At 32.7% G+C, this 47,704-nt stretch carries 47 protein-coding genes and 11 pseudogenes; 54 read left to right on the top strand and 4 right to left on the bottom strand.

Annotated elements, in window-relative coordinates:
- From HMPREF3023_RS06635 to HMPREF3023_RS09660, 46 genes and pseudogenes are all read left to right on the top strand, one after another.
- Nucleotides 1-219: pseudogene (locus tag HMPREF3023_RS06635) on the top strand (MATE family efflux transporter); the annotation flags it as partial.
- Between the two features lie 609 nt (nt 220-828).
- Nucleotides 829-1,038 (top strand): SHOCT domain-containing protein, encoded by a 210-nt coding sequence (locus HMPREF3023_RS06630; RefSeq protein WP_049690791.1) that lies wholly within the window; start codon nt 829-831, stop codon nt 1,036-1,038.
- 59 nt (nt 1,039-1,097) lie between these two features.
- Nucleotides 1,098-2,660 carry a recombinase family protein gene (locus HMPREF3023_RS06625; protein WP_070701898.1) on the top strand — a complete coding sequence of 521 codons (1,563 nt, stop codon included), beginning with the start codon at nt 1,098-1,100 and terminating at the stop codon, nt 2,658-2,660.
- Nucleotides 2,653-3,069, top strand: coding sequence for a recombinase family protein (locus tag HMPREF3023_RS06620; protein WP_070701896.1), 417 nt, complete (start codon nt 2,653-2,655; stop codon nt 3,067-3,069). The genes HMPREF3023_RS06625 and HMPREF3023_RS06620 overlap by 8 nt, the downstream gene beginning before the upstream one ends.
- Nucleotides 3,062-4,624: a recombinase family protein gene (locus tag HMPREF3023_RS06615; protein ID WP_070701893.1), complete on the top strand. Its 1,563-nt coding sequence runs from the start codon at nt 3,062-3,064 to the stop codon at nt 4,622-4,624. Before HMPREF3023_RS06620 ends, HMPREF3023_RS06615 begins: the two co-directional genes overlap by 8 nt.
- Before the next feature lie 71 nt (nt 4,625-4,695).
- Complete coding sequence (locus HMPREF3023_RS06610) at nt 4,696-5,334, top strand: TetR/AcrR family transcriptional regulator (protein ID WP_004835143.1); 639 nt, start codon at nt 4,696-4,698, stop codon at nt 5,332-5,334.
- 122 nt (nt 5,335-5,456) lie between these two features.
- Entirely contained in the window at nt 5,457-6,053 is a 597-nt protein-coding gene (locus HMPREF3023_RS06605) for an MptD family putative ECF transporter S component (RefSeq protein ID WP_019125108.1), read from the top strand.
- Nucleotides 6,043-6,756 carry an energy-coupling factor transporter transmembrane component T family protein gene (locus HMPREF3023_RS06600; protein WP_034439161.1) on the top strand — a complete coding sequence of 238 codons (714 nt, stop codon included), beginning with the start codon at nt 6,043-6,045 and terminating at the stop codon, nt 6,754-6,756. The genes HMPREF3023_RS06605 and HMPREF3023_RS06600 overlap by 11 nt, the downstream gene beginning before the upstream one ends.
- On the top strand, nt 6,741-8,210 hold the full coding sequence (locus tag HMPREF3023_RS06595; RefSeq protein ID WP_044565602.1) for an ABC transporter ATP-binding protein: 1,470 nt from the start codon (nt 6,741-6,743) through the stop codon (nt 8,208-8,210). The genes HMPREF3023_RS06600 and HMPREF3023_RS06595 overlap by 16 nt, the downstream gene beginning before the upstream one ends.
- Nucleotides 8,200-9,990: an ABC transporter ATP-binding protein gene (locus tag HMPREF3023_RS06590; RefSeq protein WP_019125105.1), complete on the top strand. Its 1,791-nt coding sequence runs from the start codon at nt 8,200-8,202 to the stop codon at nt 9,988-9,990. The genes HMPREF3023_RS06595 and HMPREF3023_RS06590 overlap by 11 nt, the downstream gene beginning before the upstream one ends.
- Nucleotides 9,983-11,728 carry an ABC transporter ATP-binding protein gene (locus HMPREF3023_RS06585; protein ID WP_034439153.1) on the top strand — a complete coding sequence of 582 codons (1,746 nt, stop codon included), beginning with the start codon at nt 9,983-9,985 and terminating at the stop codon, nt 11,726-11,728. Before HMPREF3023_RS06590 ends, HMPREF3023_RS06585 begins: the two co-directional genes overlap by 8 nt.
- Nucleotides 11,729-11,754: 26 nt before the next feature.
- Nucleotides 11,755-13,107 carry an MATE family efflux transporter gene (locus HMPREF3023_RS06580; RefSeq protein WP_034439151.1) on the top strand — a complete coding sequence of 451 codons (1,353 nt, stop codon included), beginning with the start codon at nt 11,755-11,757 and terminating at the stop codon, nt 13,105-13,107.
- Nucleotides 13,108-13,418: 311 nt separating this feature from the next.
- Nucleotides 13,419-13,834, top strand: a pseudogene (locus HMPREF3023_RS06575) (sigma-70 family RNA polymerase sigma factor).
- Between the two features lie 452 nt (nt 13,835-14,286).
- The gene (locus HMPREF3023_RS09860; protein WP_106384406.1) at nt 14,287-14,412 is read left to right on the top strand and encodes an erythromycin resistance leader peptide; all 126 of its coding nucleotides are present in this window, start codon (nt 14,287-14,289) and stop codon (nt 14,410-14,412) included.
- A gap of 57 nt (nt 14,413-14,469) precedes the next feature.
- A complete protein-coding gene (gene erm(A), locus HMPREF3023_RS06570; protein ID WP_070701891.1) occupies nt 14,470-15,201 on the top strand; it encodes a 23S rRNA (adenine(2058)-N(6))-methyltransferase Erm(A) in 732 nt (243 codons plus the stop codon).
- A gap of 205 nt (nt 15,202-15,406) precedes the next feature.
- A pseudogene (gene tnpA / locus HMPREF3023_RS06565) lies at nt 15,407-15,868 on the top strand (IS200/IS605 family transposase).
- Nucleotides 15,869-16,174: 306 nt separating this feature from the next.
- Entirely contained in the window at nt 16,175-16,699 is a 525-nt protein-coding gene (locus HMPREF3023_RS06560; RefSeq protein ID WP_001176020.1) for a phosphotransferase, read from the top strand.
- Between the two features lie 45 nt (nt 16,700-16,744).
- A complete protein-coding gene (locus HMPREF3023_RS06555) occupies nt 16,745-17,134 on the top strand; it encodes a cytidine deaminase family protein (protein WP_001041171.1) in 390 nt (129 codons plus the stop codon).
- Nucleotides 17,125-17,409 (top strand): MBL fold metallo-hydrolase, encoded by a 285-nt coding sequence (locus HMPREF3023_RS09705; protein ID WP_232300146.1) that lies wholly within the window; start codon nt 17,125-17,127, stop codon nt 17,407-17,409. The genes HMPREF3023_RS06555 and HMPREF3023_RS09705 overlap by 10 nt, the downstream gene beginning before the upstream one ends.
- A 39-nt stretch (nt 17,410-17,448) precedes the next feature.
- Nucleotides 17,449-17,817 carry an MBL fold metallo-hydrolase gene (locus HMPREF3023_RS09700; RefSeq protein WP_232300147.1) on the top strand — a complete coding sequence of 123 codons (369 nt, stop codon included), beginning with the start codon at nt 17,449-17,451 and terminating at the stop codon, nt 17,815-17,817.
- Nucleotides 17,818-17,929: 112 nt separating this feature from the next.
- Nucleotides 17,930-18,240, top strand: a pseudogene (locus HMPREF3023_RS09695) (23S rRNA (uracil(1939)-C(5))-methyltransferase RlmD); the annotation flags it as partial.
- Between the two features lie 18 nt (nt 18,241-18,258).
- Nucleotides 18,259-18,540, top strand: a complete 282-nt coding sequence (locus HMPREF3023_RS06540) for a CD1845 family protein (protein WP_062404960.1) — start codon at nt 18,259-18,261, stop codon at nt 18,538-18,540.
- Nucleotides 18,541-18,668: 128 nt separating this feature from the next.
- Nucleotides 18,669-20,276, top strand: a complete 1,608-nt coding sequence (locus tag HMPREF3023_RS06535; protein WP_070701887.1) for a hypothetical protein — start codon at nt 18,669-18,671, stop codon at nt 20,274-20,276.
- Between the two features lie 216 nt (nt 20,277-20,492).
- Nucleotides 20,493-21,262 (top strand): annotated as a pseudogene (locus HMPREF3023_RS06530) (replication initiator protein A).
- The gene (locus HMPREF3023_RS06525; protein ID WP_070701885.1) at nt 21,259-22,110 is read left to right on the top strand and encodes an ATP-binding protein; all 852 of its coding nucleotides are present in this window, start codon (nt 21,259-21,261) and stop codon (nt 22,108-22,110) included. The pseudogene HMPREF3023_RS06530 and the gene HMPREF3023_RS06525 overlap by 4 nt, the downstream one beginning before the upstream one ends.
- Nucleotides 22,107-22,592, top strand: coding sequence for a PcfB family protein (locus tag HMPREF3023_RS06520; RefSeq protein WP_070701884.1), 486 nt, complete (start codon nt 22,107-22,109; stop codon nt 22,590-22,592). Before HMPREF3023_RS06525 ends, HMPREF3023_RS06520 begins: the two co-directional genes overlap by 4 nt.
- Nucleotides 22,589-24,372 (top strand): annotated as a pseudogene (locus HMPREF3023_RS06515) (VirD4-like conjugal transfer protein, CD1115 family). Before HMPREF3023_RS06520 ends, HMPREF3023_RS06515 begins: the two are co-directional and overlap by 4 nt.
- A gap of 462 nt (nt 24,373-24,834) precedes the next feature.
- Nucleotides 24,835-25,290: an IS200/IS605 family transposase gene (tnpA, locus tag HMPREF3023_RS06510; RefSeq protein ID WP_070701882.1), complete on the top strand. Its 456-nt coding sequence runs from the start codon at nt 24,835-24,837 to the stop codon at nt 25,288-25,290.
- A gap of 231 nt (nt 25,291-25,521) precedes the next feature.
- Nucleotides 25,522-25,689, top strand: a pseudogene (locus tag HMPREF3023_RS09690) (transposase); the annotation flags it as partial.
- Nucleotides 25,690-25,956, top strand: a pseudogene (locus HMPREF3023_RS09685) (terminase TerL endonuclease subunit); the annotation flags it as partial.
- Nucleotides 25,957-26,019: 63 nt separating this feature from the next.
- Nucleotides 26,020-26,616: a type IV toxin-antitoxin system AbiEi family antitoxin domain-containing protein gene (locus HMPREF3023_RS06500; RefSeq protein WP_070701877.1), complete on the top strand. Its 597-nt coding sequence runs from the start codon at nt 26,020-26,022 to the stop codon at nt 26,614-26,616.
- Complete coding sequence (locus tag HMPREF3023_RS06495; RefSeq protein ID WP_070701875.1) at nt 26,609-27,442, top strand: nucleotidyl transferase AbiEii/AbiGii toxin family protein; 834 nt, start codon at nt 26,609-26,611, stop codon at nt 27,440-27,442. Before HMPREF3023_RS06500 ends, HMPREF3023_RS06495 begins: the two co-directional genes overlap by 8 nt.
- A 122-nt stretch (nt 27,443-27,564) precedes the next feature.
- Nucleotides 27,565-28,908 (top strand): annotated as a pseudogene (locus HMPREF3023_RS06490) (phage portal protein).
- Nucleotides 28,829-29,565, top strand: a pseudogene (locus tag HMPREF3023_RS06485) (head maturation protease, ClpP-related). Before HMPREF3023_RS06490 ends, HMPREF3023_RS06485 begins: the two co-directional pseudogenes overlap by 80 nt.
- A gap of 4 nt (nt 29,566-29,569) precedes the next feature.
- A pseudogene (locus HMPREF3023_RS06480) lies at nt 29,570-30,746 on the top strand (phage major capsid protein).
- A 22-nt stretch (nt 30,747-30,768) separates the two neighbouring features.
- Entirely contained in the window at nt 30,769-31,047 is a 279-nt protein-coding gene (locus tag HMPREF3023_RS06475; protein ID WP_070701873.1) for a head-tail connector protein, read from the top strand.
- Nucleotides 31,047-31,334 carry a phage head completion protein gene (locus HMPREF3023_RS06470; protein ID WP_070701871.1) on the top strand — a complete coding sequence of 96 codons (288 nt, stop codon included), beginning with the start codon at nt 31,047-31,049 and terminating at the stop codon, nt 31,332-31,334. The genes HMPREF3023_RS06475 and HMPREF3023_RS06470 overlap by 1 nt, the downstream gene beginning before the upstream one ends.
- Nucleotides 31,335-31,417: 83 nt before the next feature.
- Nucleotides 31,418-31,615, top strand: a complete 198-nt coding sequence (locus HMPREF3023_RS09680) for an HK97 gp10 family phage protein (protein WP_246829196.1) — start codon at nt 31,418-31,420, stop codon at nt 31,613-31,615.
- A 60-nt stretch (nt 31,616-31,675) separates the two neighbouring features.
- On the top strand, nt 31,676-32,008 hold the full coding sequence (locus HMPREF3023_RS06465) for a hypothetical protein (protein WP_070701869.1): 333 nt from the start codon (nt 31,676-31,678) through the stop codon (nt 32,006-32,008).
- Nucleotides 31,998-32,303 carry a major tail protein gene (locus tag HMPREF3023_RS09855; protein ID WP_256373714.1) on the top strand — a complete coding sequence of 102 codons (306 nt, stop codon included), beginning with the start codon at nt 31,998-32,000 and terminating at the stop codon, nt 32,301-32,303. Before HMPREF3023_RS06465 ends, HMPREF3023_RS09855 begins: the two co-directional genes overlap by 11 nt.
- 16 nt (nt 32,304-32,319) lie before the next feature.
- Nucleotides 32,320-32,589: a major tail protein gene (locus HMPREF3023_RS09850; protein WP_371327607.1), complete on the top strand. Its 270-nt coding sequence runs from the start codon at nt 32,320-32,322 to the stop codon at nt 32,587-32,589.
- Between the two features lie 11 nt (nt 32,590-32,600).
- Nucleotides 32,601-32,747, top strand: coding sequence for a hypothetical protein (locus tag HMPREF3023_RS09675; protein WP_246829195.1), 147 nt, complete (start codon nt 32,601-32,603; stop codon nt 32,745-32,747).
- Nucleotides 32,740-33,111 (top strand): hypothetical protein, encoded by a 372-nt coding sequence (locus HMPREF3023_RS09670; protein WP_246829198.1) that lies wholly within the window; start codon nt 32,740-32,742, stop codon nt 33,109-33,111. Before HMPREF3023_RS09675 ends, HMPREF3023_RS09670 begins: the two co-directional genes overlap by 8 nt.
- 65 nt (nt 33,112-33,176) lie before the next feature.
- Nucleotides 33,177-34,100, top strand: a complete 924-nt coding sequence (locus HMPREF3023_RS06450) for an FRG domain-containing protein (RefSeq protein WP_070701867.1) — start codon at nt 33,177-33,179, stop codon at nt 34,098-34,100.
- Nucleotides 34,101-34,359: 259 nt separating this feature from the next.
- Nucleotides 34,360-34,749 carry a hypothetical protein gene (locus HMPREF3023_RS09665; protein WP_070701865.1) on the top strand — a complete coding sequence of 130 codons (390 nt, stop codon included), beginning with the start codon at nt 34,360-34,362 and terminating at the stop codon, nt 34,747-34,749.
- On the top strand, nt 34,746-35,279 hold the full coding sequence (locus HMPREF3023_RS09660; RefSeq protein ID WP_070701863.1) for a hypothetical protein: 534 nt from the start codon (nt 34,746-34,748) through the stop codon (nt 35,277-35,279). Before HMPREF3023_RS09665 ends, HMPREF3023_RS09660 begins: the two co-directional genes overlap by 4 nt.
- 6 nt (nt 35,280-35,285) lie before the next feature.
- Here the strand turns inward: HMPREF3023_RS09660 and HMPREF3023_RS09245 are convergent, their stop codons facing one another.
- From HMPREF3023_RS09245 to HMPREF3023_RS09350, 3 genes are all read right to left on the bottom strand, one after another.
- Complete coding sequence (locus HMPREF3023_RS09245; protein ID WP_083315534.1) at nt 35,286-35,693, bottom strand: IS3 family transposase; 408 nt, start codon at nt 35,691-35,693, stop codon at nt 35,286-35,288.
- A gap of 14 nt (nt 35,694-35,707) precedes the next feature.
- Nucleotides 35,708-36,082 (bottom strand): IS3 family transposase, encoded by a 375-nt coding sequence (locus tag HMPREF3023_RS09240; protein WP_083315533.1) that lies wholly within the window; start codon nt 36,080-36,082, stop codon nt 35,708-35,710.
- A gap of 103 nt (nt 36,083-36,185) precedes the next feature.
- On the bottom strand, nt 36,186-36,620 hold the full coding sequence (locus HMPREF3023_RS09350) for a helix-turn-helix domain-containing protein (protein WP_246829194.1): 435 nt from the start codon (nt 36,618-36,620) through the stop codon (nt 36,186-36,188).
- Between the two features lie 479 nt (nt 36,621-37,099).
- On the opposite strand from HMPREF3023_RS09350, the gene HMPREF3023_RS06425 reads away from it, so the two are divergent.
- Nucleotides 37,100-38,659, top strand: coding sequence for an AAA family ATPase (locus HMPREF3023_RS06425; protein ID WP_083315532.1), 1,560 nt, complete (start codon nt 37,100-37,102; stop codon nt 38,657-38,659).
- Nucleotides 38,643-39,557 (top strand): DUF4435 domain-containing protein, encoded by a 915-nt coding sequence (locus HMPREF3023_RS06420; RefSeq protein WP_070701861.1) that lies wholly within the window; start codon nt 38,643-38,645, stop codon nt 39,555-39,557. The genes HMPREF3023_RS06425 and HMPREF3023_RS06420 overlap by 17 nt, the downstream gene beginning before the upstream one ends.
- Before the next feature lie 372 nt (nt 39,558-39,929).
- Here HMPREF3023_RS06420 and mobC read toward each other — a convergent pair whose 3' ends face one another.
- Nucleotides 39,930-40,286 carry a plasmid mobilization protein gene (gene mobC / locus HMPREF3023_RS06415; RefSeq protein ID WP_070701859.1) on the bottom strand — a complete coding sequence of 119 codons (357 nt, stop codon included), beginning with the start codon at nt 40,284-40,286 and terminating at the stop codon, nt 39,930-39,932.
- A 325-nt stretch (nt 40,287-40,611) separates the two neighbouring features.
- Here mobC and HMPREF3023_RS06410 point away from each other — a divergent pair, with 325 nt between their 5' ends.
- From HMPREF3023_RS06410 to HMPREF3023_RS06385, 6 genes are all read left to right on the top strand, one after another.
- Nucleotides 40,612-41,235, top strand: a complete 624-nt coding sequence (locus HMPREF3023_RS06410; RefSeq protein WP_010815642.1) for a TetR/AcrR family transcriptional regulator — start codon at nt 40,612-40,614, stop codon at nt 41,233-41,235.
- A gap of 93 nt (nt 41,236-41,328) precedes the next feature.
- Nucleotides 41,329-43,074 carry an ABC transporter ATP-binding protein gene (locus HMPREF3023_RS06405; RefSeq protein ID WP_070701857.1) on the top strand — a complete coding sequence of 582 codons (1,746 nt, stop codon included), beginning with the start codon at nt 41,329-41,331 and terminating at the stop codon, nt 43,072-43,074.
- The gene (locus HMPREF3023_RS06400) at nt 43,068-44,801 is read left to right on the top strand and encodes an ABC transporter ATP-binding protein (RefSeq protein ID WP_004838467.1); all 1,734 of its coding nucleotides are present in this window, start codon (nt 43,068-43,070) and stop codon (nt 44,799-44,801) included. The genes HMPREF3023_RS06405 and HMPREF3023_RS06400 overlap by 7 nt, the downstream gene beginning before the upstream one ends.
- 80 nt (nt 44,802-44,881) lie before the next feature.
- Entirely contained in the window at nt 44,882-45,463 is a 582-nt protein-coding gene (locus HMPREF3023_RS06395) for an MptD family putative ECF transporter S component (protein ID WP_010815644.1), read from the top strand.
- Nucleotides 45,463-46,197, top strand: coding sequence for an energy-coupling factor transporter transmembrane component T (locus HMPREF3023_RS06390; protein WP_065359337.1), 735 nt, complete (start codon nt 45,463-45,465; stop codon nt 46,195-46,197). The genes HMPREF3023_RS06395 and HMPREF3023_RS06390 overlap by 1 nt, the downstream gene beginning before the upstream one ends.
- A gap of 2 nt (nt 46,198-46,199) precedes the next feature.
- The gene (locus tag HMPREF3023_RS06385; RefSeq protein ID WP_070701855.1) at nt 46,200-47,663 is read left to right on the top strand and encodes an ABC transporter ATP-binding protein; all 1,464 of its coding nucleotides are present in this window, start codon (nt 46,200-46,202) and stop codon (nt 47,661-47,663) included.
- The last annotated feature ends 41 nt before the right edge of the window (nt 47,664-47,704 follow it).

Below are 47,704 nucleotides of genomic sequence, written 5' to 3'. Positions count from 1 at the left end.
ATAGGAAACGCTAAAAAAGCCGGCATAATAGTCATGCTAAGGCAGCTATTTTTATTCGTACCTGCCATGATTATTTTGCCAATGATATTTGGCGTTAAAGCAGTATGGTTTGCTGAACCCCTTGTAGATTTAATTATGATAATAGTTGGTGTAGCAATGATGTTTGGTGAACTAAATAGGATGGATAAAATTGGTTTAAAAGTTTCAAGTAATGAATAATTAGTGGATTGATTTAAAAGAATGGAGGAAAATATGCAAATAAAGATAATTAAAGTAAATTTACCTTTTTTCTTTGGTTTATTCTGTTTATAAGCTATATAACTCAGTTAAAAAATTAAATATAATTCTTATCAGAAAGAGTTTCTTTCATTTTAGAGGACTAGCCATGCCCAAGAGCAGGAGTCCTCTTTTTTTGTTCCTTGAACTTACAAGCATACATGAAGACTGAAAAACAGAAAACCTTATAGTAAAAGAATACTCATCTGATATTGGTAGATAAAAATCAATATTTTACATACCTTTTAACACTTTTAAAAAGGGATGTGCAAAATCACAAAAATTCATTCTAAAAATAAAGCATTAAATTGTATCCAAATAGAGAAAGTTTGAGACCCTCCTTAAAGAACAGAATCATTACATAAAAATCAAATATTATATTTGACCTATTGGTATTCGTACAGGAATACTGATGGGTCTTTTTTAATCTAAATTTTTTAATTATTTAATTTTTACTCAAAACCACTCCCTGTGTCCTAAGGAATATAGAGGAAAGAAAATTAGGGTTAAAAATAGCCTTAATTTCTTTGCCTGTGATATAGGGGGTGGAGTATGAGAGTAGAAAAGTTTGAAGGCAGAAAAGAAATTTTAAAAACTGAATATACAGAAAGGGATTTAAAGGCAGAGCTTAACTTTTATCTATCGGATAAATTCATCCAAGACCTATTTTTGTTAGATGAAATTAGCCTTGAAGAATATAGAAAAATCAGGAGAGAAAACATTAAAAAATTCAAACCTATTCTTTCAGAATTATTGCTATAAGACTTGATAAATACTCACTTGTACGGGAATATAGCACTAAGAGAAAGAGAGGTGAGACGATGAAAAAGATAACCAAAATAGAAGCAAATCAAAAAGAGGAATCGATATTAAGAGTCGCTGCCTATGCAAGAGTATCGACAGATGAGGATGCTCAGCTAGTAAGTCTTAAAACGCAAAAATCACACTACGAAAAGATGATATCTGAGAACAAGTCATATACATTTACAGGTTTATACTATGACGAAGGCATTACTGGAACCAAGAAAGAATGTAGAGACGGTCTTCTAAAAATGCTAAAAGATTGTGAAGATGGAAAAATAGACTTCATCCTAACTAAATCAATCTCAAGACTTGCAAGAAACACAACAGACTGTTTGGAAATTGTAAGAAGACTTCTTGATTTAAACATTGGTATCTATTTTGAAAAAGAAAATATTGATACCAGAACCATGGAAAGTGAGTTGATGCTATCCATACTTTCATCCCTGGCAGAAAGTGAATCCAGGTCTATATCAGAAAATAACAAGTGGTCCATAAAGAAAAGATTTCAAAATGGAACGTTCATTATATCAAGCCCACCCTATGGCTATGAGAATATAGACGGAAAGATGGTAGTGAATGAAGAAGAAGGCAAGATTATAAAAGAAATATTTAAACAGTATCTTTCAGGTAAGGGAACGCATAAAATTGCAGAAGATTTAAATAAGAGAAAGATTAAAGGACAAAAAGGTGCAAGCTGGCATGGGTCGACTATAAATGGAATCTTAAAAAATGAAAAATATATAGGCGATGTCATCTACCAAAAAACTTATACAGATGAAAATTATAATAGACATAAAAATAATGGGGAAGAAGACCAGTATAAGATTATAGATAACCATAAAGCCATAGTAAGTAGAGAGGATTTTGAAAAAGTACAAGACCTAATAAAGATAAGGGCTATAGCAAAAGGAAATGGAAAAAACACTAAAAAATATCAAAATAGATATAGTCTATCGGGAAAAATAAAGTGTGACGAGTGTGGATCAACCTTTAAAAGAAGACATCACTATAATGGTAAAGATAAATATATAGCCTGGACTTGTAGTGAACACTTAAGAGATAGCAATAAATGTTCCATGAAGTTTATTAAAGACAAGAACATAAAACTAGCTTTTGTGACTTTAGTAAACAAGCTAATCTTTGGAAAAGATAATATCCTAATGCCACTCTTAGAGTCATTAAAGAGAGTGGACAGCAAGGAAGAAGTTGCGAAGATAGAAAAAATAGAAGAAAACCTAGAAAAACTAAAGGAAAGAAAAGAAGTTTTAAACAAACTAATAACTTCAGGAGTTTTAGATGCAAGTGTTTACGCAAAAGAAAGCAGTGAAATTTCAAGTGAAGAAAGTTATCTACTCAAAGAAAAGGAAAGATGTAAAAAAGCCATCCTTGGAAATGATGAAGAAATAAGAGAACTTGAAAAACTAATAGGAATCTTAGATAAAAGTAAAATATTTGATCATTTTGAAGATGACTTGTTTGTAGAAATCATTGACCACATACAGGTAATTAATAGAGAAACCCTTGATTTTCATTTAAGGTGTGGACTTGTACTTAGAGAGGAAGTGAAAGAAAATGTCTAGACTATGTTATGGCTATACCATAAGAGACGGAAGATTAGAAGTTGAAGAAAAAGAAGCTGAGAATATAAGAAAAATCTTTAAAAACTATCTTGCTGGCAATGCACTAATAAAGTCGGCAGACCTTGCAGGATTAAAGAAAAACAGTTCCAGTGTAAAAAGATTATTAACCAACAAAAAATATTTAGGCAATGACATCTATCCCAAGATAATAGATGAAGAAAGCTTTGAAAAGGCAGGTCAAATGTTAAAGGAAAGGGCAGTGGCCATGGGACGAGTTTGGGAAAAGGAAGAAGAGATAATTAAGGTTCCTTGTAAGTTTAGATATAAGGAGGTAGAGAGTTTGCCTCTAGATCCTTTTGAGAGAGCAAGTTATAAGTATAGGTTAATCGAGGTGATAGATGATGAATAGTAAGGTTATAGTAATACCAGCGAAGAAGAAAAAAGGAAATTCCATCAAGGAATCAGAAAAGAAGAAACTGAGAGTGGCAGCTTATGCGAGGGTATCAACAGATAGCGATGAACAGGCAACTTCTTATGACACTCAAGTAGACCATTACACAAATTATATTAAGAAAAATCCAGAATGGGAATTTGCAGGAGTTTTTTCTGATGAAGGAATCAGTGGAACTTACACCAAGAAAAGAGCTGGCTTTAATAAAATGATTGAAGAAGCCATGGAAGGAAACATAGACTACATCATCACAAAGTCCATATCGAGGTTTGCCAGAAACACACTAGACTGCTTAAAGTACATTCGAAAACTTAAAGAAAACAACATCCCAGTCTATTTTGAAAAAGAAAACATCAACACTATGGATGCCAAGGGAGAAGTCCTCCTTACCATTATGGCATCTCTTGCTCAACAGGAAAGTCAGTCCTTGTCACAAAATGTGAAGCTAGGCTTTCAATATAGATTTCAACAAGGCCAAGTCCAGGTAAACCATAATAGGTTTTTAGGCTACACAAAAGACGAAGACGGAAAACTTGTCATAGTTCCTGAAGAAGCAAAAATTATAAAAAGGATCTACAGAGAATACTTGGAAGGAGCAAGCCTAAGAGATATAAAGGAAGGACTTGAAAAAGATAAGATAGTAAATGGAGCAGGAAATAAGAAGTGGCATGTATCAAACCTCAATCAAATTTTAACCAATGAGAAATATATGGGAGATGCTCTCCTGCAGAAAACCTATACGGTAGATTTTCTAAATAAGAAAAGAGTAAAAAATGATGGCATTGCGCCTCAATATTATGTAGAAAATAGCCACGAAGCCATCATTCCAAAAGAAATCTTCATGCGAGTTGGAGAAGAAATGTACAGACGAGCTAATATGGTGAGTGGCAAAGGAAAAAGAAGAATTTATTCGAGTAAATATGCCCTTTCAAGTATTGTCTACTGCTCAAAATGCGGGGATATTTACAGGAGAATAGCATGGAATAATAGAGGAAAGAAATATACTGTTTGGAGGTGTTGCACAAGAGTAACCCATGGACCAGATGCCTGCCATGCTAGAACTATTAAGGAAGAAGACCTACAAGAAGCAGTCGTAGAAGCCATCAATAAACTTATATCTGAAAGCAATGAATTAAAAGAAATAATAAAAGAGAATATAGAAAAAGCCATCACAGGTGATGGAAGTAGTGGAATAGAAGAAATAGACAAAGAAATGCTTGAGGTACAAGAAGAACTTTTAAAAGTAGCTAATGCAAAAAAAGACTACACAGACCTTGCAGATAGAGTGGAAGAGTTAAGAAATGAAAAAGAAAAGATACTTCTAAATATAGCGGAAGAGAAGAATGAACAAAACAGACTAAAGGAATTAGAAGAGTTTTTAGATAATCAGGAATTGGAAATAGAAAGCTACGATGAAGACTTGGTAAGGAAACTTGTAGATAAGGCAGTTGTATATGATGAGGAACTAAAGATAGTGCTCAAGTCAGGAGTTGAAGTCAATGTATGTGTATAAATATCTTGACTTTCAAATATAACATGTGCTACAATATAACTAAGTTATATTTGAAGAAAGGAGGGCAAATCGTGGCAAACGGAGATTATGAAGTAACTCATAATAGGATTCTTAATAGCGGTAAGAAAATTTTCAAAGAACAAGGATTTGAAAAGGCAAATTTAAGAGCTATTTGCAAAGAAGCAGGTGTTACTACTGGGGCGTTTTATGGTCATTTTGAGGATAAGGAAGCACTTTTTTCTGAGTTAGTTGAGCCGATTGTAAGCCAAATACGAAAATACTATGCTATGTATGAGGATGAGAGTTTTGAGACATATAAAAAGGAAGTTCCACTTGGGAAAGAAACCATTTATAAAATTTTAGACTCTAAAGCACATGGTGCTGTTAAGATGGTCTTGTATTTTTTTGAAAATAAAGATGCATTTGAGTTATTAGTGTTTGGTTCTTATGGAACAAAATACAGTAATTTTTTAGATGAACTCGTGGAAATAGAAGATAAAAATCACATCAAAATATTAAGCATGATTTATGGTGAAGATGGTGTCGGTAGTGTAATAACCGATATGGGAATTCACTTAATTAACCATGCATATTATTATGCTTTATCTGAAGTTGCTGTTCATTCTAAAAGCAGAGAAGAAGTAGAATTAAATGCCAAACTAATTTCAAAATTCTTTAATGAAGGATGGGGCAAAATACGAGGTTTGTAAAATGGAAAAATTTTTGCATCAAATATAACTTAGTTATATTAAAGATTTAATTTTATATAAATTGGCAACATGCTGTTTTATAAGCAGATAAAAAATATTATATGTATTCAAGGAGGAGAAAAATGAATTTAAAAAGTATTGTAAAAATAGCAGTATTTTCTGTTATTGGTTTTGTATTAACAATGGGATTGGGACTTTTGACAGGATCGTTTGGAATGATTCCGAGTTTGTATTTATCATCGGCACTTCCAACAATAATTGCCGCGCCAGTTTTTGTAATAATGTGTAAACAAGTCGCACAAAGAGGAACAGCATTCTTATATTTCTTATTACTCGGCGTGTTCTATGCTCTTATGGGAATGTGGCCTGTAATAGTAGTTTGTGCAATTGCAGGAATATTAGCAGAGCTTGTGATTGGTAAAAAGGAAAATTACTCAGACAAAACTATGAAAGTAGGTCTTGGTTTTGGTGCTGGTATGTTTATATATTCGCTTCATGCGATGTATTTCACATTCGTATTTGGTGTAGAAGGTCTTACAAAACAATTCCCTAAGATGTTTACAACAGACTATGCAACATTTCTTTATAATTTTTACACCCCTAAAAACATTGCAATTTGCGTAGTGATCGCAATCGTTGCATCAATTATTGGTGCTAATTTTGGAACATATATTTACAACAAATTCTTTAGCAACAGGAAGAAAAAAAGTGTTTTGTAAAGGTGAAAAAAATAATATAAACGAATACCAACTATCAGATAAAATCAACCCGCTTACTATAGTTGGGTTGATTTTACTATTTTCAGTTATTCTAACTGTTGGAGAGCAATCACAATATTTATTTTCCCTTATTTTTGTCTTAGGACTATTATTCTTATTTTCTATAAGAAAGGCATTTAGAACGATATGTTCATTGCTTATAGTATGGGGGCTTATTTATTTGCTGAAACCACACTTAGGAAATGTTTTGGTTGGTTCTATATATACAATGCTACTTATAGTGTTGAAATTTGCTCCACTTTTCATTTTGGGAAAAGTTCTGTCCTCATATAGTTCTTCGCATCTAATGGCTGCATTTAGAAAAATTGGAATTGATGGTGGAATAGGGATAGGAATTACAGTATTCTTTCGTTTTATTCCGGAAATCTCTATTAGGATGAAGGAAATAAACAATGGCATGAAAATTAGAGGATTTAAAGCAAGTATTTTCAAACCAATTAAAACATTTGAATTATATTTTGTTCCTCTTATGTATAAGTGCATAGATATAAGCGATACCTTAACTTGTTCAATCATATCAAAAGGTATTGAATATGATGGACAAAAAACAAGTTTTCATGAGGTGAGATTTACATTTATTGATATAGCAATGATGATCGGAGGAATGATTTTGTTGGGGGCGAGTTTATGGAAAATATTTTAGAGGCAGAAATCAAATCCTTTCATTATGGAGAAGATTTGATTTTGAAAGATTTAAAAATGTCTGTAAAGAAAGGCGAAATTATAGTCTTAACAGGTCTTTCAGGATGCGGAAAAACGACACTTTTAAGACTACTAAACGGGCTTATTCCGTCATTTTATGACGGTGATTTGGACGGCGAAATTAAGATTTTAGGGAAGGATATAACTACTTATAAAAAGGGAGAGTTAGCTAAATATATTGGCAATGTATTTCAAAATCCTAAGGATCAATTTTTTTGTGATGTAGTTGAAGATGAAATTGCTTTAGTAGGTGAAAATTTGGGATTAGACAGGGACACCCTAAAAGAAAAAGTTGAAAAAGCAATGGACTTGTTAGGAATAAATCATATTAGCAAAAAATCCATTTTTGAATTATCAGGGGGAGAAAGGCAAAAGGTGGCGATAGCAGGAACACTTATTTATGATACAGACATTATCTTTTTCGATGAACCTTCAAGTAGCCTTGATTACGATAGTATAAAACATTTCAGTGAAATACTTATCAGATTGAAGACGATGGGAAAGACAATAATTATAGCGGAACATAGGCTCTATTATTTAAAAGAGATTTTTAGCAGATTGATTTATATAAAAGACGGTACAATATGTGATGTTTTTCCGAATGGTAGTCTTAGTAATGATAAATGTAAGGAACTTGAGTTAAGGACACTTAATGAAAGAGAATTGATATCAGAAAAAGAACCTATTGTGGCTAAAAGCTGTATCAAAGTAAATAAAGCCTGCATTCATCAAGGCAAAAGAACTTTGATAGAAGAATTAACTTTTGAGCTTGGAGAAAGCGAAATAATGGGAGTGATTGGTTCTAATGGTATTGGGAAAAGTACTTTGGCAAAAGCATTATGTGGTTTATCTGAAAAATATTTGGATGTCAGCTATGGACAGAAACAAAGAGAAAGACTTAGAAATTCATATTGCGTGTTACAAGATGTAGATGCTCAGATTTTTTTAGACACAGTAGAAAATGAGTTGATATTTTGTAAAGATAAAAACTCGGAAAATGATTTAGAAAAGATACGAGAATATCTGAAAGATACAAACCTGTGGCATAAAAAAACCAATCATCCGCAGAAACTATCCGGTGGACAAAAACAACGACTGGCAATTATTACTTCATTTTTATCCGGTCGTAAGCTGATAATTTTGGATGAACCAACATCGGGACTTGATTATAAAAGTATGAAAATTATGTCCGATTTAATTACAGAAAAAGCAAAGGAGATTCCAATTATAATAATTACTCATGATTTAGAACTGTTATTTAAAACCTGTCATTCCGTCTTAATGCTCGGTGATAATGGTTATAAAAAAATATCTGTAAAGGGAAATGAAGCGTTAATCATGGATTTTATGGATAAAAAAGGAAATTTATTGAAGGAGGAGAATGATGTTAAATAAGGTTTTTGAGTATGCTGGTTCGCATAAGAAAACAATACATTTAGCGAGTTTTATTATGCTATTAAGTGTCATTATGGGAGTTGTGCCATTTCTATTTGCTTATCAGATTATAAATCCCTTGATTTTAGGACAAAATTTGGAATTCACAAGGTTAGTTATTTTGCTTGCCGGTATTTTGATATGTTTGGTTTTGCAAGCATTATTAGGTGGTTTGGGTCTTAATATGTCCCATAAGGCAGCATATAACACATTATTTGGACTTAGAACATCTCTACAAAAAAAGATGGAGAATCTTCCCTTAGGAGCTATTGAAGAAAAGGGAACAGGTGCTATTAAAAAGATGTTTGTAGATGATATTGGTAGTTTGGAAGTTCTTTTGGCACACTCATTGCCTGAAGGAATTGCCAATTTAATTGTGCCTGTAATGGTATATATTGCAATGTTTTTCGTTGATTGGAGACTGGCACTTATGTCTTTGGCATCCATTCCACTAAGCATTGTCGCTATGATGATTATGTATTCCGCAGGAATGAAAAAAATGGGACCATATTATATGGCGAGTGGAAAAATGAATAATACCATTATTGAATATGTGAATGGTATGGAAGTAGTAAAAGTGTTTAACAAGCAAACGGAATCATATAAAAGATTTTCTAAAGATGTTGGAGATTATAGAGATTATGCACTCGCTTGGTATAAGACTGCATGGCCATGGATGGCATTATACAGTGCCTTACTTCCATGCACGATTATATTAACATTGCCGCTTGGAGGTTACTTTGCTTACATGGGCTATGTTAGTCTTTCTGATTTGATATTGGTATTATGCCTATCTTTGAGTATTGGCTTACCACTCTTAAAGGCTTTGGGATTTTTACCAACGATGCCACAGCTTAATTATAAAATATCTGCATTGGAAGATGCTTTAAATATAGAACCATTAAAACAAGGTGAAAACAAGTTTAAAGGTATAGATCATACTATTTCCTATGACAATGTTACATTTGGTTATCAACTAAGCAAGATGGGAGAGAATGGACAACCTGAAACATACATTAAAAATGTGATTCATAATGTGAGCTTTACAGCAAAAGTTGGAGAAAAGACAGCCATTGTTGGAGAATCAGGCTCAGGTAAAAGCACCTTAGCGAAACTCTTAATTCATTACTATGATGTTTTAGAGGGAAGTATTAGCATTGGAGGACAAAATTTACAGGATATGAGTCTTAAGGCACTGAATAAAGAGATTTCTTATGTGTCTCAAGACCAATATTTATTTAATACTTCACTCTTAGAAAATATTCGTATCGGAAATTTGTCAGCTACCGATGAAGAAGTGATAGAAGCTGCAAAGAAAGCTCAGTGTATGGAATTTTTAGATAAGCTCCCAAATGGTATTTACTCTTTGGCTGGCGAGGCAGGAAAGATGTTATCAGGTGGAGAAAGGCAAAGAATATCATTAGCGAGAGCTATTTTGAAAAATGCTCCGATTGTTGTACTTGATGAGGCAACAGCCTACGCAGATCCGGAAAATGAAGAAAAAATGGAAGCAGCTATTCGTGAACTTGTAAAAGGAAAAACATTGATTGTAATTGCTCATAAACTTCCGGCAATTGTAGATGCAGACCAAATATTGGTAATGAATCATGGTCGTTTAGTTGCAAATGGAAAACATAATGACTTGTTAGAATCATCAGCAGACTACCGTAAATTATGGGATGCGACACTATTTAGTAAAGATTGGAAAATCAGCAGAAAGGAAGGTGAAATGAATGTTTAAACTAATATCAAGAATTTTAAACTTGTCAGGAAAGTATAAAAATAGAATTAAAGGGGCATTTGTTTTTGCCTTTATTGAATCTGTTTTAAGTAAAATGCCTATTTTTATTGCATTTACTGTATTGATAGGATTTTATGAAAAGACAATATCACCGAAAACATTCTTGTATGTAGGAATAGGACTTGGTTTGGTAGTGTTGGTACAGGCATTGGTTCATTTTTTAAGCGATAAATTGCAAAGTGCTGCTGGCTTTCTGATTTTTGCAGATAAAAGGATGGAGCTTGGAAATCACCTTAGAAAACTTCCTATGGGATATTTCACATCAGGAAATTTAGGAAAAATCAATTCTGTTTTAAGTTCAGATATGTCATTCATTGAGGAAGTATCCATGAGTACCATAGCTAATATGATGAGTTATGTGCTTTCAACCGTTGTGCTTACTATATTCATGTTTGTTTTAGATTATAGAATAGGTCTTGTGTCTGTGTGTGTAACTCTAATAGCAACATTACTTGCAAGCAGAATGAATAAAATGTCTTTATCTGAAGCTGTTATCAGGCAAGAGCAAGGAGAGAAGCTAACAGATGCAGTTTTGTCATTTGCAGAAGGAATTAGTGTAATCAAAAGCTATAACCTTTTAGGAGACAATTCAAAGGCTCTTACAGATAGCTTTGCTTCATCAAGAGACACTTCTATAAAGTTTGAAAAGAAGATGACACCTTGGACAAGCGGATTGAACATTATTTATGGTATCGGAATTACTTTTATTTTGGCACTTGCTTTGTATCTTCATTTACAAGGAATGTTGAAACTTCCTTATGTGTTAGGACTGATACTATTTGTATTTGACTTATTCAGTCCATTAAAAACTCTTTATGGAGAAGCAAGCAGGCTAACAGTTATGAATGCTGCTTTAGATCGTATTGAAGAAGTATTAAATGAAACAGAACTACAGGATACAGGTAAAAAACATCTCTTAAAGGCTAAGTTTGGTGAGCCGGAAATTAGTTTTAATCATGTGAAATTTTCTTATGGAGAAAAAGAGGTTTTGCATGATATGAATTTTGAAATGAAAAAGAATACAATGACAGCTTTAGTTGGACAGTCCGGAGGAGGAAAATCTACAGTAGCAAATCTTTTGGCAAGATTTTGGGATGTAGACTCCGGTGAAATTTTGATTAGAGGGGTGAATATAAAGGATGTTTCGCTATCTGAATTGATGTCGGAAATTAGTATGGTTTTCCAGAGAGTGTATTTGTTTCAAGATACGATTTTTAACAATATTGCCATGGGGAAAGAAAATGCGACGAAAGAAGAAGTTATAGAAGCTGCAAAAAAAGCAAGATGCTATGATTTTATTATGGCACTTCCTGATGGATTTGACACAATGATTGGAGAAGGCGGAGCAACTCTATCCGGTGGTGAAAAACAAAGAATTTCTATTGCTCGCTGCATATTAAAAGATGCTCCTATTGTAATTCTTGACGAGGCAACAGCAAGTGTTGATGTGGACAATGAAAGCTATATACAGGAAGCAATCAGTGAATTGGTAAAGAATAAAACATTATTAGTTATCGCCCATAGATTAAATACTATTAGAGATGCCGATAGTATTATTGTAATCAAGGAAGGGAATATTGCAGAACAAGGAACCCATAATGAGCTAATTGCTTTAAATGGGATTTATAAAAATATGGTAGAGCTCCAAGAAAAAAATAAAGGACTAAAAATTATATAAAAATTGGTCTAAGAGAGGAGAAGGCAATGAAACAAGATATGAAAGAACAATTATTAACAAAAAGACCGATAGATTTACTCTTTCAGTTATCTATTCCGGCAGTTATCGGAATGATTGTTATCGGTCTGTATCCGTTAATGGACGGAATATTTGCAGGGAAAATTATAGGACAGACAGCAATGACTGCCTGTGGTGTCGCAATGCCACTTACCTTTTTCAACAGCGGTGTTTCAACTTTACTTGGTGTAGGTTCTGCATCTGTACTTTCAAGAGCAATCGGTAAAGGGGATCAAAAAACTGTAGATAAAATTATGGGTAACCTAATCTATTGGGTGATTTTCTTCTCTGTAATTATTACAGTTGGAGGAATACTTCTTGCTCCGCATTTTTTAGATATGGTCGGTGCAACGGGTGAAATCAAAGCCTATGGTATTAGATACCTTAGAGTAATTTTTATAGGTTCTCTATTTGTAAACTTCACACAGTCCGCAAACATGGTTATGCGTGGCGAAGGACTGATGAAAAAAGCTATGACGATTATGGGACTTGGAGCATTACTGAATATCATTCTCGATCCGATTTTAATGACAGTTATGGGTGAATATGCGATTGAAGGTGCTGCCCTTGCAACCATCACAGCACAATTTGTTCAGGCAGTGGCAACACTACATTATTTCTTGAAAAAGAGTAAAGTTGTTAAAATCCATAAGATAAAGTCTGATGCGGAAATTAAAAAAGAAATGTTTTCTGTCGGTTCATCCGCTATGATGATGCAGCTTTTGTTTATGATTCAACAGACTATGCTCTATAAAATGGCATTTAAGTATGGCGGAGATACCAATGGAATTTTGATGGCGGCATCACTTCGTGTATATGCCTTTTCATTTATTCCTCTTTGGGGAATGAGTCAAGGCTTACAACCTGTTGTTGGAACAAACTTTGGAGCAAAGCAGTATGACAGAGTAAGACAGGCTATGAAGGTCTTTTCTATTGGCGGTTTAGTTCTTGCAGCAATCTTTTGGATTCCGTCTTTATTGCTTTCAAGTCAAATACTATCTTTATTCGGTGTAGAAGCAAACATCATTGCACAGGGTGTTGGAAACTTTAGATTGTTCTATTCCGTATTTATTTTGTATGGAGTAATGGTTATGACTGTTACTTTCTTCCAATCAATCGGAAACGGAAAGAAAGCTGGGATAATCGTAATGCTTAGACAACTGTTTTTGTTTGTTCCTGCCATGATTTTATTGCCAATGATATTTGGAGTAAAAGCTGTTTGGTTTACACAGCCACTTGTTGATTTCATTATGATTGTTGTTGGCGTTTTCATGATGATTGGGGAACTGAATAAAATGGGGAAAGAAAAAGTTCAAGCGTAAAATTTCTTATTAGGTGTTTAGAATTTGAAACATTAGAAGGACTTAATTTATGGAAAATAGTTAGCTATAAAATGGAGGGATAGAAATGGAAAAGTCTATATATTTATTTGAAAGAATAAACCACAATAAAAATAGTCCTTTTTCCTATAAGCTTTATAGCTGTTTGTCTTTCCATATGCTCGTCTAAACAATTAAATATAATTAAAGGAAGAACAAGTTTCTTTCGTTTTAGAGGACTTCTTATGCCAAGGTGCAGGAGTCCTCCTTTTTTTGTTTTAAAACGCAGACAAAAAGAAATGGAGGAAGCATATATGCCAAAAAAATATTACCTTTATATCAACGGACAAAAGGTCAAAGTCAGTGAAGATATTTATAAAGTCTACTGGCGAGAAAGAGAACACGAAAAGTATTTGGAGCAGGTGGAAAGAAAAAATCACTTGCTCTTTTTTCATCATTGGATCATGACGGACATTTTGTAGATAATATTGTTGATGAAAGTGTTGATGTAGAAAAGATTGTTGAAACACAGATGATGATTGAAGCAGTCAGAAATACAATTTCAAGACTCAATGCAGAAGAAAGGGGCATCATTGAGCGTTTGTACTTTCAGGATGAAATTCTTTCGAGTATTACAAGAATAAAGAAAGTGAGTTATCAAGCTATACAATGGCGTAAGAATAATATATTGAAAAAACTGAAGTTGTTATTAGAAGATTTTTTAAGATAATCGACTTGTAGATAAGGGCAGATTTTCCATTATAAAGTAAAGGTGATATAGGGCTATTTTTCTTTGCTTATTAATAGTATATTATGTAATGAGAGAAGGAATTTATATCATAGATATGTTCCCACATACAAGGCTTTTGAAAAAATTACAATTTTATCCATACTGACCGATCAAGCCACGTTGAAGCAGCAATTCTGATGACGTATTGTGGTTTGGACAAGGAATAATAGGAGTCAACCACAACATGTAGTGGTTTGAGTACGAAAATTGGGTCAAAAACAGGCTAAAAAATACCGTTTTTTGACCCTTTTAAATAGGGCATTTGACAGATGACATTTGATGTTTCGGGATTAAAAATCCATAGGGTGAGGTAGATTAGCACAGAACTTTATTGAATAGAGAAATTAAAAGTGATATAATCAGTTGCATAAGGAGGAGTTAAATATGTGTACATGTATTGCAGTAGTAGATATTACTTTATCTCATTTATAATGAAAAAAATTAAAGGAGGTAAAGGTATGGGTATGTTTTCTATATTTGTTAATGAGAGATTTCATTATCAACCAAACCAAAAATAATTGGTTATAATGAGCTCTTAAGATTAGTTCATTATAAACGGCAAGGAGAAGGTTATAATGAAACAGAAAAACCCGAAAAATACGCAAAATTTCATTACATCTAAAAAGCATGTAAAGGAAATATTAAAATATACGAATATCAATAAACAAGATAAAATAATAGAAATTGGGTCAGGAAAAGGACATTTTACCAAGGAACTTGTGGAAATGAGTCAACGGGTGAATGCTATAGAGATTGATGAAGGTTTATGTCATGCCACGAAAAAAGCAGTTGAACCTTTTCAGAATATAAAAGTTATTCATGAGGATATTTTGAAGTTTAGCTTTCCTAAAAATACAGACTATAAAATATTTGGTAATATTCCCTACAATATTAGTACTGATATTGTAAAAAAGATTGCTTTTGATAGTCAAGCGAAATATAGCTACCTTATTGTAGAGAGGGGATTTGCTAAAAGGTTGCAAAATACCCAACGAGCTTTAGGTTTGCTGTTAATGGTGGAAATGGATATAAAAATTCTTAAAAAAGTGCCACGAGCATATTTTCACCCTAAGCCTAATGTAGATTCTGTATTGATTGTACTTGAAAGGCATAAACCATTTATTTTAAAGAAGGACTACAAAAAGTATAGATTTTTCGTTTATAAATGGGTAAACAGGGAATATCATGTTCCTTTTACTAAAAATCAATTAAGACAGGTGCTGAAGCATGCGAATGTTACTGATCTTGATAAATTATCCAATGAACAATTTTTGTCTGTTTTCAATAGTTACAAATTATTTCAATAAATTAAAAATAATTAAGCGTTCTCTAACTTTAAGAGAACGCTTAATCTTATTGTCCACTTAAGTGAGTTGAGCGAACGAAAGAGAGCGAAACAAAAAACCACCTGCTATGCAGGTGGAGGGATTTAGCTTTAGCTTCAAGCACCAAGAAAACCTCCTTAAAGTATAATTGTGATAGTCACATGCACAATTAAACAAGGAGGTAATCATGGATAAAAATACTTTATCGCATACAAGCTGGAGATGCAAATATCATATAGTTTTCGCACCAAAATATAGAAGACAAGTAATATATAGACAATTAAGAAAAGATATAGGAAGTATACTTCGAGAATTATGTTCAAGAAAAGGAATAACAATAATAGAAGCAGAACTATGTCCAGATCATGTTCATATGTTGGTATAAATTCCACCGAAATACTCAATATCACAAATAATGGGATATTTAAAAGGAAAAAGTTCATTAATAATATTTGATAGACACGCCAACTTAAAATATAAATATGGAAACAGACACTTTTGGTGTAGAGGATATTATGTAGATACAGTGGGAAGAAATGAAAAGAAAATAAAAGAATATATACAAAATCAATTAAAAGAAGACTATTACACAGACCAAATAAGTATAAAGGAATACTATGACCCGTTTACGGGAGAGGAAGTCAAATAAAAACAAATAAAAAAACTGCTTAAGCAGTAGTTGGGAAAGTGGTGCATGTGAAGGAATACTCGACAGCCCCAATAGGGGCGTGCCGGTATTCGCGCCTTATAGGCGCTGTGCAAACTACCAGCTAAGCTGGTAGTTTTGATTACATTGAAAAATGCATTCTATTATTTTCAATTATTATGATATAACATAATTATCATTTTACTTATTTGCATATTTGCACGAAAATATAGTTATCGACGACTATTCTGATAATAGCAACTAATATAGTCAATGATAACTCAAAATTTATTGATATAGTAGGTATATGTGCAACTAATTAGGGAAGATTTTAGCTTGCCATTTCTGAAACAGCTAAAACAAGTATTGCGTAAAGAATGCGCCAGTCTTCCCATGGACTTAAAATGCTTGCTTGGGGCACACATAAAACCCCTTGAACAATCTATTGACAGAGTTGAAGGACTGTCGGAGATTCTAAGACGAAGTAATCCTAAAATGGCCCTATGCCATACAGATATTCATAATTGGAACTTGATGCAACGGGATGAGCAGTTAGTTCTAATTGACTGGGAAGGCTTGAAATTGGCTCCAGTAAAAGCTGATCTCATGTTTTTTGTTGATAAGCCATATTATGATGTATTTATGAACATATACCTGAAATTACACAAAGATTTTTTAATCAATACGGATGCTTTGTTATTCTATCATATTAGACGTAAACTAGAAGATATATGGGAGTTTATTGAACAACTTTTATATGACAATCAAGAGGATAAGGAAAGAAATGAAACTATAAAAGTTCTTGATGGTGAACTGAATAACTTAGTGTTTTGAAAAAAGAATAACGTATTATTAAGCTAAATAATATTGGAGAAGAAAATGAATAAACAAGAATTATATCAAATTGCTTTCAGTATAATTAATCATAAAAAGTTACGGAACTTTGGAACTTCAGGGCATGTTGCGTGCGCGTTGGAGACAAATAGCGGTAACATCTTTACAGGAATATGCATTGACTTGCCCTGTTCTATTGGCTTATGCGCTGAACAGTCAGCTATTGCTGAAATGGTAAAGAACAATGAAACTGCAATCAAAAGGATTATCGCTGTATTTGAAGATGGGAGTATACTTCCACCATGTGGAAGGTGCAGAGAGTTTATTGCACAGATAGATAATCAAAATATAGAGACCCAAATTGTATTACCTGAAATGGAAGAAGTGTTGCTGAAAGATTTATTACCAGAAAGGTGGGATGGCAAATGGAACTGAAAAAGATAACTAGCAGGGTCTTTTATTATCCACATCAACCAGAAACTGATAGGCCTATGTTGGCATACTTAAATGGAGATAAAATTGCACTTGCCATTGATGCAGGAAATTCAGCAGACCATGTTGATGAATTTTATAAATCCCTAGAAATCGAGGACCTAAAGAAGCCAGATTTTACTGTCATCACTCATTGGCACTGGGACCATACCTTTGGAATGCATAAAATTCACGGATTGTCCATTGCACACCATAAAACCAACGAGTTTTTGAAATAGGAAAGAGCCAAACTATCTGACAGTGCATATATAAAATTTTTGATAAATGATGATGAGTGCCTAGCTAGAGAATATGTAGATAATAAAAGAATTATTGCCGTTCTATCGGATATCCAATTTGAAAAAGAGCTTACCCTTAATCTCGGTGGAATAACCGCAATGATTTTTCATACGGTTTCACCCCATTCGGAAGATACGGTGCTTATCTATATTCCTGAGGAAAAAATATTGTTCTTGGGAGATTCAACAAGCGAGGATTTCTACAATGATGGGTATATGGATAAAGAAAAATTAATGTCATTAACAAATTTGATAGAAAGTTTCGACTGTAAGTATTGTATTTTAAGTCATGCAGAGCCTCTAACTAAATCAGATTTATTAGATTACTTAAAATCCATTCTAAAATAATAATCCATGAGGTGTATTGATATGTTCCCGTCTACCGATAGCCCCAAAAACGCAGTGGATATGTTCCCGAGAACGGACACACTCAAATGACATTCATTCTATCCTCTCAAGCCATGTGGAGACAATCGTGTTGCTTTCCAAACTGGACTCAAAGAATCATATCAGTGTAGAACTTCCTATGGATGATATGGACTTGACAAGTGCTGAAAGTAAAGCTACTTATGAACAAATTCAGAATTATGTGCTCGAGAAGTATGATTTTAATGTATCGACACTTATATTGCACAGATTAAAAAGAAATGTGGAATTGTACTGAGGGAGCATTATAATAAATCAAAAAAAGAGAAACAGGTTATTCCACAATGCACACCTGAAAAAGAGGAAGCTATCATGGATGCGTTAAGGCATTTTAAAATGATTTAGTAGAAATGGAGGGTATTTATGAGATGGATAATAAAAATAATCTTGTTTCCAATTAGCTTGGTGTTAAGTATCCTCACAGCATTTCTGACATTTTTACTTGCCATAGGAACAACAATACTGTATTTGTTAATGCTTATGTGTGTCGTTGTTGGGGTTGTATCATTGTTTCAAAAGGATTTTTCAATAGGCATAGAAGCATTGATAGTAGGATTCTTATTAAGCCCATACGGAATACCGATGGTTGGAGCAGCAGTTATAGCTTTTTTACAAGGGATCAATGAAGCAATAAAATCAATCTAAATAAGAATATAGAAGAGCGATGGTAGATATAGAGAACATAGAAAGATCTAAATAATGGGTTTGGTTATTAACGTCTTACAACGTTGTTTATACTATCTAAAAATCAAATTATGTTAGGAGTTATTTTGATGGATGGAGTAAAAGAAATAATTTTGCAGACCAAAAATGTGGAATATATAAAGAGAAATTTAGGAAAAGAACAGTGGATACAGGTATCCGGTCACAAAGATATGAATGATTCAGATGCAGGATTTTGGTGTGGATTAGTTTCGCTAAATCATATAGATGATGTGTATAATAATGTTGGGTGGGATATTTCTGCTAACGAGCAAGGAAATCCCGGATTTGAAGGAAATGGATACGCATATGAGTATAAAGCGAATTTGCTAAAAGATGGTTTTGAATCTATTTTATATTATCGTGATTTTTATGGTGTTGAGGAAGATTATATTGAGTTATCACAGGAGTTTATCTTATTAAATAATCTTCGATATAACAAAAATAGTAAATCATATTGGGCTATGTATGAAAATGGGGAAAGTGAAGAAGCGGTTAAATATATTGATGATACAACGATTCAAATTAAAATGAAGTTTTTACGTAATTATTCAGCAGCAAAACAGATGGCAATTCTACTTTTTTTTGATATTAGAACTAAGTTTGATGGGGAAATATCTGATTTTGGGCTAGAAGAGTTTAATATCGAATCTAAAGATAATGGTCTGTTTTATGGATTATGGGGCGGTGATATGAATTTTCCAACATATGTGTATAGTGTCTTAATGGGTAAAAAAATTCTTATGCCAGGGCCAATTGAGGAATGTGGTTATTGGCCGTATGAAAAAGAAAAAAGTTACGAGGACTTTATTATTGGTGTTGACGAGTTTGGAAAAGAGATTTTTAACACGTGCAATCCAGATAAGTTGAATAATTATTTTGGGTCTAATCCAGATGCACCTATGTATTTAACACCAGTATTTTTTAAGCGTGATGTATTACAAAAATATGTAAATAAACCTGAGTTATATGAGATTAGAGATGGATATTTGAGTTGTCAATCATTATGGGGTATTGAAATAGATAATCATCATAAAAATTGTATAGTAGTTTATTTGGGCGATTTAGGAAGAGATTTACCTGAAAGTGAGCGTGGATACTGGAAAAGTTACAATATAGTAGGTGAAGAAGGAGTAAGCCAGGTATCTTTCCGAAGGGATTTCTGTAATATATTTACGGAGTCAAATATGGAAGATCATAAATTTCAAGATCTTTATGGTTCTTTAATAAAGCAATGGAACGAAAAATATGGCTGGGATTTATATCTGCCATTATCTGCGGAAGATCAATATAATCTAACTCAAATTAGAATCCCGCTTGGGGATAGTCAGCCAGAATTCGATCAATTAGTTTTGTCGTTAGTTAAAGTTTTGATTGATTCACTTAATGAAAAGCAATTAATCATTCCTGGAGATGTTCAAACTGATATTAAAGGAATAAGTAAACTTGAAAAATGGATAAAATCAAACGAGGCTATTGGATATGAAAATCATATTAAGTTTTTAAGGGATTTACAGAAGTTAAGATCTACTGGATCTGGACACAGAAAAGGTAAGGAATATAGTAAGATTTCAAATACATTTGGCTTATTAGAAAAAAGTAAAATAGATGTATTCGAAGAGGTTCTTCGAAAATCAAATGATTTCCTGAAATATATGAAAACTACATTTTTAGATTAATTAGAAGCATGATGTAAAGAACAAGTAGGGCAAGAATTCTTCTTATATAGATACTTTATATTATGCTTTAAACTAGGGATGGTACAGTATTCACATCATTCATACAAATTCCAGTTTTGTAAAATAAAAAATTTCATAAAAATGTTTAGCAAAGGCGATAGAGAAAAAACTATCGTCTTTTTCTTTGAAAATTTTTAAGGAGGGAGGTGATCCTGTATGGACTTTGACTATTTCCATAACAGAGAAGCGGAAAGATTTAATTTCTTAAAAGTTCCGGAGATATTGGTTGATGGAGAAGAATTTAAGGGATTATCTGCCGAAGCAATTATACTTTATTCCATGCTTTTGAAACGAACAGGAATGTCCTTTAAGAATAACTGGATAGACAAGGAAGGTAGAGTATTTATCTATTTCACAGTCGAGGAAATTATGAAAAGAAGAAATATTTCAAAGCCTACTGCCATAAAAACATTAGATGAGTTAGATAGCAAAAATGGGATAGGACTGATTGAAAGAGTAAGGCTTGGACTTGGTAAGCCGAATGTCATATATGTCAAAGACTTTATGAGCATATTAGTGGTAAAAGACAATGACTTGCAGAAGTCAAAAAACTTTACTTCAGAAGTAAAAGATGTTGACCTCAGAAGTAAAGAAAATGAACTTCAAGAGGTTAAGAATGTTGACCGTAACTATATAGAGAATAATAAGAGTAAGTATAGTAAGAGAGAATATAGTTTTGGTGAAAACGGACTTGGAACATTTCAAAATGTCTTTTTAAAGGATGAAGATATAGGCGAATTACAAATTAAAATGGCAGGAGAGCTTGATAACTACATTGAGAGATTATCAACCTATCTTCAAAGTACTGGAAAGAGATATAAAGACCATAAAGCAACAATCCTTTCTTGGTTTTATAAAGATAGGGAAGTAAAAAAAAATCCAATATCCCTACATGGGAGGAATATAACAAAGGAGTACATCTATGAATAAGGAATTAGAAAAAGTGATGATAGAAGATGTGGAATATAGCTTTGATCCTGAAAAAGAATATATCAAGGACGGACATGCCTACTGTAAAGTGTGCAATGAAAGAAAAGATGGGAAAGCATTAGAGTTTTTCGGAAAGCAGATGATATTTAAGACTGCTTGTAAATGCGATAGAAATAGAGAAGCAAAAGAAAAAGAAAGACAAAAGCAGCTGGATGTAGAGCGATTAAAGAGTAGCTGCTTTAACTCTGTTATTCAGTGGTCATATACCTTTGAAAATTATCTGGGAGAAGAAAATCAAAGCCTTATTATTGCCAAGAATTTTGTAAAAGATTATGAGGAGATGAAAAAGGAAAATATAGGACTTTTGTTTTATGGTTCGGTAGGTAGTGGAAAGACATACCTTGCTTGTTCTATCGCCAATGCTCTAATTGAACAATATCAGGTAGAGGTTAAGATAAGAAATTTTGCACAGATTATCAACGAACTACAAAATGTCGGATTTGATCTTGATAAAAACGCATATATTGAATCTCTTGTAAATACTTCCGTTCTTATCTTGGATGATTTAGGAATTGAAAGGGATACAAGTTATGCAAAAGAACAGGTATATAACATTGTTAATAACAGGTACTTAAAACAAAAAACGACTATTTTTACCACAAATCTTTCCTATGACACAATTCTAAATTGCACAGAAAGTGTGGAGTATCAGAGGATTTATTCACGAATCGTAGAGATGTGTATTCCTGTTATGGTTGTAGGAGAAGATTTTAGAAAGGTTAATCAAAAGGATAAGCTGGCTCGTAATAAAGAGAGGCTACTGAATAGAGGTGAGAGAACTTGATCAATGAAGAGATAGCAAGAAAAACGCTGAATATGGAAGTAAGAGCTGCTAAGGTAACAGGGAAACTTCTATTGGATTTACTAAAGAAGCTGATGAAAGAGGCAGAAAAACTTGGTGGACTTGAAAAGCTGGTTAATGCTAATGGAAATGAAGTAAAACTCAAAGATATGGTTAAAAAAGGACAGCTTGAAGAAATTCCGGTAGAGGAATCAGAGCTTAAGGAATTGAAAAAAGAGCGGAATAGATATGGTGTTAAGTTTTCGGTAATGAAAGATAAAGAATCAGGTAAATACTCAGTGTTCATTCAAGCGAAAGATATGAAAGTTAAGGACAAAGCATTTAAGCACGCCCTTTCAGAATCAGAAAAGAAAACGGAAAGGAAAGAATCTATTCATAAAAACATTGAGAAGTTTAGGGAGATGGCTAAAAATTCTGTTTCTAAAGATAAAATCAAGAACAAGCAAAAGGAGCAGAGCATATGATAGAGAAAATACTAAAGGACGTCAAAGGCTTGTTTAAGGTGCAGGATAAGGCAAAGTTTCTAAAGCAGAACATTCCCTATCTTGCATTTTTCTATGTTGGAAATATCTTCTCTCACCATATACGACCCTATACTGGTGGCGATGTAATAGACAAAATCTTTCAAGGGATATTAGAGCTTAACACCATGAGCTTTATTCCAAGCATTCACCCAACTGACATTATAATAGGCATAGGAGTAGCAGCTTTAATTAAATTCATTGTCTACAGCAAAGTCAAAAATGCAAAAAAGTTCAGACAGGGAAAGGAGTATGGTTCTGCAAGATGGGGAACGAGAAAAGTTATAGAACCATACATGGATGAAAAATTCCAGAACAATATCTTGCTTACACAAACAGAACGATTAACTATGAATGGTAGACCTAAAAATCCTAAATATGCTCGTAACAAGAATGTACTTGTTATAGGAGGTAGTGGTTCTGGGAAAACTCGATTTTTTGTAAAACCGAACTTAATGCAAATGCACTCGTCATATTGCGTGATCGATCTTAAAGGAACAATAGTTCTTAAGTGTGGAAAGATGCTTGAAGATAATGGATATGAGATTAAAATTCTAAATACCATAAACTTCAAAAAGTCTATGAAGTACAATCCATTCGCATATATCCGGTCTGAGAAAGATATTTTAAAACTCGTTCAGACAATCATCGCAAACACGAAGGGCGAGGGAGAAAAAGCAGGTGAGGACTTTTGGGTGAAAGCTGAAAAACTCTACTATACAGCACTTATCAAATATATCTGGTATGAAGCTCCAAGAGAAGAAAAGAACTTTGCAACACTACTTGATATGATAGACGCTTCAGAGGTAAGAGAAGATGATGAAACCTACATGAATCCGATTGATAGACTCTTTGAAGCATTGGAAAAGAAAGAACCGACACACTTTGCGGTGAAGCAATATAAAAAGTACAAATTGGCTGTTGGGAAAACTGCCAAGTCTATTCTAATATCTTGTGGAGCAAGACTTGCCCCTTTTGACATAAGAGAGCTTAGAGAACTAATGAGTGAAGATGAACTTGAGCTTGATACACTGGGAGATAGAAAGACAGCACTCTTTGTTATCATCTCCGATACAGATGATACTTTTAACTTTGTGGTATCTATTATGTATTCTCAGCTATTTAACTTGTTATGTGATAAGGCAGATGATGTGTATGGAGGAAGATTACCTGTTCATGTAAGATGCCTACTTGACGAGTTTGCAAACATCGGCTTAATTCCAAAGTTTGAAAAATGATAGCGACAATCCGTTCCAGAAAAATATCAGCAAGCATCATACTTCAAGCACAATCTCAGCTAAAGGCAATCTACAAGGATAACGCTGACACAATTGTGGGCAACTGTGATAGTACCTTGTTTCTTGGTGGCAAGGAGAAAACTACGCTAAAAGAATTGTCTGAAACACTGGGAAAAAAAACTATCGACCTATATAACACGTCGGAAACGAGGTCAAATCAAAAGAGCTTTGGTTTAAACTATCAAAAGACAGGTAAGGAACTTATGAGCCAAGATGAAATAACTGTCATGGACGGAAGCAAATGTATCTTTCAGCTTAGAGGCGTCAGACCTTTTCTATCGGATAAATTCGATATTACAAAGCATAAGAACTGTAAGCTGCTTGAGGATTATGACAAGAAGAATGTGTTTGACATAGAAAGCTATATGAAGCGAAAAGGTAAAGCAAAGATGAATAGAGAAACCTTTATTACGAAGATAGTGTAATAGAATACAAAATATGGTATAATAAAAATATCATAAATTATTATGTATTGTTACCTGTAATTTCAATCTTCTTATCATGTGTTTCTGTCAGCCTAACAAAGAAACTTACTGAAACTGTTGATTTTAAAATCACATTGAAGGGGGGACTTATTATGGAAATGATAAGAAATATGGGTGGATGCGGCACATTTCGGGATGGCTCCATATGAAAAAAGAAACATAGGTTGAATTACATTTAACATAGATTTGTGCTGGGGGTTCAAATCCCCTGCATCCCGCCAATTATATAGTTTTAGTGACAGCAAGTCTAAAAAAAGATTTGCTGTTTTTGTAATTAGAATACCCCCGGTTGGACCGGGGGTTCAATTTAGCTTTAGCGATGAAAAACAAAAAATAAAAAAGACCTCCATGTTAAAATAAATTTGTGGTTTACCAGAACACAAAAATAACAGGAGGTTTTTTATGAATTTAAATCATACACATAGTCTATCATATACAAAATGGAATTGTAAATATCACGTAGTTTTCGCTCCAAAATATAGAAGGAAAGTATTTTACGGAAGTAAAAGATTGGAAATAGGTGCAATATTAAGAGAGCTTTGCAACTGGAAAGGTGTTAACATAATAGAAGCAGAAGTTTGTCCAGATCATGTACACATGTTGCTAGAGATACCACCAAAATTGAGTGTGTCTAGTTTTATGGGATTTTTAAAAGGAAAAAGCAGTATAATGATATATGAAAAATGGGGTAGCTTAAAATACAAATATAGAGAGAGGCAATTTTGGTGCCGAGGATACTATGTAGATACAGCAGGCAAAAATACAAAAGCAATAAAAGAGTATATTCATAACCAACTTAAAGAAGATGAATTAAGTGGTCAGATAACCATGGACAATACAGACCCCTTTAGGGGTTAGCAAGTAGAGATTGCAAGTGATAAACCACAAGCGTCCTTGAGGCGCAGCTAGTAAAAAAGGTCCTTTGGACCGCAAAAGCAAAACCACCGGCTACGCCGGTGGATTTTTGTTGTCATTAGAAAACCCCCGGTTAGATCGGGGGTTCCGTTTAGCTTTAGCGATAAAAAATAAAAACCCCCATGTTAGAATAAATTTGTGGTTTACCAAAACACAAAAAAACAAGAGGTTTTTATGAATTTGAATTATACCCATAGTTTATCACATACAAAATGGAATTGTAAGTATCATGTAGTTTTTGCCCCAAAATATCGAAGAAAAGTATTCTATGGGAGTAAAAGATTAGAGATCGGAGCAATCTTAAGAGAATTGTGTAGTTGGAAAGAAGTAAATATAATAGAAAAGGATATGTCACCACCTACTAAAGAACTCATGAAATTAACACTAGAAGCAAAAATAGCTCATGGTGGGCATCCTGTTCTTAAATGGAATATGGATAACATATTTATTAGGACAGACCCTGCAGGAAACATCAAAGCCGATAAAGAAAAGTCCACAGAAAAGATTGATGGTGATATCGTTACCATCATGGCACTTGATAGAGCAATAAGATGTGGTAATGCCAATGCTGAAAGTGTGTATGATAGTAGGGGCATTTTATTTGTGTAAAGACAAGACTTGCTTTTGTGCGTTATTTAGTATAAAATAAAGCACAAAAGGAAGTGAAAAGTAATGAATGAGGATAAGATAAGAGAAATTATAAAACAGAATAACGGAATAATAACGGCAAAGGAAGTATCATACAATAAAATCGACTCTTGGTATCTTACAAATATGGTGCAAAAAGGAGAACTTGAAAGAGTAGCAAGAGGTGTTTATTTCGATTCGAATTTTGAAAATTATGATGAACTTTATTTTTTTCAGCTTCAAAATAAGGCTTGTATTTATTCATATCAAACAGCACTATACCTGCATAAATTAACAGATAGATTGCCTTTTACTAATGAGGTAACAGTAAAGCAAGGTTATAATGCATGGCGTATTAAGGATTATACGATTGTTCATCAAGTGAAAAAAGAATGGTATGAATTTGGTAAAACTGAAATTAAAACTGATATGGGAAATCCTGTGTATGCATATGATATGGAGAGAACTATTTGCGATTTAGTAAGAGATAGAAAAAATCAAGACACAGAGATATTTTCAAAGGCTTGGAATCTATATATCAAGAAAAATTCTAAGAATATATGGAAACTAAGAAAATATGCCAAGGAATTTGGAATAGCACAGCAAATAGAGGAAATACTTGAGGTGATTGTACATGAATAAAGATAGCATAACACAAAAACTAAGGAATAAAGCAAAGGAACTTGATTTAAATTATAATTTGGTGTTGAGTAAATTTTTCTTTGATGAATTTCTAAAACTACTTTCTAACAGTGTACATCGAGAAAATTTTATGCTTAAGGGCGGAATGCTATTAACGTATTCTTTAGGGATTCAAAATAGAGCTACACAGGACATTGATTTTTTAGTTAAGGGATTTCCATTAGAGTCTGGAGAAATGAGAAAAGTTTTAACAGAAATTATTGAAGATGGTAAACAATCAGATGTCTGGTTTGAATTAAAGGGTGATGCTGAAGACATTAGAGCGGAGGATGAATATGGTGGACTGAGATTTCACATAATTGGGCACTTAGCTAATATTAAAATTCCGTTTAGTATTGATATTGCTACAGGTGATCCGATTTATCCCTTCCCAAGGCTAGAAAAATATAGCACAATTTTAGGTGATAATATTGAGTTAAAGATGTATCCTCTAGAATCAGTGCTATCAGAAAAACTACAAACAGTACTTGCAAGAGCAGAAAATAATAGTAGAAGTAAAGATTTTTACGATATTTATGCTATTTTGAAAAACAAATTAGAAGCTATAAATGTAAAAGAACTTAAAGAAGCTGTTTCTATGACATTTAGCTATAGGAAAACTGTGATTTCTAAGAATGAAGCAAAAAATATTATTAATAGCATTAATGAGGATTCTTTGATCAAAGAGCGATGGGTAAGATATCAAAAGAAAAATCCATATGTAAAAGGGATTGAGTTTAGTGAAATAACTGAAAGTCTAAATACTTTAGTCGAAATGTCTATGTAAATCATGAAAATAAAAATCCCTTAAATCAACCATTGTATTAAGTGATAAAAGCGAAATTAAGGGCAGACATCTACTAATTGCAGTAGGTGCTTTTGTTTTGCAAAAAAAATTAGGAGGAAGAGATGGAAATATTAAGCGAGTTATTCACCCTAAAGGATACACAAAAAAGCAGAGATAAGCCTACAAATAGAACAAATGGAAGTGCATATAGTTTTTTAATGGGTGGTTCTTCATCTGGTAGAAGAGTAAATGAACGCTCGGAAATGCAGATGACCGCAGTATATAGCTGTGTTTGTATTTTATCTGAAGCTGTCGCAAGTTTGCCATTTCATGTGTCTCTTAGGACAGATACAGGAACTGAAAAAGCAGTAGAGCATTCGTTATATAGGGTGCTTCATGACGAACCAAATTCTGAAATGACAAGTTTCGTTTTTAGAGAAACCATGATGACACATTTACTCCTTTTGGGTAATGCTTATGCTTAGATAATGAGAAAAGGTAAGGGTGAAGTCTTAGAACTTTATCCGCTTATACCTGATAAGATGAAGGTGGATAGAGATGATAAGGGTCAAATTTGCTATGAATATTTTGTGAGTGATTCAGATGCAGGAACAGAAAAACAAGGGATTGTTAAGTTAAACGGGTCCGATGTTCTTCATATCCCTGGGCTTGGATTTGATGGGCTTGTGGGCTATTCATCCATTGCTATGGCTAAAAATGTTATAGGCATGACAATCGCAACAGAAGAATATGGTGCTAAGCTTTTTGCTAATGGGGCAGCACCAAGTGGAATCTTAGAACCTACGGGGACAGTAAAAGATCCAGAGGCTATGAGGGAAAGCTGGTTTAAAGGTTTTTCTGGAGGAAACAGCCATAAGATAGCGATTTTGGAAGAAGGAATGAAGTACACGCCGATTTCCATTTCTCCAAATGAAGCACAGTTTTTAGAAACAAGAAAATTTCAAATCAATGAGATAGCTAGGATTTTCAGAGTACGACCTCATATGGTAGGTGACCTTGAGAAGTCTAGCTTTTCTAATATCGAGCAGCAATCTCTAGCGTTTTTGAAGTACACTCTCAATCCTTGGGTGGCAAGATGGGAGCAATCCATTGTCCGAAGACTTTTTACTGATGAGGAAAAGAAAAAGTACTATGTGAAATTTAATGTTGATGGACTCCTTCGAGGAGATTACCGATCAAGAATGAATGGTTATGTAACTGCAAGACAAAACGGATGGATGTCTGCCAATGATATTAGAGAATTAGAAAACCTAGACCGTATTCCAAGTGGAGATGGCGGAGACTTATATCTCATAAATTGAAATATGCTCCCGCTAAACCGTGCAGGAGCATTTGCAAGTGATTACGGAAAGGAGAAAGAACCTAATGAAGAAGTTTTGGAAGTGGAAGAATGGGGTGAAAAACCAAAACGAAGAGGAAGTGACAGAGCACATTCTATTCCTTAATGGAACGATAGCTGAAGAATCTTGGTTTGATGAGATGTAACACCACAGCTTTTCAAAGATGAGCTAAATAAGGGAAATGGAAACATTACTGTTTGGATTAACTCACCAGGAGGCGGCTGCGTAGCAGCAGCTCAAATCTACAATATGCTAATTGATTATAAGGGTGATGTCACAGTCAAGATTGATGGCATAGTAGCAAGTGCTGCATCTGTTATTGCAATGTCAGGGACAAAGATTTTAATGAGTCCGGTATCCATGCTAATAATCCATAATCCTCTGATTATTGCTTTTGGGAATAAGAGCGAGATGGAAAAAGCAATCTCAATACTAGATGAAGTGAAAGAGTCAATCATCAATGCTTATGAAATTAAGACAGGACTATCTAGAGCAAAACTATCTCATCTAATAGATTCAGAAATATGGATGGATGCAAATAAAGTGATAGAGCTTGGCTTTACTGATAATATCTTAAAAAGAAGTGAAGCTAATGACATGGAAATTCCACAGGTTTCTATGATGTATCAGGAGGCACAGGTTGTAAATTCACTTATGGATAAGTTAGCTACAAAATGCAAGATAGAAAATAAAGAAACAACTACAGGTGTTAAGGCGGATTTATTAATAGAACGTCTTTTTTTAATGAAAAATTGGAGGTAGAAAAATGATTAAGATTTTAGAAATGATTGAAAAACGTAATAAGGCTTGGGAAGATGCTAAAGCTTTTCTAGAAAGAAAAAGAGATAAAGACGGCCTTATTTCTGAAGAGGATGCTTTGGTCTATGACGAGATGGAAAATAAGGTCCATAATTTTAGTTTAGAGATTGAGCGTCTACAGAAGATGGAAGAACTAGATAAAGAACTATCTAAGCCTATGTCTGATGCTATTGTAAATAGACCGATGAAGGTTGAAGAAAGATAAGAAAAGAAAGGTAGAGCAAGAGATGAGTATAAGAATGCTATGCTAAATGCTCTGCGTTCAAATTTTAAGAGAGTAGAAAATGTTCTTCAAGAAGGTGTTGATGCAGATGGTGGGTATTTGGTTCCGGATGAGTATGATGACAGATTGATTGAGACGCTTGAAGAAGAAAATATCATGCGTTCTCTTGGAACAACTATCACAACAAGTGGTCAGCATAAAATCAATATTGCTATGTCAGACCCTGTGGCAGCTTGGATTGAAGAAGGGGGGAACACTTAACTTTGGCGATTCTAAGTTTGCACAGGTGCTTCTTGATGCACATAAACTTCATGTCGCAATCAAAGTAACAGAAGAACTATTATATGATAATGCATTTAAACTAGAGGATCATATCCTGACTGCTTTTGGTAGAGCATTGGCAAACGCAGGGGAAGATGCTTTCCTAAATGGTGATGGAACCGGTAAATCAACTGGTATTTTTAATAAAACTAATGGAGGAACTTATCTAAAGGACATCACAGCAGTAAAATCCGATGATTTGATTGACCTTATCCATGCATTAAAACGTCCATATAGAAAGAATGCTACTTTTATCATGAACTATAAGACAATCGTACAGGTTAGAAAGCTTAAAGATAACAATGGTGCATATATTTGGCAGCCATCTTATCAGGATGGTGAGCCTGATAGAATTCTAGGATATCCAGTTAAGACTTCATCTTTTGCACCGGAAAATGCCATCGCATTTGGTGACTTTAGCTACTACAACATTGGCGACAGAGGGGCTCGTTATTTCAAAGAACTTACTGAACTATTTGCAGGTAATGGAATGATTGATTTTGTGGCGAAGGAGAGAGTCCATGGAAAGCTTGTATTAAAAGAAGCTGTTTATATTCTTCCAATTAAGACTACATCATAATTAATGGAAAGGGGTGCTGGTTATGGTTGTAAGTCTAGAAGAAATGAAAAACTATCTTAGGGTGGATACCAGTGAAGATGATAATCTGATTAGTACCCTTATCCAGTCTGCAGAGAAGATGTGCCTTGCTATTGCAAGAAAAGAGGAAGATGAAATCATAAAGAATGGTTTTAAAGAATACAAGGTAGCAGTGCTTTACGCTACTGCCTATCTTTACGAGCATAGGGAAGAATCTGACAATCATGAACTGACAATTACTCCTAGATCAATGTTATTTGGAGTAAGAAAGGCGGGATTTTAATGAAAGTTTCGCTATTAAATGAACGCATTACTATTGGAAAAAGCAAAATTGAAGTGGATAAAATAGGAAACCATAAAAATGTGTGGAGTAAATACTATTCTTGCTATGCAACCATCAGTAGTGAAGGTCCAAAGGAAGAAACAAGTAGTGGTGCTATATGGGATGAAAGCAAGATTGATTTTTCCATTCGCTACAGTGGGGAGGTAGCTGATATTTCATCAATAGGTTTTAGAGCGATTTTTCATAATTCTATTTATGAAATACGAGGGATTGACCATATGAATTAAAAGAAGAAAAGTATGAAGCTACACTGCAGGAGAGTGGAAAGATAAGCAGGGTAAAAAAGGCAGTTCTAAATGCAGGAAAGACTGTGCGTGATGAAATTAAAGCAAGTGCTCCAAGTGATACAGGTAAGTATTCTAAAAGCTGGACTGTGAAAACGATTAGAGAAACATCAAGTAGCCTGGGCTTGTTGTTCATTCTAGAAATAAATATCAGCTTACCCACCTTATTTAATTCGGTCATGCAAAGCGTGGTGGAGGTAGAGTATCTGCAAGACCACATATAGTAAATGCTGAAGAAAAAGCCATACAAAAATTTGAAAAAGAAATACAGGAGGCAATTTCAAATGGATAAGTTACTAGAAATTATAGAAAAAATTCGATTTCCGAGTGCTTATCACCATTTTGCTGAAGGTGAATCACCTAATCCGCCTTTTCTTATTTATATCTTGTCAGCAAGAGATAACTTTTCAGCGAATGGAAGGGTGTATTTTAAAGCAAATAAAGTTCATATTGAAGTTTATACAGATTACAAAAATCTAGATATAGGAAAGAAGGTAGAAGTCGTACTAGATGAGTACGGCATTTTTTATAACAAAATGGAAAGTTATATAGAGTCTGAAAAGCTCTACGAAGTCTTATATATTTTTGAAATGGAGGTAAAGACAAATGGGAAATAAGGTAAAGTATAACCTTAAAAATGTTCATGCTGTAAAGCTGAAAAAAGATACAAGCGGTGCATTTACTTATGAGAGTCCAAAGGCAATACCGGGAGCGGTCAGTATCAGCCTTGATGCTGAAGGGGAGTCTAGTCCTTTTTATGCTGATGGTATAGTGCATTTTAGATCTACTACCAATAACGGATATAGTGGAGATTTAGAGATTGCACTTATCCCAGAGTGGTTTAGAACAGAAATTCTAAAAGAAGAACTTGATAGAAATGGTGTGCTTGTAGAAAAAAGCAAATGTATCTGAACCAGAAAAGTTTGCACTGTTATTTGAATTTGATGGTGATGTCAATTCAATTAGACATGTTCTATATAACTGTTCTGCATCAAGACTGTCAATTGAATCAGAAACCAAAGAAGATACGATTGAACCCGGAACAGAAACACTATCGCTTACAGCAGATCCAAGAGAAAACGGTCTTGTAAAATCAAGAACTGGAGATACTACATCAGCAGATACTTATGCTAATTGGTATAAGAATGTGTATGTACCGCAGGCTAAAGGTGAAATACCTAAACCTACAGGACACTAAGGAGGATTTTTATGCTAGAAAAAACAGTAAGAGTAGGGGAGCTTGATGTAAAGTTTCGTTCGTCAGCTACAATACCAAGGCTATATAGAATTAAATTTAAGAGAGATATATTCAAAGACCTATCAAAGTTAGAAAAAACATTCAAAGCAAGTGAATGATCTTGAGATATTTGAAAATGTAGCCTATATTATGGCTTACCATGCAGATAGAAGTATTCCAGGAAATATCGATGATTGGCTTGACCAATTTGAGATGTTTTCAATCTATGAAATACTCCCTGAGATACTTGAACTTTGGGGAGCAAATTTAGAAACAGAAGTTCAGTCTAAAAAAAACTTCCAAAAAAGTAGCAGGGAAATGACAACAGCGCTATTTCTACTTAGATATATAGAAATAGGGATAAACATTTCTGAACTGGATTTACTAACCATAGGTATGGTACTTGATATTTGGACTGAGAAATCAAATGATGCGGCAAAGTACAGTAAGGCTGCAGGGCAAGCTGAATTTTACAGATTCTAATTTATCGTAAAATATGCTATAATTATTTATATAAAATTACGCATAACGAAAAAGGTGAATTTAAAATGATTTATCAAGGGAAAAAGCAGAAGCATGGATTTAAAACATATGTTGTGGAGAGTCTAAACGATTATATAACTTTGATTTCTCAAATATATAATGATGATGAGGAGTATTGGTATCGTGGACAAAGTAATGTGGGATATAGGCTTGTACCTTCTGGATTAAGAGAAGTGTATGCAATTGAAGATGCAAGAGGCTATGAATTTGAAACGCCTATTCCTGATAACCCCTGTAGTGGTTCTAATAATACAGTAGCATTTCTTCCAATCGAAAAGATGGTTAATGAGTTTGCGGCAAAGGCAAAGGCTCATGTGGAATATACAGTAAATAATATGGTTGAATGGGAATGTATTGCTCAACATTACGGACTTCCGACTAGAATGCTTGATTGGTCTACAAATGCATTAGATGCTTTATACTTTGCTGTATGCGATTGTAAAATAGGAGAAAGTAGCACAGACTACGAACATTTTCTAGATAACGGATTTGGAGAATGTGGGGGAGCTGTATTTGTAATTAATCCAATAAATATAAATAAGGAAACAATTCCATTTAAGGATGGTATAGAGCCATTTGTTTTGGATGTGAATGAACATGCTAAAGAAATACAGGAATATATTAATACCATGTTTCCACCTATTTGTATAAATGGTATTAATAAGGAAAAGAGAATATGTAGACAGTCAGGCAATTTTACAACAACAGGAACCTTGATTTGGCCACTTGATTATTATCAGGGAATACAGGATCAAATGACAAAAATTTTCATTCCGTATGCGTATTTTGAAGATATAAGAAGGCAATTGAAATCTATTGGTATTACACACGAAACTATATATGTAAATGAAGATTTGAAAGATGAAATCACAAAAAATATTGCAGTTGAAGCTAAAGAGAAATTCTATAAGGATTTATTTGGTGAATAGAGTTTTAGGATGTAATATCTTTCTGGGAGTCATTAAAGCGGGGAACTGATGGATATTTACAAGAACGCTATGTAGCAGTAGAAATGGAAGGATATTAGTCATACGATATTACTGAAAAAAGAGTAGTCCGTTATTTTGATGGCCAAGGAGAATTGATAGGAAAATAACTTCTAGTTTGTCTAACTGAATACTAAACTGTTTTTATGACACTTACTTAATGGCAGGTGTCTTTTTTATGCCCGTTTTTAGGAGGGGAGGGATGAAAGTGGCAAATAGAATTAAGGGAATTACTGTTGAGATTGGTGGAGATACAACAGGTCTTGATAAAGCCTTAAAAGGTGAGAACTCTACTATAAAAAATACGCAGTCGCAGCTTCGTGATGTAAATAGACTTCTTAAACTTTATCCTTCCAATGCCAAGCTACTTGCTCAGAAACAACAGCTACTGCAAAAGGAAATTTCTGAAACTAAAAGCAAACTGGATGCTTTAAAAGAAGCAGATAAGCAGGCAAAAGTGCAGCTTGAAAATGGGGAGCTTGGTCAAGATAAATATGATGCTCTTCAAAGAGAAATCATTGAAACAGAAAACAACCTAAAGGCTCTTGAGGAAGAGGCAAAAAAGTACCATCGGCACTATCTGTTTCCATGAAAGAGACAGGATATAAAATTAAAGCGGTTGGAGATAAGACTACCGAAGTTGGTAAAGGACTATCTACTCATGTAACAGCACCTATTGTAGCAATGAGTGCAGCTTCGCTCGTTGCCTTTAATGAAGTGGATAAAGGAATGGATATTATCACACAAAAGATAGGAGCATCCGATAAGGCTTTAAAAGAAATGAAAGATAGTATGAAAAACCTTGCTGCTTCCATCCCAACAGACTTTGAAACAGCAGGTGCTGCTATCGGTGAAGTAAATACTAGATTTGGTCTTACTGGTCAGAAACTTGAAGATTTATCTGGTAAGTTCATTAAGTTTGTTCAGCTTAATAATACAGATGTATCTACTGCTATTGATAATACGCAGAAGGTTATATCTGCTTTTGGTCTTAAAGCTGAAGATGCAGGAACTTTACTTGATACCATGAATGCTGTAGGTCAAAGAACTGACATCAGCATGGATATGTGGTGCCCCCCTAAAGTTGGACCAAATACCAGAGAGAATTTATATTTTCTCTGATATTTTTTATGCTACATTCTTTTCTCTATATTCCACTGGACTTAAATATCCTAATTTTTCTTTTATCCTATCTTTGTTGTAATATGCTATATACTTTTCTATTATTTCTTTTAATTCTTCATATGAATAGAATTTGTTTCTATAGTATATTTCTTGTTTTAGTATTCCAAAGAAGTTTTCCATTGGTGAGTTATCTAGACAATTACCTTTTCTTGACATGGATTGGGTTATTTCTTCTGATTCAAGCCTTGATGTGTATTGTTTTATTTTATAAGCCCATCCTTGGTCTGAATGAAAGATCCTTTCTTCTTTATTTATTCCAGTTATTTTTATTGCTTTTTCTAAGGCTTTTAGTATTGGTTCTAGTGTTGGTTGTTTTGATATTTCGTAACTTATGATTTCACCATTATACATATCTAAATATGGGTTTAGATAAAGCTTTTTACTTGATAGTTACCTTTTGTATCTTTTTCTAGATACTTAAATTCTGTTGTATCTGTTGTTATACATGTGTAGGCTTTTTCTACTTTAAAGTTTCTATTTATTTCATTATCTGCTACTTTTCCTATTGTTCCTTTATATGATGAGTATTTTCTTGTTTTTCTTGAGAAGCTTGTTACTTGAAGTTTTAGTTTTTGGAGTAGTCTTTGAACTTTCTTTTTATTTATCAATAGTCCTGTTTTCTTTAACATTGCTGTTATTCTTCTGTATCTATAGTTTGGATTGTCTTTTCTAATCTCTAATATTTTCTTCTCCACTTGCTCATCTTTGTTTGGTCTGTCTAAGCGTTGTTGCCAATACATGTAACTTGATTTTGGAAAGTTAAAGTATTCTAAAAGATCTTTTAATTTGAATTTATCTCTTAGTGATTTAATGATCTTAGATATTCGTCTATTTCTGATTCTGTCATCTGAGAGAATTGAATCTTTTTTTTAGAATTTCTACTTCCATTTGAAGATAGTAGTTTTCTTCTCTTAGTTTTTCTAATTCACTCAATTCTTCTTTTGTTTTATTACTTTTGTTTTTTAGTTTTTTATTTTTATCTGTGTTTGGCATATTTGAAGGTCTTCCTCTCTTTTTTGATTTCAGTCCTTCTATGCCTTCTTCTCTAAATTCTTTTACCCATCTAGCTATAATGGATGGATTGTTGATTTTAAGTTCATTTGCTAGGCTTTGATAGGACATTTCTCCTGTTAAGTACAAGTTTACAGTATTTAATTTGAAGGCTAAAGAGTAACGATTGTTCTTTCTTGATACTTCTAGTCCTTCATAGCCCTGATTTTTGAATGTTTCTACCCATCTCTGTATGATACATTTATTTGATATGTTGTATTTTTCCATATCCTATGTTTCCTTCTAAATATTTTTTACAACTTTTAATTTGAATTCTAGATTGTATTTTGCCATAAAAAAACTGCGTTGTTTTTTAAGTCCAACTTCTGGGGAGCAATTCAGAATTATTCTACTTCTTTTTTGCAATTTAAATGTCTTTAAAGGAGAACATTTTTATATTAAATGGTCATTTAATGGTATAATATAATAAATATAAACTTCCAACGTAGGATATATTGAGAGCTTTTAGTTATAAAATATTATTCAAGAAACTAATAGATTTAGATATGAAAATTTTTTAATTAATGGAAAAGCAGAAGTTAGCAGATGTACTTTTTGTAAAATGAAGAATGGAGAAAATATTACTATTGACTTTATTTTCAGAGTATACGATAGTTTAAATAGCGATATAAATGAAGGCATGGAGCTGGTTAATGATGCAAATAATTGATTATGTAATAGAATCAATAAAAGTAAAGGAATAAAAAATGAAACATAAAAACTACATTAAGATAGATGATTTATCTAGACGATTTGCATTGACAAATGAACAATTGCTGGAGTATTTATTTTTAAATGATATTGAAATATTCAGTGAAAATGATGGTATAAATTTATCGGATAAAAAAATAAAAGAACTTCTTCAAAGACTTAATGCTACAAAGAAAAAAAATCACAACAACAAATCTGGACTTAAATCTATAAAAATAGAAGGATTATTTGGGAAGTATGACTATAGTCTTGATTTTAGAAATGATATAGCAATATGGATTTCTGAAAATGGAGTTGGTAAAACTACATTATTAACTATAATAGTTGCTATTTTAACAGGAGATGCAAGAACCTTATATGATATTAATTTTAAAAAAATTTCAGTTAATATATCAAATAATAACTATATTATTGACAAACAAAAACCTACTTCATCATTCAAAGATAAAGAAAACATTGAATATATAAATCGACATATGATGTATTTATTAGAAGATTTGGAGAGATATCTTCCTAGAAATCTATCTCTGAGAATTAGAAATGAGATAATACATAATAGATATATAGATCCATCTATGTGGGATGAAATAATCTATAGATTGCAATATGATGAAAGGTTCAATAATGATAGATTAGATCAAATCATACATAAGATTAAGGACTTGCAGTATAGTGCTTTGTATGATGAGATTTATAGAATTAAAGATAACTTAAGGGAAGAAATTGTTTTTTACCCTACATATAGACGAGTAGAGGTTGGCTTTGAAAGAGTATTTTCCACTAATATCAAAAAATATGTAAATAGAGCGTTAACTACTAAATATATGGGATTTGGTATGAGTGATGTTAAAAATAGGATAAGAAATCTGTTGGAGAAATTACGTAAAGATGCAAATGCAGCATATATTGAAATGAATGCGAATATTATTAGTGAATTATTAGCAGATCGTATAGGTAATTATATAGATGATTTTGGCGATATCGATATGCACAAAGTAGATGTAGTTATTAAAAGGATAGGTGAAGATAGGATAGACAATATTGATAAGCTAAGACCATTTTTAAAATCTAGAGAGTTTAATGAAAATAAGTCTAATATAGAATTTTTAATTTATTATTTGCAAAAGCTAGTGAATATATATAATTCACAGGAGGCTATTGATAAAAAATTAAGTAAGTTTGCTCAGGTTTGTTCTAAGTATATATCTGGGAAAAAAATAGAGTATGATGAAACAATGTTGACTATGAATGTGCTTGATAGTGATGGATTAAAAATTGATTTCGAAGATCTTTCATCCGGAGAAAAGCAAATAGTTTCTATATTTTCTAAGGTTTATTTAGATGTTACGTCTCCATGCATTTTTATAATTGATGAACCGGAAATTTCATTATCTATAGAATGGCAAAAGGAATTTTTAAGAGATATATATGACTCAGAAAAAGTAGCATTACTTATAGCGACAACACATTCTCCGTTTATATTTAAAAATGAATATGTAGATTATGTAAAAGAATTAGAAATGTATAAGGAGAAGAGAGATGTCACTAAGAGATAAAATGAGCGAGGAGTCTGAGTGCGTAGAAGCTATTTTTCTTAGCTACGTACAGAATAAGTCATCACAAGAAATATTTTTATTTTTTGAGGGAGTAGATGATTTTAAGTATTACTGTCCAAGAATATCTTTTGTATGTAATGATAAAAAATATAAAAAGTATGACTGTAAATGCAAAACAAATGTATTAAGAATACATAGTATGATTATTAATCAGGCTGGCAAAGATAATAAAGCTATAACAATGTTTTTTGTCGATAAAGATTTTGATGATAATTCAAATATTGATAATGATATTTATATTACTCCAGCTTACTCAATCGAAAACTTATATTTTACTGATTTGGCAATCGAAAATATGATACGAGCAGAAATGGGTTTATCAGAACATTCTAAAGATGATGAGAATGATTTCAATACCGCATATAATTACGTGATAAATTTTAGAGATAATATAATTAAGAATATTCTTTATGGAAATGCTTGTTATTCATTACAAATAAAAAAATCATATGGAGTAGATGGTGCCAAGCCAAACTTATCATCAATAAAGAGATATGATGATATAGCGAATATTTCGAAAATTGATGATATTAGGCGGAAAATTAAAAATTATATTGAGGTGTCAGATGATGAGATTGAAGAAGAATATGAAAGGTTAAAATCGGATGCTATAAGATTTATACGTGGGAAATATATGTTAGAAAAAATGCCAAAATGCATACAAAAAATAGAGGAAGAGTCTAACAAAGGAGCAAATCATGCAGGACATTGGTTTTCTAAAAAAAGACATATGCGTTTAAACATATCAGAATCAACTTTGATTTCAGATTTATCGAATTATGCAGAAACTCCGAGATGTCTGATCAATTATATACAAGAAAGATGCTCTGCCCTATAGAGAAGATGGAGGCTATCTTTCCATCTTCTTACCCATGTAAATTCCATAGTTCTTTTGCATTTGATAAAGCTCGTCCATAGTAGATGTTGTAGAAGACTATTCTTTCATAAGGGTATTTTTTTGAAATTTGTTAAGTTTTTCTAAAATTTCTTTTGAATTATACAACTTAGGATAGGATTATTTAGTTTTATAAGAGAATCCATACTTATGCTCCTCAAAAATGCTCCTCAAAAAAAGCCTCGCCGGAAGAGGTTGCTTTATATTTTCCATAGAAGGATTGATACTTTGAATTTGTTCTACTGTATCAGAAAGTAGATTCGTATCCTTATCAACTTCTTTGATTTTATAGGATGTATTTTTGTAATTGCCATACTAATCACCAGAACTTTCTTTTGATTTATTAAGAAGTAGAGAATGTATCTGCCATATTTCTCTTGATAATTTTTCTATCTGCTTATCCATCGATTCAATTTCATTTTTGTAAATAACACCAGTTGTATTAGTAGCTTTTGCAATCTGATTTATATTATTTGTTGCATTTGAAAGTAGCCATTGTAGGTTTCTAAATGGTTCTAAATCTACTACATAAATTTCTTTTTCTAATACGCACTTTCTAAGAAAGTGAGACATAGTTTTGCAATTTGCAAGTCTCATTTTCTTTTCAAAAACTTCCTTTTCTTCTTTAGTTAGTTTTATTTCTATTCTTTCATTTCTAAATCTATTTGCCATTTTATTCTCCTTTATAAAATATATTTCGGGGTCTTAGGGTTCTCCCTAACAAGGTAAAAATTAAAAAAATGGAGCATTCCGTAAAGGTCTGCTCCATTAATTTTTCGTAAGTGTCCGTACACTTACTGTGCTTGCTATTAAAGTTATAATCGCTATTAAAGTTATAATCGTTAAGCCTGTATTTAATTATTAGTAATTATATCATAATTAAGTATGATTTTCTACTGTTCCTATTGACAAAAATAAGATAAGAGTATATAATGATAACTAAGTTATCTATATGTCACAAACTTATAAATTTAGCCGTTAGTAAAGGAAGTGGGATATGACAGAAATTACTGGTTATGATTTAACACATAAAAAGATTATGGATAGTGGTAAAGTTAATTTTTTAAATGATGGCTATGAACGAGCTAATTTAAGAAAAATTTGCAAAGATGCTGGGGTTACAACGGGTGCTTTTTACAGGCATTTTAATGATAAAGAAGATTTATTTATCAGTTTAGTTGATCCATTGGCAAACGAACTTTTGGGTTTTTATAGCAAGTTTGAAGAGGAATCTTTTCAAAACATAGAAAAAAATTGTGGAGAAGATTTATCAAAAATTAACATTGAAGGGTCAATTGAATCTGCATTATATATGTTTAGCAAAAAAGATTTATTTAATCTTTTAATATATAAATCATATGGTACGAAATATGATAATTTTATAGAGCTTCTTGTGGAAAAGGAAGATATAAACAGACATAAAGCGTTTCAGATTATTTCAAAGAAAAAGAATATAAAATCAGAAGTCCCTAAAGATGCAATGCATTTGTTAAACCATGCTTATATTAATGCATTGTGTGAAATTATAATACATTCTCAAACAGAAGAAGAAGTAAAGTTAAACACAAGAATAGTTTCGAAGTTTTTTTATGATGGATGGGAGAAATTGCGATGTTTTTAAATATAAGGGAAAGGGTATTAAACGCCCTTATATTTTTTAAAATAAAGATAACTAAGTTAGCTAATTAAGTTATTTCATTTGGAGGTGTTGATTATGAAACAAAAAAGTCCTGCTACTATATTGTGGGAGCTTGCAAAAAAGGAACATTCAAAGTTAAAAACATCTGTATTTATAGCGAGTATCGGTGTTATTGCAGGGATTATTCCATATATTGCAGCAAGTCGTATTTTAGTTGAATTGTTAAAGGGAAATGAGGATTTTAAAATTTATTCTTTATGGTTAGGAATAGGATTGTTATCCTACATCTTAAAATCATTTTTATACTCTATGGCTTTATCTGTATCCCATAAAGCAACTTTTAGTGTACTGAAAGATGTTCGTTTAAGAATGCTTGAAAAACTTCCAAAGATGCCATTAGGAGAAATAATCTCTGTTCCAAGCGGAAACTTTAAGCAGATTATAGTGGATCAGGTTGAAAGTATGGAGAAACCGCTCGCTCACCTGTTGCCTGAAATGACATCGAATCTCTTAGGTTCTTTGAGTATATTTATTTACTTATTATTTCTTGATTGGAGAATGGCTCTTTTATCATTAGCATCCATTCCTGTGGGGATGCTTTTTATGGGACTCGTAATGAAAAATTATGCTGTTCAATATGAAGGATCTGTAAAGGTAAATCGAGAAATGAATTCTGCAATTATTGAGTATGTCAATGGAATAGAAGTGATAAAAACATTTAATCAAGACAAGAGATCGTACGCAAAGTACAAAGATAAAGTCATTGCAAATGCAAGATACTTTTATGAATGGATGAAGAGCTGTCAGTTACCTGTATCTTTATCTAAAAATATATCTCCTACTACAATGATAACAGTGCTTCCATTTGGTTGGTATTTCTACATTAGCGGCAGTTTAAGTGCAGAAGTATTTATATCTGTAATTATTCTATCTTTAGGTATTGCAGGACCTTTACTTGAAACAATCAATTTTGTTGATGGTCTTGCTAAGATAGGAACTATTGCTAATTCTATTAACTTAATTTTAGAAGGAAAAGAACAAAAGCATTCTGATAGAGAAGTAACTATCCAGCAATATAATATTGATTTACAAAATGTAAAGTTTGGATATGAAGAAGAAAAAGAAATTCTTCATGGAATATCCCTAAACATAAAAGAAGGGACAACAGTGGCTTTTGTTGGACCAAGTGGAAGTGGCAAGTCAACTTTAGCAAAATTAATAGCTGGATATTGGGATATTACGGAAGGAAATATAAATATTGGTGGATACAATCTTAATGAAATTCCATTAAAGCAATTATATAGTTTAACTGCCTTTGTTTCGCAGGATAATTTTTTGTTCAACGAAAGTATTAGGGAAAATATCCGAATGGGTAATCCAAGTGCCAGTGATAAAGAAGTAGAAGACATTGCTAAGAAATCGGGTTGTCATGATTTTATTATGAAAATGGAACATGGTTACGATACGGTTGTCGGAAGTAGTGGTAGCCATGTTTCTGGTGGAGAAAGGCAAAGAATATCTATAGCAAGAGCAATGCTCAAAAATGCACCTATTGTAATACTTGATGAAGCTACTTCATATATAGATCCTGAAAATGAAGTGATTATAAAGCAAGCTTTATCAAAGCTTATAAAAGATAAAACGGTGATTATTATTGCTCATAGATTATCAACTATAACAGATGCAGAACAAATATTCTTAATTGAGAATGGAAAACTTGTTTCATACGGTAAGCATGATGAATTATTAAAAGGTTGTGAATTATACCGAAATATGTGGAACGCTCATATAGGAACTAAGGATGGTGAGATGAAATGTTAAGTGCTTTAAAAAAGATTTTAGATTTCTCAGGTGATGAAAAGAAAAATGTATATCACTCTATATGGGTAAGTTTTTTGTTTGCGATTTTTCATATGCTTCAAATCAGTGCTATTTATTTTATAGTGAAAGCAATTGTCCAAAAAGACATGAGCATGATGCCCGCGTGGATCGCATTAATACTTCTTGTTATTAGCATAATCGGAAGAAGTGTTACAAATTATTTTTCACAATTACAGCAATGCCATGCAAGTTATTTCATGGTGGCAAATAAAAGAGTAGCAATAGGTGAAATGTTAAAAAAAATACCTATGGGATTTTTCAATGAAAACAATATTGGTGAAGTGGTTGGAATTTCTACAACTGTTTTAGAAGATGTAGAAAATACCGCAGCAATGGTTATGGTAAATACATTATCAGGTTTTATAAACACGATAATATTTACAATAATGATTTTAGCATTTGAGTGGAGAATAGGTTTTATTGTTGCAATTGGATGCCTATTGTACTTATTTGTTCTCTCAAAAATGGAAAGCAAATCAAGGAGTGTTCTTCCTAAAAGACAAAAAGCATCTGCTAAATTAGTTGATGCCATTTTAGAACAAATTGGAGGAATGTCTGTTATAAAATCCTTCAATTTAACAGGGAAAGGAGATGAAAAAGTCAGAGGTGCTATTGAAAATAGTAGAAAAATAAATCTTGATTGTGAAAAACTGTTTACACCTTATACGATTTTGCAAAATATTCTTTTGGATTTGTTTAGCATTTTGATAATAGGTGCAGGTATTTTCTTTTATATCAATGGAGAACTCTCATTCTTAAATACAGTTATGACGATTATAATTTCTTTTCTTGCTTTTTCTCAAATAAAATTGGCAGGAAGTGCAACAACTTCTCTCAGAGTTGTTAGTGGATCTATTGAGCAAACAAAGAAGTTAGAGAAATTTCCACAGATGGATATTGATGGAAAAGACATAAAGCCTACTACTTTCGATATTTCTTTTGATAATGTAGAGTTTTCTTATTCAGGCAAAAAAATCCTTGATGATATTTCTGTCAAGATACCACAAAACCAAATGACAGCTATAGTTGGACCTTCAGGAGCTGGAAAAACTACATTTTGCAATTTGATAGCGAGATTTTGGGATGTAGAGAAAGGAGAAATCAGCATAGGTAAACATAATATTAAAGAATATTCATTGGAGTCATTAATGAGACAAATTAGTATGGTTTTTCAAAATGTTTATTTATTTCAAGACACTATTGAGAACAATATAAAGTTTGCTAAGCCAGATGCTACACATGAGGAAGTTATAGAAGCTGCAAAGAAAGCGTGTTGTCATGAATTTATTATGAAGCTTCCTGAACAATATGAAACAGTTATAGGAGAGGGAGGTGCAAGTTTATCTGGTGGAGAAAGACAAAGAATATCAATAGCAAGGGCTATGATAAAAAATGCCCCGATTATTATTTTTGATGAAGCCACTGCAAATGTAGACCCTGAAAATGAGGATAAATTGCAGGTTGCTATGGAGGAACTCACAAGAAATAAAACAGTAATAATGATAGCACACAGACTAAAGACAATAAAAAATGCAAACCAAATACTTGTTTTAGCAAATGGAAAAATAAATCAAAAAGGCACACATGAAGAGCTAATTCAAGCAGAAGGTATCTATAAAAATTTTGTTGAGGCACGACAAAAGGCAGTTAATTGGAAACTGTCATAAGTGAAAATGATTTATATGAGAATTATTCAAATATAGCTCATGTAGATTTATATTATTTTAATTTAAGGAGGATTAAAAAAATGAAAAAAGGATTGTCAGCTAAAGATCTAATCAATGTAGGAATTTATACAGCTATTTATTTAGTTCTGTTTTTTGTAGTAGGGATGATGAATGCAATTCCTATCTTATACCCAGCTATCTATCTTCTAATTCCTATAGTCACAGGAATTCCCTTTATGTTGTTTTTAACCAAAATAGAAAAATTTGGCATGGTTACGATTATGTCAATTATTATCGGTGTGTTTTGGTATTTTATGGGCTATACATGGTTAGCATTAGTGGGATATATTCCATTTGGAATTATCAGTGATCTGGTTATGAAATCAGGTGGTTTTAAGAGTTTTAAAAAGAATGTTATTGGATTTTGGCTATTTTCTTGCGGAATGATAGGTTGTCAAATGCCAATGTGGGTAATGGCAGATACCTATATGGAAGGTGTTAAGCAACAAATGGGAGAACAATATGCACTTGCACTCGCAAAATATATGCCTTCTTGGATGGGGATTGCTGCATTTGGAATTATTTTTATCGGCTCAGTTATTGGTGCAAATTTAGGGAGGAAAATGCTTAAGAAACACTTTGAGAGAGCGGGTATCATTTAATGGAAGAGTATGAGGTATACGAACCGAATAAACCAAAGGGCTTTTTCTTAGATCCTCGTACTAAAATTTTATTTATGATATTTATAACAACCATAATGTCTGTCGGATATAAGGATATTTTAGTTAGCCTTATATCCGCCATTGTGGCAATAGCATTATTATTATCTAATAAACAAGTTAAGATAGCTTTCATTTATGGAGGGCTATTTACCTTGGCTATTATGGCACACTTTACGAAAGATATGTACACATTGCCTACACTCATAAATACAATTTCAGTATTGTTGAATGCCTTAATTTTAAGACTATTTCCAATTTTTATGTTGGGATATTATGTTGTAATGTCCACAAAAACGAGCGAGTTTATAGCAGCCATGGTAAAGTGGAAAATTCCCAATGCATTTATTATTCCAACAGCAGTTGCATTCAGGTTTATTCCAACTTTGAAAGAAGAACACAACTCTATTAAGACTGCTATGAAAATGAGAGGAATTAGTTTTAAAAATAAAAAGGCGTGGAAAAATCCAAGCTTATACTTGGAATATGTAACAATACCTTTAATAGTTTCTATTGCAAAAATAGGTGATGAATTGTCGGCGGCAGCAATAAGTAGAGGATTGGGAGCTTTGAAAAAGAGAACTACTGTAGTAAAAGTAAAGTTTACTATATATGATTTGCTAATTTTACTCTTTTCAATTGCCTTTACAGGACTATTTTTATATAGGAGGGGATAGCATTGATTGAATTTAAAGACGTGTCATTTACTTATGATAGCGGGAATAAGAATGCTGGAATTTATAATATTAATTTAAATATCAATGCTGGTGAAGTAGTTGTATTTTGTGGTGAGTCCGGTTGCGGAAAAACTACAATAAGTAGGTTGATAAATGGGTTAATTCCCGGGTATTATTCCGGAAATTTGACTGGTAGCGTTATTGTAAATGAAAATGAAATTTCTAAAAATTCTATTAATGAATTGAGTCAATATGTAGGATCAGTATTTCAAAATCCAAGAACTCAATTTTTCAATGTAGATTCAACAAGCGAAATTGCATTCGCCTGTGAAAATTTTGGGATTTCAAGAGAAGAAATTTGTAGAAGAATTGGCAAGGTAACAAAAGAATTAAATATAAAAGATTTGCTTGATAAGAGCTTGTTTTCTATGTCAGGAGGAGAAAAACAAAAAATTGCTTGTGCTTCTGCTGCTGTTATGGAGCCTGAAATCTATGTATTAGATGAGCCATCTTCTAATTTAGATATACAAACTATAAAAATGTTAAAATATATCATAAAAAATTGGAAAGAAAAAAAGTCAACTGTGGTTATTGCAGAGCATAGACTACAATATTTAATAGATATTGCAGATAGATTTATTTATATGAAAGATGGAAAAATTAACAAAGAATTTTCTTGTGTTGAGTTCAAGAAATTACCTAACAGCATTTTAAATAATATGGGGTTAAGGAGCATACACCCTATTGATACCAGTAGCCGTATAAAAAATATAGAATCTAAGGAACAAATAGAGATTAAGAATTTTATGTTTAGTTATGGAAAAGAGCCGTTTTTTGAAATTAATGATGCTGTATTACCTCAAAAATCTATTGTGGCTGTTTTAGGAAATAATGGTTCTGGAAAATCAACTTTTTCAAAATGCTTATGTGGAGTTGAAGAAAAAGCAAAAGGAACTTTAAATATACAAACAGAAAGTTATGCTACAAGAGAAAGGCTAAAAAAATGTTTTATGGTGATGCAGGATGTTAATCATCAATTATTTACCGAATCAGTTAAAGAAGAAATTCTTTTGAGTATAGAGAACGATGAGAATAAAGAAGAAAAGATCGATGAAATATGTAAAAAGTTAAATTTAATGGATTTTATAGATTGCCATCCAATGTCATTATCCGGAGGGCAAAAACAAAGGGTTGCAATTGCAAGTGCTATCGCTTCTGATAGGACAATACTGATTTTGGACGAACCTACAAGTGGTTTGGATTTTAAGAATATGAAAGAAGTTTCTAATGAAATGATAAGGCTTAAAGAGGACGGAAAAACTATTTTTATTATCACACATGATCCGGAATTAGTAGAATGTTGTTGTGATTATTTTATGTTTATGGAGAATGGAAAAGTCAAATGGCATGGTATTAAAGATGAAAAGAATATGGGAAAAATTAGGGAATTCTTCGATCAAACTTAAAATTTGCTAAAAAAAGGAGGTAATTTTATGAAACAAGATAT

It is taken from the genome of Peptoniphilus sp. HMSC075B08 (assembly GCF_001815405.1).
Taxonomy (GTDB): Bacteria; Bacillota; Clostridia; order Tissierellales; family Peptoniphilaceae; genus Peptoniphilus_A; species Peptoniphilus_A harei.
The sequence above is the reverse complement of the archived record's forward strand: the minus strand, read 5'-3'. Positions and strand labels throughout refer to the sequence as shown.

Coding starts and splice junctions, on each gene's coding strand:
- HMPREF3023_RS06630 (WP_049690791.1), top strand. CDS start 829: ATGAGAGTAGAAAAGTTTGAAGGCAGAAAAGAAATTTTAAAAACTGAA.
- HMPREF3023_RS06625 (WP_070701898.1), top strand. CDS start 1,098: ATGAAAAAGATAACCAAAATAGAAGCAAATCAAAAAGAGGAATCGATA.
- HMPREF3023_RS06620 (WP_070701896.1), top strand. CDS start 2,653: ATGTCTAGACTATGTTATGGCTATACCATAAGAGACGGAAGATTAGAA.
- HMPREF3023_RS06615 (WP_070701893.1), top strand. CDS start 3,062: ATGAATAGTAAGGTTATAGTAATACCAGCGAAGAAGAAAAAAGGAAAT.
- HMPREF3023_RS06605 (WP_019125108.1), top strand. CDS start 5,457: ATGAATTTAAAAAGTATTGTAAAAATAGCAGTATTTTCTGTTATTGGT.
- HMPREF3023_RS06595 (WP_044565602.1), top strand. CDS start 6,741: ATGGAAAATATTTTAGAGGCAGAAATCAAATCCTTTCATTATGGAGAA.
- HMPREF3023_RS06590 (WP_019125105.1), top strand. CDS start 8,200: ATGTTAAATAAGGTTTTTGAGTATGCTGGTTCGCATAAGAAAACAATA.
- HMPREF3023_RS06585 (WP_034439153.1), top strand. CDS start 9,983: ATGTTTAAACTAATATCAAGAATTTTAAACTTGTCAGGAAAGTATAAA.
- HMPREF3023_RS06580 (WP_034439151.1), top strand. CDS start 11,755: ATGAAACAAGATATGAAAGAACAATTATTAACAAAAAGACCGATAGAT.
- HMPREF3023_RS09860 (WP_106384406.1), top strand. CDS start 14,287: ATGTATTGCAGTAGTAGATATTACTTTATCTCATTTATAATGAAAAAA.
- HMPREF3023_RS06555 (WP_001041171.1), top strand. CDS start 16,745: ATGAATAAACAAGAATTATATCAAATTGCTTTCAGTATAATTAATCAT.
- HMPREF3023_RS09705 (WP_232300146.1), top strand. CDS start 17,125: ATGGAACTGAAAAAGATAACTAGCAGGGTCTTTTATTATCCACATCAA.
- HMPREF3023_RS06540 (WP_062404960.1), top strand. CDS start 18,259: ATGAGATGGATAATAAAAATAATCTTGTTTCCAATTAGCTTGGTGTTA.
- HMPREF3023_RS06535 (WP_070701887.1), top strand. CDS start 18,669: ATGGATGGAGTAAAAGAAATAATTTTGCAGACCAAAAATGTGGAATAT.
- HMPREF3023_RS06525 (WP_070701885.1), top strand. CDS start 21,259: ATGAATAAGGAATTAGAAAAAGTGATGATAGAAGATGTGGAATATAGC.
- tnpA (WP_070701882.1), top strand. CDS start 24,835: ATGAATTTAAATCATACACATAGTCTATCATATACAAAATGGAATTGT.
- HMPREF3023_RS06500 (WP_070701877.1), top strand. CDS start 26,020: ATGAATGAGGATAAGATAAGAGAAATTATAAAACAGAATAACGGAATA.
- HMPREF3023_RS06495 (WP_070701875.1), top strand. CDS start 26,609: ATGAATAAAGATAGCATAACACAAAAACTAAGGAATAAAGCAAAGGAA.
- HMPREF3023_RS06475 (WP_070701873.1), top strand. CDS start 30,769: ATGGTTGTAAGTCTAGAAGAAATGAAAAACTATCTTAGGGTGGATACC.
- HMPREF3023_RS06470 (WP_070701871.1), top strand. CDS start 31,047: ATGAAAGTTTCGCTATTAAATGAACGCATTACTATTGGAAAAAGCAAA.
- HMPREF3023_RS06465 (WP_070701869.1), top strand. CDS start 31,676: ATGGATAAGTTACTAGAAATTATAGAAAAAATTCGATTTCCGAGTGCT.
- HMPREF3023_RS09855 (WP_256373714.1), top strand. CDS start 31,998: ATGGGAAATAAGGTAAAGTATAACCTTAAAAATGTTCATGCTGTAAAG.
- HMPREF3023_RS09675 (WP_246829195.1), top strand. CDS start 32,601: ATGCTAGAAAAAACAGTAAGAGTAGGGGAGCTTGATGTAAAGTTTCGT.
- HMPREF3023_RS06450 (WP_070701867.1), top strand. CDS start 33,177: ATGATTTATCAAGGGAAAAAGCAGAAGCATGGATTTAAAACATATGTT.
- HMPREF3023_RS09665 (WP_070701865.1), top strand. CDS start 34,360: ATGAAAGTGGCAAATAGAATTAAGGGAATTACTGTTGAGATTGGTGGA.
- HMPREF3023_RS09660 (WP_070701863.1), top strand. CDS start 34,746: ATGAAAGAGACAGGATATAAAATTAAAGCGGTTGGAGATAAGACTACC.
- HMPREF3023_RS09245 (WP_083315534.1), bottom strand. CDS start 35,693: ATGTATAATGGTGAAATCATAAGTTACGAAATATCAAAACAACCAACA.
- HMPREF3023_RS09240 (WP_083315533.1), bottom strand. CDS start 36,082: ATGTATTGGCAACAACGCTTAGACAGACCAAACAAAGATGAGCAAGTG.
- HMPREF3023_RS09350 (WP_246829194.1), bottom strand. CDS start 36,620: ATGGAAAAATACAACATATCAAATAAATGTATCATACAGAGATGGGTA.
- HMPREF3023_RS06425 (WP_083315532.1), top strand. CDS start 37,100: ATGAAACATAAAAACTACATTAAGATAGATGATTTATCTAGACGATTT.
- HMPREF3023_RS06420 (WP_070701861.1), top strand. CDS start 38,643: ATGTCACTAAGAGATAAAATGAGCGAGGAGTCTGAGTGCGTAGAAGCT.
- mobC (WP_070701859.1), bottom strand. CDS start 40,286: ATGGCAAATAGATTTAGAAATGAAAGAATAGAAATAAAACTAACTAAA.
- HMPREF3023_RS06410 (WP_010815642.1), top strand. CDS start 40,612: ATGACAGAAATTACTGGTTATGATTTAACACATAAAAAGATTATGGAT.
- HMPREF3023_RS06405 (WP_070701857.1), top strand. CDS start 41,329: ATGAAACAAAAAAGTCCTGCTACTATATTGTGGGAGCTTGCAAAAAAG.
- HMPREF3023_RS06400 (WP_004838467.1), top strand. CDS start 43,068: ATGTTAAGTGCTTTAAAAAAGATTTTAGATTTCTCAGGTGATGAAAAG.
- HMPREF3023_RS06395 (WP_010815644.1), top strand. CDS start 44,882: ATGAAAAAAGGATTGTCAGCTAAAGATCTAATCAATGTAGGAATTTAT.
- HMPREF3023_RS06390 (WP_065359337.1), top strand. CDS start 45,463: ATGGAAGAGTATGAGGTATACGAACCGAATAAACCAAAGGGCTTTTTC.